Origin of the sequence: Paeniglutamicibacter sp. MACA_103 (assembly GCF_045798555.1) — a bacterium.
In the GTDB taxonomy this organism is placed as follows: Bacteria; Actinomycetota; Actinomycetes; order Actinomycetales; family Micrococcaceae; genus Paeniglutamicibacter.
On record NZ_JBIXLN010000007.1, the window covers coordinates 55,889 to 112,277 of the forward strand.

51 protein-coding genes (2 of these 51 cut by a window edge) are annotated in these 56,389 nt (G+C 65.5%); 28 read left to right on the plus strand and 23 right to left on the minus strand.

Annotated elements, in window-relative coordinates:
• Window positions 1–175: the 3' portion of a heavy metal translocating P-type ATPase gene (locus ACIPVK_RS05115; RefSeq protein ID WP_407610881.1), read on the plus strand. It extends 2,156 nt beyond the left edge of the window; the window shows 175 of its 2,331 coding nt (coding positions 2,157–2,331); its start codon lies beyond the left edge, outside the window; the stop codon is at window positions 173–175.
• Between the two features lie 96 nt (window positions 176–271).
• Here ACIPVK_RS05115 and ACIPVK_RS05120 read toward each other — a convergent pair whose 3' ends face one another.
• Together ACIPVK_RS05120 and ACIPVK_RS05125 are read right to left on the minus strand one after the other, a co-directional pair.
• Window positions 272–2,371, minus strand: a complete 2,100-nt coding sequence (locus ACIPVK_RS05120; protein WP_407610882.1) for an FAD-dependent oxidoreductase — start codon at window positions 2,369–2,371, stop codon at window positions 272–274.
• Window positions 2,372–2,380: 9 nt separating this feature from the next.
• Window positions 2,381–3,001: a TetR/AcrR family transcriptional regulator gene (locus ACIPVK_RS05125; protein ID WP_407610883.1), complete on the minus strand. Its 621-nt coding sequence runs from the start codon at window positions 2,999–3,001 to the stop codon at window positions 2,381–2,383.
• Between the two features lie 168 nt (window positions 3,002–3,169).
• Between ACIPVK_RS05125 and ACIPVK_RS05130 the strand changes: the two genes are divergently transcribed.
• From ACIPVK_RS05130 to ACIPVK_RS05155, 6 genes are all read left to right on the plus strand, one after another.
• Complete coding sequence (locus ACIPVK_RS05130; protein WP_407610884.1) at window positions 3,170–3,730, plus strand: helix-turn-helix domain-containing protein; 561 nt, start codon at window positions 3,170–3,172, stop codon at window positions 3,728–3,730.
• A gap of 65 nt (window positions 3,731–3,795) precedes the next feature.
• The gene (locus ACIPVK_RS05135; RefSeq protein ID WP_407610885.1) at window positions 3,796–4,920 is read left to right on the plus strand and encodes an ABC transporter substrate-binding protein; all 1,125 of its coding nucleotides are present in this window, start codon (window positions 3,796–3,798) and stop codon (window positions 4,918–4,920) included.
• A complete protein-coding gene (locus tag ACIPVK_RS05140; protein ID WP_407610886.1) occupies window positions 4,917–5,831 on the plus strand; it encodes an ABC transporter permease in 915 nt (304 codons plus the stop codon). Before ACIPVK_RS05135 ends, ACIPVK_RS05140 begins: the two co-directional genes overlap by 4 nt.
• Window positions 5,828–6,622, plus strand: coding sequence for an ABC transporter permease (locus ACIPVK_RS05145; protein WP_407610887.1), 795 nt, complete (start codon window positions 5,828–5,830; stop codon window positions 6,620–6,622). Before ACIPVK_RS05140 ends, ACIPVK_RS05145 begins: the two co-directional genes overlap by 4 nt.
• Entirely contained in the window at window positions 6,615–7,727 is a 1,113-nt protein-coding gene (locus ACIPVK_RS05150; RefSeq protein ID WP_407610888.1) for an ABC transporter ATP-binding protein, read from the plus strand. The genes ACIPVK_RS05145 and ACIPVK_RS05150 overlap by 8 nt, the downstream gene beginning before the upstream one ends.
• A 28-nt stretch (window positions 7,728–7,755) precedes the next feature.
• A complete protein-coding gene (locus ACIPVK_RS05155; RefSeq protein WP_407610889.1) occupies window positions 7,756–9,129 on the plus strand; it encodes an NAD(P)/FAD-dependent oxidoreductase in 1,374 nt (457 codons plus the stop codon).
• A gap of 87 nt (window positions 9,130–9,216) precedes the next feature.
• On the opposite strand, the gene ACIPVK_RS05160 is transcribed toward ACIPVK_RS05155, so the two are convergent.
• A complete protein-coding gene (locus tag ACIPVK_RS05160) occupies window positions 9,217–10,188 on the minus strand; it encodes an EamA family transporter (RefSeq protein WP_407610890.1) in 972 nt (323 codons plus the stop codon).
• Between the two features lie 146 nt (window positions 10,189–10,334).
• Here ACIPVK_RS05160 and ACIPVK_RS05165 point away from each other — a divergent pair, with 146 nt between their 5' ends.
• Both ACIPVK_RS05165 and ACIPVK_RS05170 read left to right on the plus strand, forming a co-directional pair.
• Window positions 10,335–10,889 carry a CGNR zinc finger domain-containing protein gene (locus ACIPVK_RS05165; RefSeq protein WP_407610891.1) on the plus strand — a complete coding sequence of 185 codons (555 nt, stop codon included), beginning with the start codon at window positions 10,335–10,337 and terminating at the stop codon, window positions 10,887–10,889.
• Window positions 10,890–10,945: 56 nt separating this feature from the next.
• Window positions 10,946–11,275 (plus strand): hypothetical protein, encoded by a 330-nt coding sequence (locus ACIPVK_RS05170; protein WP_407610892.1) that lies wholly within the window; start codon window positions 10,946–10,948, stop codon window positions 11,273–11,275.
• A gap of 170 nt (window positions 11,276–11,445) precedes the next feature.
• On the opposite strand, the gene ACIPVK_RS05175 is transcribed toward ACIPVK_RS05170, so the two are convergent.
• The 4 genes from ACIPVK_RS05175 to ACIPVK_RS05190 form a co-directional block, all read right to left on the minus strand.
• On the minus strand, window positions 11,446–11,751 hold the full coding sequence (locus ACIPVK_RS05175; protein ID WP_407610893.1) for a hypothetical protein: 306 nt from the start codon (window positions 11,749–11,751) through the stop codon (window positions 11,446–11,448).
• 38 nt (window positions 11,752–11,789) lie between these two features.
• Window positions 11,790–12,368, minus strand: a complete 579-nt coding sequence (locus ACIPVK_RS05180) for a hypothetical protein (RefSeq protein ID WP_407610894.1) — start codon at window positions 12,366–12,368, stop codon at window positions 11,790–11,792.
• A gap of 34 nt (window positions 12,369–12,402) precedes the next feature.
• Window positions 12,403–13,623 carry an alpha-hydroxy acid oxidase gene (locus tag ACIPVK_RS05185; RefSeq protein WP_407610895.1) on the minus strand — a complete coding sequence of 407 codons (1,221 nt, stop codon included), beginning with the start codon at window positions 13,621–13,623 and terminating at the stop codon, window positions 12,403–12,405.
• Between the two features lie 72 nt (window positions 13,624–13,695).
• The gene (locus tag ACIPVK_RS05190) at window positions 13,696–15,030 is read right to left on the minus strand and encodes an MFS transporter (RefSeq protein ID WP_407610896.1); all 1,335 of its coding nucleotides are present in this window, start codon (window positions 15,028–15,030) and stop codon (window positions 13,696–13,698) included.
• Window positions 15,031–15,176: 146 nt separating this feature from the next.
• On the opposite strand from ACIPVK_RS05190, the gene ACIPVK_RS05195 reads away from it, so the two are divergent.
• Complete coding sequence (locus tag ACIPVK_RS05195; protein ID WP_407610897.1) at window positions 15,177–15,836, plus strand: GntR family transcriptional regulator; 660 nt, start codon at window positions 15,177–15,179, stop codon at window positions 15,834–15,836.
• Between the two features lie 13 nt (window positions 15,837–15,849).
• Here the strand turns inward: ACIPVK_RS05195 and ACIPVK_RS05200 are convergent, their stop codons facing one another.
• On the minus strand, window positions 15,850–17,205 hold the full coding sequence (locus ACIPVK_RS05200) for an MATE family efflux transporter (protein WP_407610898.1): 1,356 nt from the start codon (window positions 17,203–17,205) through the stop codon (window positions 15,850–15,852).
• Window positions 17,206–17,344: 139 nt separating this feature from the next.
• Here ACIPVK_RS05200 and ACIPVK_RS05205 point away from each other — a divergent pair, with 139 nt between their 5' ends.
• Window positions 17,345–17,998, plus strand: coding sequence for a hypothetical protein (locus ACIPVK_RS05205; RefSeq protein ID WP_407610899.1), 654 nt, complete (start codon window positions 17,345–17,347; stop codon window positions 17,996–17,998).
• Window positions 17,999–18,000: 2 nt separating this feature from the next.
• Complete coding sequence (locus ACIPVK_RS05210) at window positions 18,001–18,285, plus strand: transcriptional regulator (RefSeq protein ID WP_407610900.1); 285 nt, start codon at window positions 18,001–18,003, stop codon at window positions 18,283–18,285.
• A gap of 16 nt (window positions 18,286–18,301) precedes the next feature.
• On the opposite strand, the gene ACIPVK_RS05215 is transcribed toward ACIPVK_RS05210, so the two are convergent.
• From ACIPVK_RS05215 to ACIPVK_RS05235, 5 genes are all read right to left on the minus strand, one after another.
• Window positions 18,302–19,453: an MFS transporter gene (locus ACIPVK_RS05215; RefSeq protein ID WP_407610950.1), complete on the minus strand. Its 1,152-nt coding sequence runs from the start codon at window positions 19,451–19,453 to the stop codon at window positions 18,302–18,304.
• 96 nt (window positions 19,454–19,549) lie between these two features.
• Window positions 19,550–20,314: a CPBP family intramembrane glutamic endopeptidase gene (locus ACIPVK_RS05220; RefSeq protein ID WP_407610901.1), complete on the minus strand. Its 765-nt coding sequence runs from the start codon at window positions 20,312–20,314 to the stop codon at window positions 19,550–19,552.
• A gap of 60 nt (window positions 20,315–20,374) precedes the next feature.
• Window positions 20,375–21,031: a pentapeptide repeat-containing protein gene (locus ACIPVK_RS05225; protein WP_407610902.1), complete on the minus strand. Its 657-nt coding sequence runs from the start codon at window positions 21,029–21,031 to the stop codon at window positions 20,375–20,377.
• A 110-nt stretch (window positions 21,032–21,141) separates the two neighbouring features.
• The gene (locus ACIPVK_RS05230) at window positions 21,142–23,349 is read right to left on the minus strand and encodes an acyltransferase family protein (protein WP_407610903.1); all 2,208 of its coding nucleotides are present in this window, start codon (window positions 23,347–23,349) and stop codon (window positions 21,142–21,144) included.
• 111 nt (window positions 23,350–23,460) lie between these two features.
• Complete coding sequence (locus tag ACIPVK_RS05235; RefSeq protein ID WP_407610904.1) at window positions 23,461–24,741, minus strand: CynX/NimT family MFS transporter; 1,281 nt, start codon at window positions 24,739–24,741, stop codon at window positions 23,461–23,463.
• Between the two features lie 207 nt (window positions 24,742–24,948).
• On the opposite strand from ACIPVK_RS05235, the gene ACIPVK_RS05240 reads away from it, so the two are divergent.
• The 4 genes from ACIPVK_RS05240 to ACIPVK_RS05255 all read left to right on the plus strand — a co-directional run bounded on the left by ACIPVK_RS05240 (window position 24,949) and on the right by ACIPVK_RS05255 (window position 29,590).
• Complete coding sequence (locus ACIPVK_RS05240) at window positions 24,949–25,740, plus strand: IclR family transcriptional regulator (RefSeq protein ID WP_407610905.1); 792 nt, start codon at window positions 24,949–24,951, stop codon at window positions 25,738–25,740.
• Between the two features lie 169 nt (window positions 25,741–25,909).
• The gene (locus tag ACIPVK_RS05245) at window positions 25,910–26,890 is read left to right on the plus strand and encodes a PDR/VanB family oxidoreductase (RefSeq protein ID WP_407610906.1); all 981 of its coding nucleotides are present in this window, start codon (window positions 25,910–25,912) and stop codon (window positions 26,888–26,890) included.
• 17 nt (window positions 26,891–26,907) lie between these two features.
• Entirely contained in the window at window positions 26,908–28,110 is a 1,203-nt protein-coding gene (locus tag ACIPVK_RS05250; RefSeq protein WP_407610907.1) for a cytochrome P450, read from the plus strand.
• A gap of 118 nt (window positions 28,111–28,228) precedes the next feature.
• Entirely contained in the window at window positions 28,229–29,590 is a 1,362-nt protein-coding gene (locus ACIPVK_RS05255; RefSeq protein WP_407610908.1) for an MFS transporter, read from the plus strand.
• 599 nt (window positions 29,591–30,189) lie between these two features.
• Here ACIPVK_RS05255 and ACIPVK_RS05260 read toward each other — a convergent pair.
• Both ACIPVK_RS05260 and ACIPVK_RS05265 read right to left on the minus strand, forming a co-directional pair.
• Window positions 30,190–31,053 carry an MBL fold metallo-hydrolase gene (locus tag ACIPVK_RS05260; RefSeq protein WP_407610909.1) on the minus strand — a complete coding sequence of 288 codons (864 nt, stop codon included), beginning with the start codon at window positions 31,051–31,053 and terminating at the stop codon, window positions 30,190–30,192.
• A gap of 107 nt (window positions 31,054–31,160) precedes the next feature.
• Window positions 31,161–32,540: an aldehyde dehydrogenase family protein gene (locus tag ACIPVK_RS05265; RefSeq protein ID WP_407610910.1), complete on the minus strand. Its 1,380-nt coding sequence runs from the start codon at window positions 32,538–32,540 to the stop codon at window positions 31,161–31,163.
• Window positions 32,541–32,717: 177 nt separating this feature from the next.
• Between ACIPVK_RS05265 and ACIPVK_RS05270 the strand changes: the two genes are divergently transcribed.
• Window positions 32,718–33,518 carry an SDR family oxidoreductase gene (locus tag ACIPVK_RS05270; protein ID WP_407610911.1) on the plus strand — a complete coding sequence of 267 codons (801 nt, stop codon included), beginning with the start codon at window positions 32,718–32,720 and terminating at the stop codon, window positions 33,516–33,518.
• 452 nt (window positions 33,519–33,970) lie between these two features.
• On the opposite strand, the gene ACIPVK_RS05275 is transcribed toward ACIPVK_RS05270, so the two are convergent.
• Window positions 33,971–36,046, minus strand: a complete 2,076-nt coding sequence (locus ACIPVK_RS05275) for an ABC transporter ATP-binding protein (protein ID WP_407610912.1) — start codon at window positions 36,044–36,046, stop codon at window positions 33,971–33,973.
• Window positions 36,047–37,780 carry an ABC transporter ATP-binding protein gene (locus tag ACIPVK_RS05280; protein WP_407610913.1) on the minus strand — a complete coding sequence of 578 codons (1,734 nt, stop codon included), beginning with the start codon at window positions 37,778–37,780 and terminating at the stop codon, window positions 36,047–36,049.
• A gap of 303 nt (window positions 37,781–38,083) precedes the next feature.
• Between ACIPVK_RS05280 and bcp the strand changes: the two genes are divergently transcribed.
• Window positions 38,084–38,560 carry a thioredoxin-dependent thiol peroxidase gene (bcp, locus tag ACIPVK_RS05285; protein ID WP_407610914.1) on the plus strand — a complete coding sequence of 159 codons (477 nt, stop codon included), beginning with the start codon at window positions 38,084–38,086 and terminating at the stop codon, window positions 38,558–38,560.
• A gap of 149 nt (window positions 38,561–38,709) precedes the next feature.
• On the opposite strand, the gene ACIPVK_RS05290 is transcribed toward bcp, so the two are convergent.
• Complete coding sequence (locus ACIPVK_RS05290; protein WP_407610915.1) at window positions 38,710–39,372, minus strand: GntR family transcriptional regulator; 663 nt, start codon at window positions 39,370–39,372, stop codon at window positions 38,710–38,712.
• A gap of 116 nt (window positions 39,373–39,488) precedes the next feature.
• Here ACIPVK_RS05290 and ACIPVK_RS05295 point away from each other — a divergent pair, with 116 nt between their 5' ends.
• Both ACIPVK_RS05295 and ACIPVK_RS05300 read left to right on the plus strand, forming a co-directional pair.
• The gene (locus ACIPVK_RS05295; protein ID WP_407610916.1) at window positions 39,489–40,145 is read left to right on the plus strand and encodes a flavin reductase family protein; all 657 of its coding nucleotides are present in this window, start codon (window positions 39,489–39,491) and stop codon (window positions 40,143–40,145) included.
• Window positions 40,142–41,470 carry an MFS transporter gene (locus ACIPVK_RS05300; RefSeq protein WP_407610917.1) on the plus strand — a complete coding sequence of 443 codons (1,329 nt, stop codon included), beginning with the start codon at window positions 40,142–40,144 and terminating at the stop codon, window positions 41,468–41,470. The genes ACIPVK_RS05295 and ACIPVK_RS05300 overlap by 4 nt, the downstream gene beginning before the upstream one ends.
• 396 nt (window positions 41,471–41,866) lie before the next feature.
• On the opposite strand, the gene ACIPVK_RS05305 is transcribed toward ACIPVK_RS05300, so the two are convergent.
• From ACIPVK_RS05305 to ACIPVK_RS05320, 4 genes are all read right to left on the minus strand, one after another.
• Window positions 41,867–43,396 (minus strand): amino acid permease, encoded by a 1,530-nt coding sequence (locus ACIPVK_RS05305; protein WP_407610918.1) that lies wholly within the window; start codon window positions 43,394–43,396, stop codon window positions 41,867–41,869.
• A gap of 86 nt (window positions 43,397–43,482) precedes the next feature.
• Window positions 43,483–44,916 carry an aspartate ammonia-lyase gene (locus ACIPVK_RS05310; protein WP_407610919.1) on the minus strand — a complete coding sequence of 478 codons (1,434 nt, stop codon included), beginning with the start codon at window positions 44,914–44,916 and terminating at the stop codon, window positions 43,483–43,485.
• Window positions 44,917–45,018: 102 nt separating this feature from the next.
• On the minus strand, window positions 45,019–45,984 hold the full coding sequence (locus ACIPVK_RS05315; RefSeq protein ID WP_407610920.1) for an asparaginase: 966 nt from the start codon (window positions 45,982–45,984) through the stop codon (window positions 45,019–45,021).
• Window positions 45,981–46,688 carry a FadR/GntR family transcriptional regulator gene (locus tag ACIPVK_RS05320; RefSeq protein WP_407610921.1) on the minus strand — a complete coding sequence of 236 codons (708 nt, stop codon included), beginning with the start codon at window positions 46,686–46,688 and terminating at the stop codon, window positions 45,981–45,983. Before ACIPVK_RS05320 ends, ACIPVK_RS05315 begins: the two co-directional genes overlap by 4 nt.
• Before the next feature lie 435 nt (window positions 46,689–47,123).
• Here ACIPVK_RS05320 and ACIPVK_RS05325 point away from each other — a divergent pair, with 435 nt between their 5' ends.
• Window positions 47,124–48,368, plus strand: coding sequence for an amidohydrolase (locus tag ACIPVK_RS05325; protein WP_407610922.1), 1,245 nt, complete (start codon window positions 47,124–47,126; stop codon window positions 48,366–48,368).
• A gap of 3 nt (window positions 48,369–48,371) precedes the next feature.
• Window positions 48,372–49,910 (plus strand): MFS transporter, encoded by a 1,539-nt coding sequence (locus ACIPVK_RS05330; RefSeq protein ID WP_407610923.1) that lies wholly within the window; start codon window positions 48,372–48,374, stop codon window positions 49,908–49,910.
• A gap of 267 nt (window positions 49,911–50,177) precedes the next feature.
• On the opposite strand, the gene ACIPVK_RS05335 is transcribed toward ACIPVK_RS05330, so the two are convergent.
• Entirely contained in the window at window positions 50,178–51,662 is a 1,485-nt protein-coding gene (locus ACIPVK_RS05335; RefSeq protein ID WP_407610924.1) for an ATP-binding protein, read from the minus strand.
• A gap of 194 nt (window positions 51,663–51,856) precedes the next feature.
• Here ACIPVK_RS05335 and ACIPVK_RS05340 point away from each other — a divergent pair, with 194 nt between their 5' ends.
• The 6 genes in view from ACIPVK_RS05340 to ACIPVK_RS05365 are tightly spaced (at most 43 nt apart) and all read left to right on the plus strand, a layout consistent with a single transcriptional unit that may run on beyond the window.
• Window positions 51,857–52,999 (plus strand): acyl-CoA dehydrogenase family protein, encoded by a 1,143-nt coding sequence (locus tag ACIPVK_RS05340; protein ID WP_407610925.1) that lies wholly within the window; start codon window positions 51,857–51,859, stop codon window positions 52,997–52,999.
• A gap of 43 nt (window positions 53,000–53,042) precedes the next feature.
• Entirely contained in the window at window positions 53,043–53,429 is a 387-nt protein-coding gene (locus tag ACIPVK_RS05345) for a hypothetical protein (protein WP_407610926.1), read from the plus strand.
• Between the two features lie 2 nt (window positions 53,430–53,431).
• Entirely contained in the window at window positions 53,432–53,941 is a 510-nt protein-coding gene (locus tag ACIPVK_RS05350) for a nuclear transport factor 2 family protein (protein WP_407610927.1), read from the plus strand.
• Between the two features lie 23 nt (window positions 53,942–53,964).
• A complete protein-coding gene (locus ACIPVK_RS05355) occupies window positions 53,965–55,242 on the plus strand; it encodes an aromatic ring-hydroxylating oxygenase subunit alpha (protein ID WP_407610928.1) in 1,278 nt (425 codons plus the stop codon).
• Window positions 55,235–55,768, plus strand: a complete 534-nt coding sequence (locus ACIPVK_RS05360; RefSeq protein ID WP_407610929.1) for an aromatic-ring-hydroxylating dioxygenase subunit beta — start codon at window positions 55,235–55,237, stop codon at window positions 55,766–55,768. The genes ACIPVK_RS05355 and ACIPVK_RS05360 overlap by 8 nt, the downstream gene beginning before the upstream one ends.
• A 9-nt stretch (window positions 55,769–55,777) precedes the next feature.
• Window positions 55,778–56,389, plus strand: partial view of an SDR family NAD(P)-dependent oxidoreductase gene (locus ACIPVK_RS05365; protein WP_407610930.1) — the 5' portion only. It continues 177 nt past the right edge of the window; 612 of the gene's 789 nt are visible here — the first part of the coding sequence; its start codon is at window positions 55,778–55,780; its stop codon lies beyond the right edge, outside the window.

Here is a 56,389-nt window from a genome sequence, read left to right on the forward strand (position 1 = left end):
GACCCTGGGCACCATCAAGATGAACCTGTTCTGGGCCTTTGCCTACAACACCGCCGGCATCCCGATCGCCGCGCTCGGGTTCCTGAACCCGATGATCGCCGGGGCCGCGATGGCCGCCAGCTCCGTGCTGGTGGTCGCCAACTCGCTGCGCCTGCGCAGCTTCGGACGCAAGTAGCGCCCTCGCGAAGTCGCGCCTTGGTTCGTGGTCCCACTTGCGGGAACGTGAACGAACGCGGGGCCGTGGCCCGGGTGATCGCATCGATCATTCAGGTCACGGCCAGGGCGCATTTGCTCCGGCCCTCGAGCCTTCGAGCATTGCCTCTTCCAAGCCTCGCGGGCCCAGGGCGTCGCCGATGACCTTGTTCCGACCGGCCATGTCGGCCGCACCCGCAGGGGTGAGGGGCACTCGTCCGTGTGATGCCACGATTGTCTTGATTTCCGGTGGAATTTCCCGAATGCGCCCGGAAAACACATTTCGCAGAACCAACTCGTCGGTCCCCGCCGCCAGTTCCAGGTGCGGCAGCATCGTCATTTCGTCGACGTCCAAGCGGGCCAAATAGCCGTTCCGCTGGTACTGGTGGACTTGCTCGACCGGTGAGGGACCGGCGTAGGAGTAATACACCCTGCGGCCAAGTCCCAGAAGCAGTTCCGCACAGTCCAGGCCCGTGGGGTCGCCGCCCCAGTCGGCAATGAGCACGGGCCCATTGACCAGCTGTGGGTCGTCCAGGACCTGCCATGCATCGAGCAGTTTTCTCTGCGTCGTTGCCGCCCAAATCGCCGCGTCGCGGTAGGGCCTTGCCCCGGTGGCCGCGATGACGGAGTCGAAGCCGGCGAGCACCGCGGCGGTGGGTTGTTCACCGAGTCGAACTTCGATGCCGTTTTCCTCGATGCTGCGCTCGGCCCACACGCGCCAGGCCTTCCAGACACTCTGCTGTTCGGGCGCGACCCCGGCCATGCGCAGCTGCCCACCGATCATTTCTCGGCCTTCAAAGACCGTCACGCGTCTTCCATGCTGGGCCGCTGAAACAGCCGCCGCCATTCCCGCAGGGCCTGCGCCGATGATGGCCACGGAGTTTGTAGCCGTGCTCAGCTCCAGTCGTGCCGGCTGGGATTGGCTTGCTTCTCGCCCGGTGGCGATGTTCATGACACAGGCGATGGGAAGCCCCGCATGGTAGTGGCCGATGCATCCCACATTGCAGCCAATACAGGGAATGCCCTCTTCCCCGGTCCCTGCCTTGCGGATCAAATGCGGGTCGGCAATGTGCGCTCGCGTCATGCCCACGAAGTCCAGGGCCCCTCCCGCCACCGCCGTGTCGGCTTCCTCCAAATCGGTGATTCGGGTGGTGGCCATGATGCTTACCGAGCCATCGATTCTCTCCCGGATTCCATTCATGCGCTCGAGAATGCTGTGGGGCATCGACGCCGCCCGCGGGGCTATGAAAGTCGATCCCTGGTAGGTGGCCGAATCCCCGACGACGAAGGAAAGAAAATCTATTCCGGCTTCCCTGGCCAGGATCGTCGAGACTTCTGCGCATTCGTCGTAGCACATGGCCCCTGGACTGATCTCGTCCAACGCAATTCGTATGCCCAATGCCATGTCTTCGCGTATGTTGGCGCGAACCTCCGCGACGATTTCGAGCAGGAATCGAAGCCGGTTGCGTAGGTCCCCGCCGTATTGATCGGTACGAAGGTTGCTCCGCGGGGCGATGAACTGGGCGGGGAGGTAGGCATGGGAGGCCGAGATCTCCACGCCATCCAAGCCTGCATCCGCCATGTTCCTTGCCGACAGTGCGTAGCCGGCAATCAGTTCGCGGATGTCGTCGTCGTCCATGGCCCGCGGTTCAACATGGAACCGCGTGGAAGGCACCGCGCTGGGCGCCAGGGCTGGAGCCTTCGGTGCCGACGCGATTTGTTCGCGACCACCGTGGAAGAGTTGCACGAGCATTTTGGCGCCATGCCGATGCACCGCAGCGGCCACGGCCGAAAGTGGCTCGACAATTTCCGGCAGGTATCCGCCCAGGGTCTTCGCCGTGAGCAGCCCGCTGGGGTGCACCGCGGTCGCTTCCAGAAAAACCATCCCGATGCCGCCCCGTGCGCGCTCTTCGTGATACGCGCGCAGATCGTCGGTCGGAACGTGGTTCTCGACCAGGGATGTCTGATGTGCCGAGCTGAAGATCCGGTTCCGCACGGAAACGGGCCCTAGCTTGCCCGGAGTCAGAGCCCCATCCCGCGGTCGGGTCCGGGACAAAGGAATCGGGGCAGTTGTCATGGGATAGCACCTTTCGGGCGGCGGAGTCGGGGCCCGAAAGGGGCAAACCCATTTTCCAATACGCCCATATTGGCAATGATTGCCCGGGGCGTCAATGGCCATGGAGCCATGCTAGGAATCGGCCGGAGAGGTACCCTGCAAGCCAAGAAGCACTTCAGCCGCCGCGACCAGCCTCTGGTCCGGCAACGCAACGGACCCCGGGTCGGTGAGCGCGGCAACATCGATCCCGTCCACCAACAGCACGAGCGTTTCGGCCGTCTCCCGAACACCCAGGCTCGGCCGAAAGGCCCCGGCCGCCTCGCCCTCGGCAATGATCCCCTCCATGACCGCACACCAGCGGGCATTGATCTCCGACACCAGAAGTTGCACCTGTGCGTCACGCTGACTCTGCGCGAGCAGGTCGATCCAGACCAGGACGCGCTGGCGTCGATTGCCACCGTGGGACGCATATCGACACATGTCCAGCAGGCGCTCCCAGGGTCCCGCGGAGCCTGCCGCAATCACCGCCATGTCATCGACCACGGACTGCAGGTACCATTCCTGGGCCTTGTGAACCAACTTGCTGCGGTTTTCAAAATGGTGCTGCAGGCGCCCCACGGAAACATTTGCGACAGCGGCAATGTCCCGCATCGTGACCGAGGCGGCTCCGCGCCGGGCGATCAATTCGACGGTCGCACGCAGCATCGGCTCCAGGGATTCAGCGGAAATTCTCGGCCGCCCTCGTTGTTCCATGGTGCCAACCTACGCCACCACGGGATTGCGCACCGAAAGTCCTAGGCCGGAAGCTTTGCGGTCAATTCATCATTGTGCGCCACGCCTTCTTGACCTAGGGTGAGGTAAACACTTTGCATAGTGACGCACGACACAATGATTACTTCCATCAAACAGGATGTTTTCTAAATGGATTCAGATGCAAACGACACTCTTGGGTTCCGCGTCAAAGCCGCGCGCGAACTTCGCGGCCTGACCCTGCGCAAACTCTCCACCGCCACAGGGCTAAGTCCCGGATTCATCAGCCAGCTGGAAAACAACCGCTCCAACGCTTCCGTCGCCACCCTCAAGAACCTTGCTTCCGCACTGGGAGTTAGCACCGCCGAGCTAATCGAAGGGAGTATCAGAAATTCCCAGGGGGTGTTGCTCAAGGCCGACCGACCAACGATCCGCATGGCCGATGGCCTGACCAAGTTCATCCTGACCCGTGCCCCGCTCCGAAACCTGGAGATCTGCACCGCGGACATCGAGCCGGGCGGCAGTACGGGCCATGAGCACTACCGGCACGGAAACTCCCAGGAATTCGTGATGTGTCTTCGAGGACGCGTGCATCTGGACGTTGGCGAGGAAAAGCACGTCCTCGAGGCAGGCGACAGCATCGAATACCTCTCCTCCATCGAACACGGACTGCGCAACCTCGAGCAGGAATCCGCGGAGGTCCTCTGGGTCGTGTCCCCTCCCACCAGCTAGGCAGAACCGCTCAACGACAGACTCCCCAACGAAATGACCATCCACACCACGACGTAGGAGAAGCAATGTTCAATTCCATGGTTGGCAAGAACCGAGGGCGTGTAGCCCTGTCCCTGGCGGCGGCCTCGGCCCTGCTCCTCACGGCCTGCGGGGGCAGCGCCCCCGCAGCATCGGACATCGATCTGGGGGACGGCCCAGCCAAGGCAGGCACCATCAAGGCCGATGCGCTCAAGGGCAGCACGCTCACCTTCGTGTCCTACGGCGGTCTCTACCAAGACAGCCAGATGGCGGCGGCGGTCACCGCATTCGGTGAGGAGTCCGGTGCCAAGATCCTTTCGGACGGTCCCACCGAATACTCCAAGATCAAGGCCCAGGTCGCATCGAACAACGTGTCCTGGGACGTCGTGGACACCGGTTCCTACTGGGCCGCCAGCCAATGCGGCACCGAGTTGATGCCGCTGGACTACGACATCATCGACGTCTCAAATATCCCCGAGGAATTGGTCAGTGAATGCGCGGTTCCCGCCATGCAGTATGCCAACGTCTTCATGTACAACACCGACAAGTACAAGGACGCCCCGAGCAGCTGGAAGGACTTCTTCGATACCGAGAAGTATCCTGGCAAACGCTCGATCGACGGCACCGAGAACATCGAGGGCGGCATCATCGAAGGCGCCCTGATCGCCGACGGCGTTGCACCCAAGGACCTCTACCCGCTGGACCTGCCGCGCGCCTTCAAGAAGCTGGACACCATCAAGGACAGTCTCGTCTACTGGACCACCGGCGCCCAGGCGCAGCAAATGCTGGAATCCGGCGAAGTGGACATGTCCGTGATGTGGTCCGGCCGCGCGTTCGGCGCCGTCAAGAACGGCGCACAGTATGCCCCCGTGTGGGATGCCTCGGTCGTCGTGATGGACACCCTCACCGTCCCGAAGGGTGCAAAGAACCCCAAGGCGTCCATGGCCTTGATCAACTACTACCTGGGGGCCGAGCAGCAAGCGAAGCTCACCGAGGAATCGTCGTACTCCCCCATCAACACCCAGGCCAGGCCAAAGCTGGACGCGACAGGGAAGAATTTCCTGATCACCGACCCTGCCATCGCGGCCAAGACTCTGGTCGGCGACTTTGACTGGTGGGGCAAGAACTACACCGACGTCGCCGAGCAATGGGTCGCCTGGGTCGCAAAATGAGTTTCCCTACCCTCGAGAGCGTGCGCGAGGAATCCTCGCCGGAACTCACGGCCGCGCCCCGCTCCCCCAAACGGGGGTTGCATCTGGGGCCCGCGTTCCTGATTCTCCCGGCACTTGCCCTGGCGCTGGGAATCTTCGCCTACCCCCTCGCCGAGTCCATGTGGCGCAGCGTCTCCGATCCCGTCCCGGGGCTGCAGAACTACCAGTGGTTCGCCTCCGACTCGGCGAATTGGATGATCCTTGGCCGCACCCTGTGGATCGCTTTCCTCTCGGCCGCCATCTGCCTGTTGCTGGCTTATCCATACGCCTACTTCATGACGATCTCCGGCCCGAGAACGAAGACCGCATTGATCGTCATCGTGTTGATCCCGTTCTGGACCTCGCTGATGATCCGCAGCTTCGCGTGGATCATCCTGCTGCAGGACACCGGGCTGGTCAACGAAATTCTCTCCTGGGTGGGGCTCGGGCCCTTCAGCATGATACGCAATACCACCGGCATCCTCATTGGCATGGTCCAGGTGCTGTTGCCCTTCATGGTGCTTCCCCTGTATTCGGCCATGAAGAACGTTGACCTGCGCCTGGTGCAGGCCGCGGCAAGCCTTGGCGCCCGCCCTTCAGTAGCTTTTGCCAAAATTTTCTTCCCGCTGGCCATGCCCGGGGTGATTTCCGGTTCACTGCTGGTCTTCATCCAGGCACTGGGCTTCTACATCACCCCGGCGCTGCTCGGCTCACCCTCGCAGATGCTCATTTCCCAGTACATCTACGTCCAGGTCAACGGACAGCTCGAATGGGGCCGCGGTTCCGTGTTGGGCGTCCTGTTGTTGACGGCAACCCTTCTATTGCTCGGATTGCTCGCGCTCTTGACCAAGCGGAGCAAACGCAGCACCGGTGACGATGGAGATCTCTTGTGAAACACAGCCCCCTGACCCGCGGCCTGCTGGGCTTCTACACCGCCCTCGTGGCCTTCCTGCTCATCGCCCCCACGGCCGTTGTCATCCCGCTGAGTTTCACCGACAAGGCGTCGTTGAGTTTCCCGCCCACCGGATGGTCAACGCGCTGGTACAGGAACTTCTTTGAGGACCCGGCCTGGACCTCTGCCTTCGGCAATTCGATCCTCGTGGCGCTGATTGTCGTCGTGGTGGCCACCAGCGCCGGCACCGCCGCCGCCGTGGGCATCAGCCGATGGAAGCGGCGTCGCTGGGCCAAGGCCTCCCAGGTGCTGGTGCTCGCCCCCTTGGTGGTCCCCTCGATCATCCTGGCCATCGGAATCTACGCCATGTTCCTGCGCTTCCAGCTCCTCGGCACTCTGCTGGGCTTCGTGGCTGCGCACTCGATTCTCGCGATCCCCTTCGTGCTGGTCTCCGTTACGGCGGCATTGGCGGGGTATGACGAACGTCTGAGCACAGCGGCGGCTTCCCTGGGCGCAACCCGCTGGGAGTCGTTCCGCGCCGTGATGCTGCCGCTGATCATGCCGGGGGTCGTCTCCGGCGCACTCTTCGCCTTCGTCACCTCGTTCGACGAGGTCGTACTCTCAATCTTTATCAAGAGCCCCTATCTGGAAACACTGCCCGTAAAGATGTACGCATCGGTCACCCGCGACACCGATCCGACCATCGCAGCCGCCGCAACCATGATCATGCTGCTCACCACCGTCATCATCGCCGTTGGCCTTTTGAGCATGCGCAGGAGGAAACATGTCTAATCAAGAACCGGGAACCGGGATCAGCATCGATGTCCGCAACGCCACCAAGCGCTATGAGAAGTCGGTCGCCGTCGACGACGTCTCATTGAGCATCAAGCCCGGAGAATTCATCACCCTGTTGGGCCCCTCGGGTTCCGGCAAGACCACGACACTGAACCTCATCGCGGGATTCACGGACCTGTCCAGCGGTTCCATCGAAATCGATGGGCGCAGGGTCGACAACGTCCCGGCCCACAAGCGCGGGCTGGGCGTGGTCTTCCAGCACTACGCCCTCTTCCCGCACATGAACGTCGCCGAGAACATCGCCTTCCCCCTGCGCCAACGCAAAATCCCCAAGGAGGCCCAGGCCCGGATGATCGGAGAAATCCTGGAAACCGTGGGGCTTGCCGGCTACCAGGACCGCTACCCGAAGGAGCTCTCCGGAGGCCAGCAGCAGCGCGTCGCGTTCGCCCGCGCCATGGTGTTCGACCCGATGGCCCTCCTCATGGACGAACCCCTCGGCGCCCTGGACAAGAACCTGCGCGAAAAGCTCCAACTTGAAATCAAGCGCATCCACCAGGAAGTGGGCCGCACTTTCGTTTTCGTCACCCACGACCAAGAGGAAGCGCTGATCCTCAGCGACAGGATAGCGATCTTCAACAACGGCCGCATCGAGCAGGTGGGAACCAGCAGCGATCTCTACGAACGGCCCGAGAGCCTCTTCGTTGCCAGATTCATGGGGGAATCAACGGTCTTCAAGTCCGCGGTTTCCAGCAACGGCACCGATTGGTCCATGGACTTCCACGGCACGACGATCCACGGCGCCGCGAGTGGTGGCACGCCTTCCAGCGGGGCGCTTGTCCTGCGCCCGGAACAGATGCGCGTTGCCGAATCCGAATCCGAGGTCCCGCTGGGCTCAACAATGGTCCCGGTCAAGATCATCCAGAACATTTACCTGGGTTCCGGGCACAAGTACGAGCTGCTGCTGCCCGACGGCACCACCGGCATCGTTCGAACGCCGCGGGAACGAGGCACCTCCCTGCGCCCCGGAGACAACGCCTGGGTCCACTGGAACGCCGAACACGGCGTGCTGCTCAACGACCACGACCTTGTCTCCACCACCTGATCCAACCCAGACCACCAGGAGCTATTCCATGACAGTAAACGGCAACGTTTCATTCTGGTTCGCGGCCGACGGGATCCCGGGCCAGCGCCCGCCGCTGACGGCGGACACCACCGCTGACGTGGTTATCGTCGGGGCGGGCTACACGGGCCTGTGGACGGCGTACTACCTCAAGAAAGCGGACCCCTCGCTGGACATCGTGGTGCTCGAAAGCAGATTTGCCGGCTTCGGGGCCTCTGGGCGCAACGGCGGCTGGCTCACCAATTCGATCACCGGCGGCCGGGCACAATACGTCAAGTCCCATGGACGCAAGAAGGTCGGGCGATTCCAGGAATTGCTGAACGAGACGGTCGACGAGGTCATCGCCACCGCGGGGACGGAGGGCATCGACGCGGACTTCCACAAGGGCGGTGAACTGAACGTCGCCCGCAACGAGGCCCAGCTCGCGCGCCTCCAGGCGCAGGCGGACTCCGAGTCGCTGTGGCCCGAGGCCAACATCCGCCTGCTGGACGCGGCAGAAACCCGCGAACGGGTGCAGATCGCCAATGCACTGGGTTCCATTCACCACCCGCATGCGGCCCGCATCCACCCAGCCAAGCTCGTGCGCGGACTGGCAGACGCAGTCGAACGCCTGGGCGTGCGCATCCACGAGGGGACCACCGTCGAGGAGATCCGACCCCATAAGGCGATCACCGCATACGGCACGGTTGAAGCGACTTACATTCTGCGCGCCACCGAGGGCTTCACGGCCAATCTCAAGGGTTCACATCGCGAATGGCTGCCCATGAACTCCTCGATGATTGCCACCGAACCGCTCCCTGATTCGGTGTGGGAACAGCTCGGGTGGAACGACAGGGACACCGTGGGGGACATGGCCCATGCCTACATGTACGCCCAACGCACCCACGATGGACGCATCGCCCTGGGCGGGCGGGGAGTGCCATACCGCTACGGGTCAAGGACCGACACCGACGGGGCAACCCAGCCCGGCACGATCGCGTTGCTCACCAACATCTTGCATGACATGTTCCCCGCTACGCGAGGCGCTGCCATCGACCATGCCTGGGCCGGGGTTCTTGGCGTCCCTCGTGATTGGAAGGCGACGGTCGGCCTCGATCCGGTCACCGGTCTGGGCTGGGCCGGCGGGTACGTCGGCACAGGAGTGACTGCCACCAACCTGGCCGGGCGCACGCTGCGCGACCTCATTCTGGATCCGGGAAGCGAATTGGCGCAGATGCCGTGGGTCAATCGCAAGGTGCGGCGCTGGGAAGTCGAACCTGCCAGGTGGGTTGCCGTTCAGGCGCTTTACAAGGCCTACGGCATGGCGGACCAGGCGGAGAATCGCGGAAAATCCGCAACCTCACGCATTGCCGAGATTGCCGACCTCGTCTCCGGCCGGGCGTAGGCCTTGAATCCGATGGACCGCCGGCAGCAGAACGACTGGCCTTGACCGCCCCCAGCCACATCGGGACGTTGGACGGGGCAGCCCCGGCTAGCTGCGCAATTCGTCGGCTCGCACCAGCAGCACGCCGCCGACGATCAACATGCCGCCGAGCAGCTGGACCCCGGCGGGCAGTTCGCCCAGCAGCAGCCAGGCCCAAAGCACGGCGAAGAGCACCTCGGTGAGCGAGATGAAGGAGGCGAGCTTCGAGCCCAGCGCCCGGGCGGCCATGATGCCGGTGACATAGGCAATGACGGTGGAGAAAAGGATCAGCCCGCCCAGTGCCACCCACCACTGGGTTTCCCAATCGGCCAGCTTCACCGGCACGAACCTCACCTGCATGTCCAGCACACCGACCAGTCCCAGGAGCCCCATGGCCATGGACCCGACGAGCAGCCCGCCGGTGGCCAGCACGATCGGCGGCAGCGCCCCGTCGGCGCGGGCACTGACGAAGAAGTAGACCGTCAGTCCGACGGCGGCTCCCAATCCCCAGAGCACGCCGATCGGGTCCACCCGCGTCTCCCCCGTCAAATCCAGGACGGCAACCAGCCCGGCAAGCGCCAGCAGGGCGCCGCCGATCGTCATGGCCTTGGGCGTCTTGCGGTGTCGGACCCAAAGGAAGAGCACGATCAGCACCGGGGCCAGGTATTCCAACAGCAGGGCCACGCCCACGTCGAGCCGCTCGACGGCCAGGAAATAGCAGAACTGGCAGGCACCGACGCCGAATAGCCCAAAGAGCAGGATGGACTTCCAATTGCTCGCCACCAACGGCCACTTGCCTCGCATGACCAAAAGTGTCGGAATCAGCAGCACCAGCGCGGCCCCGGCCATGCGCAACGTCACGGCAGCGGCGGGGCTCCAGCCGGCCTCCAGCAGGGACTTGGCGAAGGAACCGGAAAGGCCGAAGACCGCCGAGGAAAACAGGGCGATGCCCACGCCTCCCAGACGGGGGCGCGGGGAAGCCACGGGGACCGCGGGGAGTGCCGGCTGTGCCAACTGGGTGGGGATTTCTTCTCTTGGCACGGCGGTGCGCTCCCTAGGGCGAAGGTGGTCCGACGAGGGGCCGGGCTCGTAAGCCACACTCCCGTCAGGAGTAAAACTATGTATGATCATGACATTAGAACCACGCGGGTTCTCCCGTCAATCCATATGGCACCACAGGAGTCACAATGATCTTTGCCCCTGACACGGAGGTTGCCCTCGGGAGTGTCGTGGCGCTCATCAACTCGTCAACCCAGGTTTCCGATGGCCTGCTCACGCGCGCCGATCTCGACGAGTTTCTCAAGGCACAGGGGTTCACCGGATCCCGGACCCACAACGACGCGGAGCTGCGCTCGGTCCGGCAGCTGCGCGCCCAGTTGCGCGGACTGTGGCTCGCGTCCGAGCAGGAGTCGGTGGACCAGGTCAACAACATCCTGCGCAATGCCCGTGCCCTGCCCCAGCTGGTCAAGCACGATGGGTGGGAATACCACATCCACGCCACCACGCCGGAGGCGCCGCTGAGCGAACGCATGGCGGTGGAGGCGGCCATGGCCCTGGTGGATGTGCTCCGTTCGGGCGAATTGTCACGGCTGCGGATCTGCGCGGCCGAGGACTGCGAGGCGGTGCTGCTGGACCTGTCCCGGAACCGGTCAAAGCGCTATTGCGACACCGGCAACTGCGCCAATCGCGAGCACGTGCGCGCATACCGCCAACGAAAATCCGAGCAAAAACACGGACTGTGAACATACACTGGTGCCATGGCCGAAAGTGCATTCGGCCCGTGGATCGGAGGAGCACCGTGAACAGCGAAGAAGTACCGCAACCACACGCCGCTGACGAGTACGAAGTCGACCTGGAAAAGTCCAACGACGGCCCGGTACGAGCCGCCGCCCGCTGGGCTGCGGGGCTGGTCGATGCATTCTTCGGTGGGGACGGATCCGATGCCGTCGGTGCCGCAGTCGTGGTCCACCGGATCGACAACAATGCAGAGGTGCTGCGCATCAATGCCGGCAGCATCGAGGAAGCCGAGTCCCTGGTGACGATGGTGCGCTCGGACCTGGAGGACTTGGATCACGACGAGTTCCTGGACCGCTGGGGCGGACGAGACGGCGCCGAGCCCGCGCTCTAACCAGGGGCCGGCGCGCAGCCCACGAGGAATTGCGTGTAGCCCATCGAGATGGCCCACACCCTGGCCAGGAACCCAAGCACCTCGGCGAGGAGCCGGTTGCCCGGGACCAGCCGCCAAGCAACGATGCCGCCCGGGAAACCCGGGCGGCATCGTTCAAAAGCGTGGTTTATCTAGTTCTTCTGCTCGGGCTTTTCGTCCGGGGTTTCCGATGAGCGGTTGATCCCGGCTCCGGTTCCCATTTCCTCGGGGTTGTCCTTGCCCGCCATGGTCATCACGGAGATGACCAGCAGGCACGCGACGAAGGCGACACCGAAGGCCACCAGCCCGATGTCGATGCGCAACGGGTTGTCCGACCCGCCGGTGGACGAGATCGCGGCGACGACGCCGGCGATGATGGCCATGACCAGGGAGAAGGACAGGGGTGCCTTGATGCTCTGCTGCCAGGACTTCTTCTGCTTGGCTGGGGTGTTGCCCACGAAAGGCCCTCCTACAGGTTTTTGGTTCGACATCTATTCTAGCTCCAAAGACCGGGCTCGGGTTCCTTGGCGGCATGGCGCAGGCCGAAGGCCGAAATCAATTCGAAGACCGCCAGGATGATGGCGCCGCCGCCAGCCAGGCCGAGCAACGCGTGGGCGTCCAGCTGCAGGCCCATCAACAGCGAAGCCCCGGCACCCAGGGACACGAACCCGGTGACCAGCTGGTCCTTGAACGGGAGGAAACCGGCGCGGTGCCGAATGAAGACCACGATTTCCAGCACCCCCGCAATGATCCAGGCAGACGCCCCGGCGATGGCGACAACAAGGTTCTCGGGGCGGAACGCCATGACCAGGCCCGCGAGGATCATGGCCACCGCCGCCCCCGCGTAAAGCCCCCGTACGGACTTCGGGGCGCTCGGGGCGCTGGCGTAGTCCCAGAGGAACTTCGCGCTGATCACCATGAAGGCAGCCAGCGAATAGGCCAGCACCTGGCTGTTGGCACTGGAGGCGGGCCAGAAAATGGACAAGAGCGCAAAACCGGCGGCCGTCGCGGCGCGCCCCATGACGGGGGTGGCTACTTCGGCGGCAATGGTTGCGGGGATTTTGACTGCAGGCACGCCTACGAGTCTACCGGCGATGGGCCGCCGGACCTTATTCGCGCCCGGGCCGCCGGCGGATCAGCTCCGGGCCCAGGTCCGCGATCGTCGCGGCCCCCATGAGCTGCATGTTGACCTCGATTTCCTTGGCCAGCAGTTCGATGACCCGCGCAACGCCCTGCTCGCCGCCGGCCATCAGGCCGTAGAGGTAGGCGCGGCCGATGAGCACGAAGTCGGCACCGGCGCAGAGCGAAGCGACGATGTCGGCGCCGGACATGATGCCCGAGTCCAGGATGATCTCCACCCCCGCACCCACCTCGGCCCGCACCTCGGTGAGCGCCTCGAAGGAGATCGGGGCGCGGTCCAGCTGCCGCCCACCGTGGTTGGAGACGACCAGGCCGTCGGCCCCGGCATCGATGGACTTGCGGGCGTCCTCCGCGGTGAGCACGCCCTTGACGAAGAGCTTGCCGTCCCAGATGGAGCGGATCCACTCCAGGTCCGCGAAGGAGAGCGTCGGGTCGAACATCGAGTTGATCAGCGTGGGCAGGTCGGTGGCGCTGTTGGACAGCGAGGCGAACTTCAGCGAGTCAGTGGTCAGGAAGTTGAACCACCATTCGGGGCGGTAGGAGGCGTCCAGCACGGTCTTGAGGTTCAGCCGCGGCGGGATGACCATGCCGTTGCGGGCATCGCGCAGGCGCTGGCCGGCCACCGGGGTGTCGACGGTGACCAGCAGCGTGTCATAGCCCGCTGCCCGGGCGCGCTCGAGCAGCTGGCGCGACTTTTCGCGGTCCTTCCACAGATAGAGCTGGAACCAGCGGCGGGAATCGGGTGCCGCCTCGGCCACTTCCTCCAGCGAGCGGGTGCCCATGGTGGACAGGGAAAACGGGATGCCGGCGGCTGCGGCGGCGCGCACCGCGCCGGTCTCACCCTCGGCGTGCATGAAGCGGGTGAACCCGGTCGGCGCGATGCCGAAGGGCAGCGCGGAAGCGCCCCCGGCAATGGTGGTGGACAGATCCGCCTTCGCGGTGCCGTGCAGGATGCGCGGGATCAGCTCGATCTCATCGAAGACCTCCCGGGAGCGCGTGTAGGTCAGTTCGCGCTGCGCTGCGCCGTCGACGTAGTCGAAGGCCGGGGTGGGGGTGCGCCGCTTGGCGATGGCGCGCAGGTCCCACACGTCGGCGGCCTTGGCCAGGCGCGCGGCCCGCCGGTCCAGGGTGACGGGCTCGAACTTCATCAGCGAGCGGAGTTCGGAAATCTGCGGCAGGCGACGCTTCATGTGGGGGCTGTCCGGCTTTCTGTGGTTCGTGCGTTGGCAAACGAGGCGGGGTGGCGCCCGTGGACGGGCAGGTCAGTTGTTGGCGGGAACCCGCATGGAAAGCAGGACGGCGAACGCCGAGAGCAGGCAGCAGGCCAGCAGGTAGCCCGCGGCCAGGTGGGTGCTGCCGTCCGCGGCGTTGACCAGGGCCGCGGCGATCAGCGGGCTGAGTCCGGCGACCACGGCCCCGTTGGTCTCGCGGGCCACGCCGATGCCGCTGAGCCGGCGCTGCGGCGGGAAGAGGTTGGTGAGGAACGCGCCTTGGGCGCCGCTGGTGGCCGGGATGACCAGCCCGTAGCCCAGCGCAATGGCGGTGAAGGCCAGCGCGAAGCTTCCGGCGGTGAGCAGAGAGAAGATCGGATAGGCCAGGGCCGCGCCCATGACGGAGCCGAAGAGCAGCACCTTTGGTGCCCCGAACCTGTCCGAGAGCCAGCCGCCCACCGGGGTCAGCGCGACCGAAACCAACGAGCCCAGGGTGACGGCCAGCAGGGCGTCCGGCTTGGCCAGTCCGACCAGCGGGGAGGTCATGAGGCTCAGGGCGTAGACGGCAAGGATGTAGTTCATGGCGTTGTGCCCGGTGATGGAGAAGAACCCGATGAGCACCTGGCGCCAGTCGCGGGCCAGCACGTCGCGCAGCGGCAGTCGCGCCTTGGTCCTCTCGGCCCTGGCCTTCTCGATGGCCCGGGAGTATTCGGGGGTCTCCTCGAGCCGGTTGCGGATGTACAGGGCCAACAGGAAAAGCACCGCGGATACCAGGAACGGGACGCGCCAGGCCCAGCCCAGCAGCACGTCGGTGCCCAGCGAGGAGACGGCAAAGAAGGCGAAGGTCGCCAGCGCGATGCCGGCCGGCGGGGTGGAGAGCACCAGCGAGGTGTAGAAGCCGCGGCGCTTGGGCGGGGCGAACTCGGCCACCAGCGTCATCGCTCCGGCCAGTTCGGCTCCCGCGCCGAAGCCCTGCAGCAGCCGCAGGATGACCAGCAGCAACGGGGCGGCTGCGCCGATCGCGGCGCTGGTGGGCAGCAGGCCCACGCCGACGGTGGCCACGCCCATGAGGATGATCGTGAGCATCATGGCGGGGCGGCGGCCGTACTTGTCTCCGATGTGCCCCACGATGACCCCGCCCAGCGGGCGGGCGACGAATCCCACCGCGAAGGTGGCAAACGCCATCATGGATGCGGCGGAGGCCACGGCGTCGGAGAAGAACAGCGGGGCTATGACCAGCCCGGCCGCGGCGCCGTAGAGCGCGTAGTCGTACCATTCGATGACCGTGCCCAGCACCGCGGCAAACACCGCACGGCGTCCGGCCGGGGATAGTCGGTTCCCGGCGGTGGACTGTTCGTCGGCGTGCAAAGCGGGGTTAGTGGTCATCCTTGACACCCATCCGTTCAAAACTCCATGAAAAATCCCTGAAAGATATTTCTAACAGGCAGGTAGTATCTTTCACAAGGGCCACGGACGCAGCCGGCCCAATGTGACGCGGGCCCCTGGCCCGCCTGCCCAAGGGAGAACCGCCGATGAGTCCCTCGCTCACCGACCGCCTGGTCGTCCAGTTGCGCGCGGCCATCCTCACCGGACAGATCGCCCCGGGCAGCATCGTGGTCGAACCGCGACTGGCCGAGGAATACTCCGTCTCCAAGACCCCGGTCCGCGAGGCGCTGCGTCTGCTTACCTCCCAGGGCCTGCTCACGGTGCTGCCCAAGAAGGGCTACCTGGTGCGCACCATGGGGCTCAACGATGTCCAGGAAACCCTGGACCTGCGCATGCTCCTGGAACCGCACGCCGCCGCTGCCGCCGCAGGGTTCCTGCCGCAGCAGCTCACCGTGCAGCTGCGCCAGCTGCTCGACACCCAGGCCGTACTCTCCCCCGCGGATCCGCTGGGAGCCATGAATGCGGCGCAGGACTTCCACCAGGCGATCGCGGACGCCTCGCGCAATTCACGCCTGGCCGATTCCCTGCGGCGCTGCTTCGATGAGACCGCCCGCGCCCACCATGTGCTTCCGGGGCTGCAGAACTACATGGGCGCGCCCACCGAGCTGGCCGAGCACGAGGCCATCTACGCGGCCATTGCCGCGGCGGATGCGCGGGCTGCGGAGGAAGCCATGCGCGTGCATCTGCGTTCCATTCGCACCGCCATGGCGCAGCAGTTCACCGATCCCGGCAGCCTCTGGGCCTGAGCCTCCCCGTGGTTCAGGCTCCCAGGCGCATCCACTTGTCGTTGCGCACCCGCCAAGTGAGGGTCGCGGCGCGGGCGAGCATGAAGCCCAGTCCGAACGCCACCCAGATCCAGGCGACGGCCGAGACCCCGGGGTGCTCGAACAGCGTGACCACGAACAACATCGGCAGGTAGGCCGCCAGGTTGATCATGCCGGCAACGGCCAGATAGCGCGCGTCCCCGGCGCCGATGAGCACCCCGTCCAGCACGAAGACGAGTCCGCACACCGGCTGGGATGCGGCCAGGATCCAGACCCCGACCATGGTCGCCTGCCGCACCGAGTCATCCGAGGTGAACAGTGCGCCGACAAAGGGAGCAACGACGGCCAACAGCGCGCCGGTCGCCACCCCGAAGTACACGCCCCAGCGGCACATGGTCTTGGTGAGCAGGTTCGTCCGCCCCGCATTCCCGGCACCCAGTTCCTTGCCGATCAGCGCCTGCGCGGCAATGGCCAGGGCGTCCAGGGCGAAAGCCATGAACGTGAAGATGGTGAAGACCAGCTGGTGTGCCGCGAGCGTGAGCGCACCCTGGCCGGTGGCCACCCAGACCGTGGCGAGCAGGGCCAGGCGCAGCGACAGCGTGCGCAGCATCAACCAGGATCCGACTTGCCCGGTGCTCAGTACCCCGCGGCCGTGCGGCGCCAGCGACTGTCCGGCCTTGCGGATCCGCGGGACGAGCATCCACAGGTAAACCGCCGCCATTCCCCACTGGGCGATCGAGGTGCCCAGCGCGGCACCTGCAACCGACATGCCGACCGGGTAGACCAGGATGAAGTTCAGTGCGATGTTGGCGGCGAAGCCGAACCCGGCCACATACAGCGGGGTCTTGGTGTCCTGCATGCCGCGCAGCACCCCGGTCGCGGCCAGCACCAGCAACATCGCGGGTATGCCGAAGGTGGAATATTGGATGTAGTCCACCGCGAACCCGCGCACCTCGCCCTCGGCGCCCATGGCGGTTGCCAGCATGGGGGCGCCGAAGAACCCGGCCAGGCCGAGGACCACGCCCAGGCCGACGGCAAGCCAGATCCCGTCGCGCCCGGCGGCCATGGCCTTGCCGATATTGCCGGCACCGATGGCCCGTGCCACGGCGGGGGTCGTGGAATATGCCAGGAACACCATCAGTCCCACGGCGGTCTGCAGGACCGTGGTTCCCAGCCCTGCTCCGGCGAGTTCGTTGATGCCCAGGTGGCCGATGATGGCCATGTCGGCGAGCAGGAAGAGCGGCTCTGCAATGAGCGCGCCAAGCGCGGGCACCGCGAGCGCCAGAATGGTTCGCCCCAGCCCACGCGAGGATTCTGGGGTGACGACCTGGTTCCTGGCTGCTTCCTTCACCCATTCAGACTACCGGTCGGGGCGGTGCCAATAATTTGCCAAAGCCCCTCTTGACACAAACAGGTTTGCGTTACAAACTTGTTTGCAGATCGACCTTCACTTCAGGCCATTCACGGCACCCCGAAAGAAAGGCATCAACATGAACACGAACCCGGCTTCCGCCTCCGAGCAAGAGCTTGATCCGCGCGCGGCACTGGCAGCGATCAACCAGACCGCCACCGCAACCCGCGCTTCCATCGAACCCAACGTCGCGGCCATCTACTTCGTGTGGGCCGCCGCCTACCTTGCCGGCTACGGACTACTGCATGGTGCGGCCTTCGACTGGCTCCCGCTTGCCTACACGACCGCACTGGTCATCGGCGGGGTCATCCTGCTCGCGGCAGTCGCGTACACCGCGGTCCTCGGTATCCGCTCCGGATCCCAAATCCGCGGAGACTCCAAGTTTTCGGGCATGGCCTACGGCATGAGTTGGATGGGCGGTCTTGCCACCGTGGCGGTGTTCAGCATCGCCTTCGCCAAACTCATGCCCGACTCCGCGCAGCTGGCGACCGGCTGGCTGATCAACGCCGTGGCCATCCTGGTCGTGTCCCTGATGTACATGGCCGGGTCCGCAATCTTCCAGGACCGCGCCATGTTCACCCTCGGGGCATGCTTCACCGTGCTGAACGTCGCCGGCCTGGTCGCCGGACCCGACGCCTTCATCGCCATCTTCGCCATCGGCGGCCCGGTCCTCTTCATCGCCGCCGGCATCCTCGCCCTGGCCCGCCGCCGCACTTTCCCGGCGGCGAAGTAGCCATGGCCGAGCTGGATCCACTCATCCACGCAGATGCCAGGCTGCGGGTCATGTCGGCGCTGAACACCCTGGGGCCGAAGGAGTCCATGGCGTTCCCCAAGCTGCGCGGGATCCTGTCCATGACCGCGGGAAACCTCTCGACGCACCTGCGCAAGCTGGAGGATGCCGGGTACATCTCCCAGAACAAGGTCATCGAAGGCCGAAGCCCCGCCACTTATGTGGGCATCACGGCCAAGGGCGTCGCGGCCTTCGAGGCCTACAAGGCCCAGCTGATCCAGTTGCTGTAGGTCGGGAGCCCCTGGCCTATTGGCTCCGGCGCAACCCGCCCAGCGCCAACAATGCCGCCAGCACCAACAGGGAAACCACCGAAAGCACCAGCCCCGGCCAATCGGCCGCGTTGAACGCCAGGCCGATGACCCAGCCGAAGAGCGAAGACCCGGAATAGTAGGCAAGGTTGTAGAGGCTGGCGGCCTGCGCCCGTCCGCCGACTCCCAGCATCGGGATCCAGCCGCTGGCCACCGAGTGGGCGGCAAAGAACCCGGCGGTGAACACCAGCAGCCCGATGACGACAGTTGGCAGGAAATCGGCCAGCGTCACCACCAGGCCCGCGGCCATCAGGCCGATTGAGGCCAGCAGCACCGGCAGGCGATTGAAGCGCGCCACCAACGCCCCTGACTGGCGCGATGACCAGGTTCCCGACAGGTACGCCACGAACACCAGAGAGGCCAGCGAGGCGGGGATCAGGAAGGGCGGGGCCTCCAGCCGGAAGCCCAGGTAGTTGTAGACCGCCACGAAGCCGCCCATGAGCAGGAAGCCCTGCGCATAGAGGACCAGGAGCGACCCCTTGCGCAGGTTCATCCACAGCTTTTTCCACAGGGGTATGCGGTTGGGGCTGTGCCAGGGCACCGGGGTGAATCCCCGCGGCTTGGGTGCCACCGCGATGAACACACCGGCCGCGATGGCGGCCATCACCGAGACCACCAGGGTGCCCAGGCGCCAGGAGACGAATTCACTCAAGGGTCCTGCGACCAGTCGCCCGGCAAGCCCGCCCAGGGTGGTCCCGGAAATGTAGGTCCCGGCCGCAACCGCCGAATGCAGCGGCGAGACCTCCTCGGAAAGGTACGCCAGCGCCACGGCGGGGATGCCGCCCAGGGCCAGGCCCTCGATGAAGCGCAGGGCCAGCAGCCACTCGAAGCCGGGGGAAAACGGGACCGCCAGCCCCAGCGCCACGGCGGCCAACACCGCAAAGGTCATGGCGCGCAACCTTCCCATGCGGTCCGCCAGCAGCGACCAGAAGAGCACCGAACAGGCCAGTCCCAGGGTCGCGGCGGAGACGGCAAGTGCCGCATCGGCCTCGGTCACCGACAGGTCGCGGGCCAGTTCCGGCAGCACGCCCTGGACCGAGTACAGCTGGGAGAAGGTGGCGACCCCGGCGGCGAACAGCGCCAGGATCATCTTGCGGTAGCCGGCGCTGCCATGGATATGGCCGTGCCAAGACGCGGATTCTTCGGGAACGCTACTCACGTGTGAGGGGGTTCTTTCGTTCGATTTCTACTGCTGGATGAGCGGCAGCAGCGTGTAGGACAGGATCAGCGCCACCGCGTTGTTGAAGACATGCAGGACGTAGGAGTACGCGAGCGACTTGCCCGTGAGCACATAGGCCAGGGACATCATGATCCCCAGCGTCGTATAGGGAATCGCGGACGTCAGGTCGAAGGACCCGGAGCCGACGAAGTGCAGGGAGGTGAAGAGCACCACCGAGATCGCCACGCAGACCCAGACGTTGAGCCTGCGGCTGAGCTTGCCGATGAGCAGGTGGCGGAAGACGTATTCCTCCACGAACGGGCCCAGGAGCGCGGTGACCACGAACATCGTGGCGAACGGCACCGACCGGGTCATGCCCTCGATGGCCAGCTGGTTCTCGCTCTTGACCGGGTTCCCCATGGAAACCAGCACGATGGAGCTGATGATCAGCGAGCCCAGCCAGCCGCCGGGGACCATCAGGGCCTTGGCCCACGGGTGGTACTTGAACGTGGCGAAGGAGGTCCGCAACGCCTCGAAGCCCATGATCATCGCCCCGGTGAACACCACGACGTAGATGATGAGGTTCACGCCGAATTGCGCCGAATCCTGGTTCTTGAAGGCCTCGACGAACCCGGGGACCATGGCCAGCAGGCCGCCGGCGCCAAGAATGAAGAGCACCAGGTAGGTCCCCAGCACCACCACGTCCCCGCGCCGCATGGGCCCGGAATCGAAGACCGGTTGCCGCCTGCGCGGCGGCGGGGCGTATGGGTACGGGACGGGCGTTTGGTGCATGGTTTCCACCCTACCGAGCGTGGACCTCTCCCGGATCCACTTCCGGGCGGCCCGCGCGGCTCATTGGACGCGCAGGCCCAGTTCGTTTGCAAGGATGGGCGCCAGGTCCAGGAGCTGCTCGAAGCTCACCGTGGCGCCCTTGAGCGAGGTGATGCCCGAGAGCGTGCGCAGGCGCGCCCCGCGCAGGTCCACGTCCTTGAGCTTGGCGCCGTTCAGGGCCAGCGTGTCGATGGTGCAGTCGATGAAAGTGACCCGTTCCAGGTTCGCTCCCCCGGCGTCGAGCTCCTCGATGTGCACGTCGCGGAATTCCACGTCCTTGATCTTCGCCCGGCGCAGGTTCAGGTAGCCGAGCTTGGCGCGCTCGAACTTCACCGAGCGGAAGGTGGAGCCGTAGAGCTCGGCCGAGCCGATGCGCCCGCCCACCACGGCTGTGTTCCACCAGCCGGAGTCCGGGGCCTCGAGCACCGGGGCGTTGACCTCCTCGATGAGGCAGTCCCCGAAGGTCACCCGCGCCATGGGCGCGCCCTGCAGGGAGACGGAGCGGAAGATGCATTCGGTGAAGACCGCGTCTTCCAGGTCCACCCCGTCGGCATCGTCGGAGTCGAAGAGCAGGCCCTCGGCCCGCCCGTCCGTTTCCAGCCCGGTCAGGTCCCCGGAACCGGTGGTGGCCGGTTCCTTGAAGGCGGGCAGACGCGGGGCTTTCACGGAGGCAGGCATGGGCAATAGCTTATGCGGCGAATCCGCTCGATTCCGGCCGGTGCGCACGTTGGCTTTCTCACCTGCCTGCGGCTTGACGAAATGCCGCCCGAGGTGTCCGGCAGATGCCGCTACTTGCCGGTGGCGAAGGCCTGGTCCCGCTCCAGTTCCTTCGCGAGCCCGGGCGCCAGGGAGGCGGAGAAATCGTGGGAGAGGTGCGACTGGTCGTAGTAGGTGATCAGCGAGCCGATGACGGCGAAGCAGGTCTGGGACGAGCAGATGGAATCGGTCATATCCGCGCGCACGATGCCGGCCGGCGCGGTGCCGCTGTCCAGTGCCTTTTGCAGGTTCTGCCTGATCGACATGCCCTGCTTGCGGCTCACCGCGCAGGCCAGCGGGTCATCGGGGTTCGAGGCCACGCAGGTGGGCACGTTCTTGTTGCCCAGGCGCGGCAACTCGTGAATCACCGCGACGGTCTTGCCGGCATCGATCCAGGACTGCCACAGGCTGGTGAAGCCCTCGGTGGCCGGATCCTTGAACTCGTAGCCCGGGGAGGAGATCCAGCTGCGCTTGTTGCCCTGCGCGGCGACGATCACCGCGTCGAGGTCCGGATCCGCGGCGAGCTTCGGTCCCAGCGCGCGCACCGATTCGGTGCAGAGGCGCTCGGCCGTGCCGCCGAGCTTCTCCGCTCCCTTGAGCGCAGCCACCGAGGGCGAGCAGCCGGAGCGGATGTGCGTCACGATTTCCCAGTCGCGCTCGTTGGCGATCTTCACCAGGGCCGGCAGCCAGGCCGAGGCGTGCGAGTCCCCCACCACGGCAACGCGCAGCTTCGGGTCGGCGCTGTTGCCCAGCCGGCAGCTGGATTCGCCCACCTGCAGGGTGTCGGTCTCGCAGCCCGGGAACAAGGGGGCGCGGACCTGCTGGGAGACCGCAACCGCCGAGGGGTAGGGAGCGAAGCCGGAGGCGACGGGCAGGCAGTCGGCGGGGTGCGCCAGGGTCCCGGCACCGTAGCACGTCGAGTTCACATCCATCCTTGGCAGGTTCGCGCTTTGCGCGGAGGCCGCGGTTCCCGCCCAGGCGAGGGAGGCCAGCACCAGCATCCCGGCCAGCGCGAAGAGGAACGCGTTGCGCAGCGGCTTCAGCCACGTCCCGAAGCGCAGCGGGTCCTCGATGAGCAGCTGGGACAGCCAGGCCAGGGCCAGGGTCAGGCCCAGGATTCCGGCCTCGTGGTACCACTTGGGCTCGGCGTGCAGCACGAAGGGGGCCACGATGATCAGCGGCCAGTGCCACAGGTACGCGCCGTAGCTTTTGTCACCGACCCAGCGCATGGGCCGGACCGAGAGCCAGGTGGAGTGGAAGAAGAAGTGCAGCCCGGGCCTCTGCGTGCCGCCGGCCGCCAGCACCGCGGCGGTGCCGAGCACCGGCACCAGCGCCATGGTGCCGGGGAAGCGGGTCTCGGTGGGAATCAGCACCGCGCCGGCCAGCAGCGTGGCGATGCCGCCCCACCCCAGCAGTGCGCCGAGCGCCCCGCCGATTCCGCGGTTCACGCAGAGCAGGGCCACGATGCCGCCGGCGGCGAATTCCCAGGCGCGTCCCGCGGTGTCGAAGTAGGCCGCCTGCGGGCTGGCCGCGGTGACCCACAGCCCATAGGCGAAGGACACGACGGTGATCGCGCCGATGACGCCCAGGAAGAGCCGCCGGGTGCCGGGCCCGGCGAACGTGCGCCGGCCGACGCTGGTCCGTCGGCCGAATCGGGGCCCCAGCTTCCCGGCGGCGAACGCGCCGCCCAGGATCAGCAGCGGCCAGGCGAGGTAGAACTGTTCCTCCACCGACAGCGACCAGTAGTGCTGCACCACGGTGGCCATCTGCCCGGCGGCGGAGTAGTCGGTGGCGTCGGCGACCAGCGCCCAGTTCTCCACGTAGAGGCCGGCCGCGGCTAGGTGCTTGAACATGGTGCCGTGCTCGGTGGCGGGGATGAAGAAGTACACCAGTCCGGCGCCGGCCAGCAGCACCGTGAAGGCCAGCGGCAGCAGCCGACGGATGCGCCTGGCCCAGAACCTTGCAAGCTTGATGGTTCCGGTGGCGCGCATTTCCCGGAACAGGTGCGCGGTGATCAGGTACCCGGAAATCACGAAGAACATGTCGACGCCGATGAATCCGCCGCTCAGCGCGCCGGGACGCAGGTGGTGGAGGATCACCATCAGCACGGCGATCGCGCGCAGGCCCTGGATGTCTGCCCGGAACCCCATCGACGATCCGCGCCCTTCGGCCTGCGGGACCTTGACGGACGGGCTCTTGTGCGGGGTTTGCTGCGGGGCGGAGCCGGTTCGAACAGTCACTCGCGCAAGCCTATCCCACCTCCCGAACCCTGAATCCGCGAGCTGCCGTTGTGAAATGGTCCGTTTTCGGAGGGGCAACGTCCCGCGCCAGTCGCGCGGCGGCCGCGCCCGTCAATCGAGTTCCTCGGAGGCGTGGCTCGTCGATGCGGTCCTGATCGGTTCGCGCGGCGCCCGGTGGTTCGTCAGGATCCATGTGAAGACGATGCCCAGCACTGAAAAAGCGCACATCATCAACCACGAGGCGTGCCAGCCGCCGGCCTGCATGGCGATCCACGCGATCAGGAATGGACCGAAGAAGTTGCCGACGTTGAAAATCTGCTGCATCAGCCCGATCACCGCGGCCACCGATCCACCGGGCGGGGCCAGGTCAACGGCCACCCGCGAAAGCACCGTCGGGCCCATGCCGCCGACCGAGGAAAACACCAATGCGAACCCCAACCGAGCCGCAGTCCCGCTGTCCGAAGTCCACCGGATGCCGAACAGCCCGATGGAGGCGAACGCCATGACAGTGAAACAAACGACCAGCAAGGTCCGCGGCCGGCGGCCACGCTCGATAAGCACACCCGCATACAGGGCGCCGATCACGTTCACCCCGCCGACCAAGGCCGAAAGCAGGCCCGCCCGCAGGGGATCCATTCCTGCTCCCTGGTAGATAGTGGGCAGGAATCCCATGACGGCCATCCACTGGATGGAATAGCAGGCGAAGGCCAGTCCGGCGATCCACGGGGCCACGGATCGGACAGTGATCCAAATCCGACGGCCCGAGGCCGTGGCCGATCCGTCGCCGGCGGCTGCCTGATCGGCCGGGACCAACCGCTTCAATGGAAGCAACATGCCAAGGGACAGGATAGCCACACCCAGCCACAGCACACGCCAGTCGATGACCTGGAGCAACAATGCGGACCCGGCAAAGCCAATCAGGGCAGCAGTGCCCTGGAAAGCACCCCAGCCGGCCATGGCGATGTTCATTCTTTCGGGACTGCAACACCGACGGATCAACGGCGGGGCCAGCACAGTGCACAGCAGGAAACCGATGCCTTCAAGGGCCCGGGAGACCATCAGCACCACCACGCCCGGCGCCAGTGCACCAAAAAGGGAGCCAATGGCCAGCAGCGTCAAGCCGGTCATGAGAAGCCGGCGCAGCCCGAGCATTTCGCCGAACCATGCGACCAACAGTCCCCCAGCCATGCTGGCCACCTGGATAATGCCAAGCAGGACGCCGGATCGGACCAAGCCCAGCTGCAGCTCGGCGTCGATTATCGTCAGGGCACTGGGCAGTTTCCAGATATGGGTCGCGGCCACTACTGCCACCAGGACAATCGTGATCCAGGCGCGGTCCCGATTCTGGTCGAAGGCCGGCGGTTCGGCGGCGGTCGCCGGCGGAAGCAGCAACGGGAAACCTCCTTGGCAACGGACTGACAGCTTGGGCAAATTCCCACTCTGCCCTCTATGGGCCGCTGATCAGCCTCGACTTCCATCCAATGGAAGTCGTATACGAGTCATCCAACACCGCATCCGTGCCGGTTCGATTTAGGCTTGGGGCCATGCGGCCCTCCGCCGCATCCCGAATGCCCTACCGTGCCCCCAGGAGTTCCCGTCTTGGCCAACGCCCACCCGAACCAAAAGCGCACCGCCGCATCGACACCTCCGACGCCCGGGACCGCCGTGACCGCCCGCGCACTCGCCCTGCTGGGTTCCTTCGACTCCGCGCATCCAAAACTCACGCTCAGCGAGATGGCGCGCCGCGCACACCTGCCGGTGGCCACCGCCCACCGACTCATCGCAGAGTTGTTGGCATGGGGTGCCCTGGAACGCGCCGGGCAAGACTACGTCATCGGCCACCGGCTGTGGCAGCTGGGCTTGCTTGCCCCGGTGAACCAGAACATCGCCGAGCTGGCCGCTCCATATATGCAGGACGTCCTGTTCGTGACCCAGAACGTGGTGAACCTCTTTATCCTGGACGGGAACAAGGTCTTACTTCTCGAACGAATCTCGGGCACCCGCTCGGGAGCCCCATTCCTCCGGGTCGGCGAGCACCTACCGCTACACGCCTCCGCGGCAGGCAAGGTCATGCTGGCCTTTGGGGACCAATCGCTTTGGGACACTGCCAGCGTGGCCATAGAGAAATTGACCGAGCACACGATTTCTTCTCCACAGCAATTGCGCAGCGAGGTGGACAAGGTCCGGGAGCGCGGCTATGCGACGACCAGCCAGGAAGCGGGGATCGGCAACTACGGCATCGCCGTACCCATCATCGCCCCCGACGGGAGTTGCCGGGCTGCACTCGGCGTGGTCACCCAGGAGCGGGCAGCACCGGTCGGATCCGTCGTTCCGGTCCTGCGCATTGCAGCGCGAAGCATCGCCCGCCGCGTCAGCCTCGGCCGCTCCTAGTACCCCGAACGTCCCGTCGCCGTGAATTTCACCGTCAACGGCCCAGTCTTTCCATTGGCCGGAAACCAACACGAATGTGTTCCAAGCAACATCTAATCTGGTGTCACGCTCCACCACCAGTGGCCGGGGCCATCCCCACCCCACATTCAGACGGAAGGAACGGCAGAGCATGACCATCACTGCCCCAATCCAGGCTCCCGCAATCATCGAGACGGTGATCGACGCAGTGGAGCACGTCGCCGACGGCGTCGCCTCACTGGTGCTGCGCAACCCCGCCGGCGAGGAGTTCCCCTCGTGGGAACCGGGTTCGCACATCGACGTGCACCTGGGCAATGGACTAATCCGCCAGTACTCCCTGTGCTCGCCCACCGATGACCTGTCCACCCTGCGCATCGGCGTGCTGCGCACCCCGGATTCGCGCGGCGGATCGGCCCATGTGCACGACGAGCTGAAAGTCGGCGGCCGCCTCGAGATTTCCGCGCCCCGCAACAACTTCCCGCTCATCGACTCACGCAAGTACATGTTCCTGGCCGGTGGCATCGGCATTACCCCGATCATCCCGATGCTCGAGGCCGCCACGGCGGCCGGACGCCAGTGGGTCCTCTACTACGGAGGCCGTTCACGCGAGACCATGGCCTTCGCGACGGCCCTGGAGCAAAAGTACGGCAGCGAGAAAGTGCGCATTGTCGCCGAGGACACCGAGGGTCGCCTGGACCTCCAGGAGATCCTCGGCATGCCCCGCGCGCACATGTTGGTCTACGCCTGCGGCCCAGGCGGAATGCTCGGTGCGATCGAGGACTTCTGCATGGGGTGGCCGCCCGGTGCCCTGCACACCGAACGCTTCGTGGCGAACGAGCTGGGGGCCGGCGCCAGCGCCGAGCCTTTCGAGGTGGAACTCACCCTGACCGGCACCACCGTGACCGTCGAAACCAACCAGAGCATCCTCGAAGCCGTCGAACAGGTGGGTGCACGCGTGCTTTCCAGCTGCCGCGCCGGCCTGTGCGGAACCTGCGAAACCCGCATCATCTCGGGCGAACCCGAGCACCGCGACGCGGCCCTGACCGAAGCCGACAAGGACGCCGGCGACGTGATGATGGTCTGCGTCTCCCGCGCCGCCGCAGGCTGCAGCCGCCTGGTCCTCGAACTCTGATCCCCCAAGGAGCAACCATGTCCACCACCTTGCACGAACCGGCGGTCTTCACCGAGGATCCCTTCGACCCGGCAGTCATCGCCGACCCGTATCCCTTCCTGGCCCGCTTGCGCGAGGCCGGAACCGTCAGCTACCTGGAAGCGACCGGAAGCTACGCGGTGGCCGGCTACGAGGAAGTCTACGAGGTCCTGACCGACTTCGAGACCTACTCCTCGGCCGGCGGCCTGGGCCCGCGCGACATCCGCAAGGACGAAGCCTGGCGCCCGCCGAGCATCCTGGAATCCGACCCGCCGATCCACACCGTGATGCGCCGCGCGCTGACCGGAGTGATCAACCCGGGCACGGTCCGTGCGCTGCGCGGTCCCTTCACTCCCCCGGCCGTCGAGCTGACCACGCACCTGGCCACCCTCCCGGGCTTCGACGCGATCACCGACTTGGCCGAGAAGTACCCGCTCCGTGTCTTCCCGGACGCCGTCGGCATCCCCGACGAGGGCCGTGAGCACTTGCTGCCCTACGGCAACATGGTCTTCAATGCCTTCGGCCCGGAAAACTACATCTTCAAGCAGGCCTTCGCCGAGGGCGACGCACATGCCGCGGCCGTGATGAAGAGCTGCCAACGCGAGTCCATGGACGAGACGGGCTTCGGAGCCCAGATTTGGGCCAAGGTCGCCGACGGGCTGATCACCGAGCAGCAGGCCACCTTGCTGGTGCGCGCGCTGCTCTCCGCCGGGGTGGACACCACCATCTTCGGCATCGGCAACACCCTCTCGGTGCTCGCCCGGAACCCCGAGGCCTGGGCCCAGCTGCGCAAGAACCCGTCCATGGCGAAGTTCGCCGTCGACGAGGCGCTGCGCCTGGAGTCGCCCTTCCAGAAGTTCCACCGCACCGTCTCGGTGGACACCGTGCTGGGCGGGGTCAAGCTGGAAGCCGGCACCAAGGTGCTGGTCTTCCTGGGAGCCGCGAACCGCGACCCGCGCAAGTGGGGCGCGAACGCCGATTCCTTCAGCCTGGACCGCTCGTCCTCGGGCCACGTGGCCTTCGGCATGGGCCTGCACCAGTGCGTGGGCCAGCCGATCGCCCGCCTGGAAATGGAAATCGTCCTCCAGCAACTGCTGGAGCGCGTGGAAACCATCGAACCGGCCGGAGCGCCGGTGCCGATCATCCACAACGTGCTGCGCGGCTTCGAGTCGCTGCCCGTCACCATCACCGCGGCCCGCTAACCCCGGAACCGCAAACCGCTCCCCGCTCGGGCCCGTCCCGGGCGGGGACTATTTCCCAAACCCAAAAACGGTCCACACCGAGCGGACCGCCCGCTTGTCACTACGAGGGGAAACTCCCATGGCTCAATCCACCGCAGCACCTCCCGCACCGCAGCCAGCAGCCAAGAACGACCCGGCCACATGGCCGGCCCGAAAGCGCACGGCCTACGGCTGGACGGTCACCGTCATGCTGCTGGTCCTGATGATGATCAGTTGGGCAGACAAGGCGATCCTGGGCATCGTCGCGGTCCCGCTGATGCGCGACCTGGGCATCACCCCGGCACAGTTCGGCCTGCTCGGCAGCGCCGTGTTCATGCTCTTCGGCGTCGCCCAGTTCGTCGCGGCCCCGATCGCCAACAAGGTCAAGGCCAAGTGGATCCTGCTGGCGCTGTGCCTGATCTGGTCGATTGCCCAAGTCCCGGTGTTCCTCTTCGCCTCGCTTCCTGCATTGTGGTTCAGCCGCCTGCTGCTCGGCGCAGGCGAGGGTCCGCTGGCCCCGATCACCATGCACGCGGTGTACAAGTGGTTCCCCGCGCGCCGCTCTGCAACCCCCGCAGCCCTGGCCTCTGCCGGCGTCACGCTGGGCATCGTGGCCTTCGCCCCGGTGATCGCCTGGGTGACCGCCGAGTTCGGCTGGAAGTCGACCTTCGTATTCCTGGGAATCATCGGCATCGTGTGGTCCGTTATGTGGCTGTTCGTGGGCAAAGAGGGCCCCTACACCTCCGTGCAGGCCGAGCACGCCATCGAAGGCACCACGGCAAAGGGCGACCCGGCCGCCGCGGCCGCCGCCGACCGCAAGATCAATTACCGGAAGTCGTTTGCCACTCCCACGTGGATCCTCTCGGTGCTTTGCTCCTTCCTCGGCTACTGGACCTTCACGGTTGCCATGACCTGGCTCCCGGCATACTTCGAAACCGTAGTCGGCACGACGACCCAGCAGGCAGGTTCACTGATCGCCCTTCCGGCCATCTGGGGCGCGATCGCCACCGTCGGACTCAGCTGGCTGACCCAGGTCTTGGGCAATCGCGGGCTTCCAACCCGCATCTCCCGCGGGCTGGTACTGGGCGGCGCGACCCTGTTTTCCGGGGCCATGGTGCTGCTCGGCACCCTGGCTGCCACCCAGGCCCTGGCGCTGGTGTGCTTCACGTTCGGGTTCGGCACCGCGCCTGCGCTGTTCGCCCTGACCTACCTGGTGGCCTCCGAAACCACCAGCATCGGCCAGCGCGGGGCCCTGCTGCAGATTTCCAACGCCGTGCTGACCGCCGGCGGACTCTTTGCCCCGATGGTGGTCGGCCTGCTCGTTGACACGGCCGCCACCCCGGCCATCGGTTATGAGAATTCTTTCCTGCTCACCGGCGGCATGCTGACGGTCATGGGTTTGCTCGCCTGCTTCGGCATCAACCAGCAGCGAGACCGCAAGCGCCTCGGCCTGGAGGTCTGACAACGCGGCAAAATAACCATTTACCGCCAAGAACGGGTGGTCCGCCATTGGGCGGGCCACCCGTTCTTGGTTGCGCCGAGGAATTGCGCGTTCAGGAAACATCTACACCCCGGGATGAATCGCAAAGAATTGGGTGTCCCCGCATCCGGCCGCGACGATGTCGGGGCGGAAACCCCGTGAACCCGTGACATTCGGTTTGCAGCGCTCGGCGTGAACCATGCCATGTCCCGTTGCCGGGCTTGGAAGGGCTACGCACGCCAGCCGTTGCATGGCGGCGGGTGCGGGTGGCGACGTTGGTTCAAACCCGCCGAGTCCAGACGCCAGCGAGTCGCTCCGCCCCAAGGCCTTCCTCTTCACCTCGAATCTTTCATACGGTCACCGGCGACGTCATTTCGGGCCCGCGGAGCGGCGGTTGCCTTGGCAGGCAACGGGGTCCGGTTCAACAACGGAACAATGCTCGGGGAACTGCCAAATCACATGGGCAGGAGCGAACCGACTTCTTCCACCTGGCTTCTGGATCTCTTGAAGGGGGGCCATACACAAAGACGGCCGGCAATGACCATCAAGTCATTGCCGGCCGTCAGGTCCGTGGTGGTTACCTAGAGTGTTGCCCGGGCCGGCTCCCGCACCACGTCAAAGCGCTGGCCACTGGTGGCCACCTCTACGGGGCCGGAGAACGTCGACTCGGCACGGGTGCGCCACTCGTCGGCCGACGCGACGCCGGCGAGGTGAGACAGGATCAGCCGTCCGGCACCACTGGCCGCGGCGATCCGGCCGGCACCTTCCGGCGAGGTGTGGGACTTGCGCTGGTGGTTCAGGAAGGCCTCGTCGAAGCCGCGGGCCGCGAAGAACTCGATATTGACGGCCTCATGGACCAGGATGTCGGTCCCGGATGCCAGGCGCACCAACGCCTGGCTTTCGGCGGTGTCGCCGGAGAAGGTGATCGATCCGGCCTCGGTGTCGAAGCGGAAGGCGAACGCCGGGTAGACAGGCGGGTGCTCCACCAACACCGCACTGACGGTGACCCGCTCATCCTTGTAGACCACGAACGGCTCATGGCCCGCTCCGGCGGCGATCCCCGGGATGGCGATTTCCTCGACATCCAGCATTCCCCGCATGTCGGGGCGCCCTTCGTCAGTGACTCGGATGTCCAGGTCATAGGAAAAAGCGCGCAGCGTGTGCTCGATCATGTCCCTCGTGCCGGACAGCTGAGCGCCGTTCGGGTGGAAGGTGTCTCGGCCCGGGCCGAGAAAACGGACGGAGGAGGTGAAGCCGTCCACCGGCTTGCCCCAGTTCCACATCAGGTAGGCCGGCAGCTCCCCGACGTGGTCGGAATGCAGGTGCGTGATGAAGGCGGCGGCCAGGTCCTTGCCGCGCAACCCCGCCTCGTGGGCGGCTCGGACGCAGCCCAGCCCGAAGTCCACCAAGTAGTGGCGACCGTCCACGACGACCGCGCTGGCCATCCCATTTTCCTTGCCGCGGATCGCGGGACCCGCGGCAGTGCCCAGTGTAATCAATTCCGTTGTCGCGATGTGGTGCATGCTCTTCCTTAGGTCTTCGGTCCGGCCGGCTAGGAGTGGTCGCGCAGGTTTATGGTGCGGGTCTCGAGGTATTCCTCCAGGCCCCAGCGGCCGCGCTCACGGCCCGTACCCGAGGTTTTCCAGCCGCCAAAGGGGGCATCGAGTTCGACCACGGTGTGCTGGTTGATCCACACGGTTCCGGACTCCAGCCCGAAAGCGATCTGGCGGGCACGGTCCAAATCCGGGGACCATACCGAGGCGCCGAGTCCGAAAGGCCCGGCGTTGACATGCTCGATGACGGTGTCCACATCGTCGTAAGCGATGACCGGCAGCGCGCTGCCGAACTGTTCCTCGTCCACTAGGCCCATGCCGGGCAACGCGTCGGCAATGACGGTGGGTTCCATGAAGTAGCCGGGCAACTCGCTGCCGAGGCCTCCGCCGGTGGCCACTCGGGCACCGGCGTCCACCGCCGCACCCACGAGCTCGCGCACGGTTTCGCGCTGGTTGGCGTTGTGCATCGGGCCCATGGTGGTTCTTGGATCGATCCCTCGGCCTACCACCAGCGAACGGGCCTCGGCGACAACGGCCTCGGTGAAGGACGAGGCGATTCCTCGCGGCACGTACACGCGTTTGACGGCCATGCAGACCTGGCCTGCATTGCGGAACGCGCTGCGCACAATGCCGCGGGCCGTCACCTCAAGGTCGGCGTCATCGAGCACCAGTGCGGCGTCGTTGCCGCCAAGTTCGAGGGTCACCCGCTTGACCGATGCCGAGGCGTTTGCGGCTACCGAGGTGCCCACCGCGGTGGAGCCGGTGAAGGAGATCTTGCGGATTTCGGGCAGCGTCGCCAGTGCCACGTTGACCGTGCGCCTGCTGCTGGTACGCACCTGCAGGACTCCGGCGGGCAACACTTGGTTCAGGACTTCGACCAGGGCGATGGTCGACAGCGGGGTGCTGGCCGACGGCTTGGAGATCACGGTGCATCCGGCGACCAGGGCCGGCGCCAGCTTGACGCAGAGCAGGGAGATCGGGAAGTTCCACGGCGTGATGGTTCCGACCAAGCCAACCGGGCGGTACTGAACCTCCAGCCGGCGACCCTCGCGTTCGGGCAGGGTCTCGGCCTCATCCCACGCCAGATCGCCGTAGTATTCGAAGAGGGAAGCGGCCACCAAGAATTCCGCCACGGCTTCGCCCAGGACCTTGCCCTGTTCCAGCGAGAGGATTCGCCCCAGACGATCCGCATCGGATCTGACCAGCCGGGCCGCCTCGCGCAGCGCTTGCCGGCGAGCCTCGCGGTCCGCGCCCCACGCGCGGGCTGCGCCCTTGGCTGCGTCGATGGCCCGCTGAACGTCGACCTCGGTGTGTTCCGGGGCTTGCCCTACGACTTCGAGGGTCGCGGGATCAAAGACATCATATGCCGGCGCAGCCATGGGGATCCTTCCAGATAATTATTTCGGTAGAGTCCAGCTTGCTCTCGATTGGTCACATGCCCGCCTTGTTTTCCATTGGATGAAAAAAGTGGCGGGTACCACCCTACGCTGGAGCACCATGGTGAGTAAGACATCGGGGCCTTTGGCTCCCCTCGCGATTCTAGGAGTAAACCCGTCATGACTTCATCGGCACTTCCACTCGCCATTACCGGCGTCGCTTCGGGCATCGGCGCGGCCACCGCGGCGCTGCTCTCGGCTCAGGGTTACCGGCTGATCGGCATCGACCGCACCGTCCCGACCGACTTTCCCGGTGAGTTCGTCCAGGCCGACCTGTCGACCCCGGCCGGAGTACAGCAGGCCGCCGACCGTGTCATCGAGCTGGCACCCAAAGGGCTACGCGGACTCGCCAACATCGCCGGCGTTCCCGGAACCGCTCCGGCCAAGACAGTGCTGGCCGTCAACGTCTTCGCGGTACGCGGGCTGACTCGCGCACTCGCACCGCACTTCGCCGAACAATCAGCGGTAGTCAACCTGGCCTCCTCCGTCGCCTTCCTGTGGCGTGCCGAGGCCTCCAAGTGCGCGCAATTGACCCTGGCCACAGACCAGGAAGCCGCGCTGTCCGCAGCGCTGGAGGACGCCGGAATCCTGGAAAACTCCTACCTATTCTCAAAGCAATGCGTACGCCTGCTGACTGAACAACTTTCCGCCGAGCTCCTACCGAAGCGCATCCGGGTCAACTCCGTGAGCCCCGGCCCGGTCGAAACCCCGATCCTTGAGGACTTCAAGAAGGACCACGGGCGCGACAAGGTTGATTCAGCAGCCGAACTGCTCGGACGCTTTGCCCGCCCCGAGGAAGTAGCCGGCGTGATTTCCTACCTGCTCTCGGAACAATCCGGCTGGGTCAATGGCACCGACATCCGCGTAGATGGCGGGCTCATGGCCTACCGGGGCAGCGCCGTCCTGACCGCAACCCAGTAACCTCGGCGAAAATATCGGCGGCGCGCGCCGAGTGCGAAAAATGCCGACCGGTGCCCAGCGCGCCGGTCGGCATTTTTGGTTTTTCATCCGCAGTTGCGGCTTTCGCGAGCCCGCCCATTCGGTCGGGCCGCCAAGGCGAGGGCAAGATTGCACTCTGCGATCATCTTGCCTGTTGCAACAGCACGGTGAAGTCGGAATATCAGCACGGCGCGGTTGGCGTCGGAAGACCGGGATCGGGTCCCGATGTCAACCATCTTTTACGCATCAAAAAACGCCACAAGCAGCCACACCGAGTGGATCGCCCCGGAAGCTCTCCAGCTCGCCCTCGCCGAGATCAATGAGGACACTAGTCAAAACGCTCCGAATGCCACCGGCGACCAGAGCGCCCCGAAGACAGCAGACCGTGGCGGTCTGTGTCTCCGGGGCCACCTACGCAGAGTCCGATGCCGCGGTCAGACCCGCGGGTCCAGCTCGGGAGCCCTCTCGTCGCCGGGCTCGATGCCCTCCAGCACCGGGGCGCCGCCGGTGGCGGGAACCGCCTCGAGGTCCTCGGCCGGTCCGGCGAACTGCGACTGGTAAAGCCGGTAGTACGCGCCGCGGGCCGCGAGCAGCACCTCGTGGTTGCCCTGCTCGACGATCTTGCCCTCTTCCATCACCAGGATGGTGTCGGCGTCGCGGATCGTGGAGAGGCGGTGCGCGATCACGAAGCTGGTGCGGTCGGTCCGCAACGCGGCCATGGCCTTTTGGACCAGCAACTCCGTGCGGGTGTCCACCGAGGAGGTCGCCTCGTCAAGGATCAGCAGCGACGGGTTGGCCACGAACGCGCGGGCGATGGTGATCAGCTGCTTCTCGCCGGCCGACACGTTGGTGCCCTCCTCGTCGATGACCGTCTCGTAGCCATCTGGCAGCGCACGGACGAACCTGTCGACGAAGGTGGCCTTGGCTGCCTCCATGACTTCCTCGTCCGTCGCTTCCAGGCGGCCGTAGCGGATGTTCTCCAGAATGGAGCCGCCGAAGAGCCAGGCGTCCTGGAGCACCATGCCGACCTTTGAACGCAGGTCCGCACGGCTGATCTGGGTCACGTCGACCCCGTCCAGGGTGATGCGCCCGGAGTTCAGCTCGTAGAAACGCATGACCAGGTTCACCAGCGTGGTCTTGCCCGCGCCGGTGGGTCCCACGATGGCCACGGTGTGCCCGGGGTGGGCCTCGAAGGACAGGTCTTCGATCAGCGGCTTGTCCTCGGAGTAGGAGAAGGTGACGTGCTCGAACTCGACGTGCCCGTCGGTGCGGGCCGGCAGGGACGCGGTGACCGTGTCCTCGTCCTGCTCGTCGGCATCCAACAGCTCGAAGGTGCGCTCCGCGGAGGCCACGCCGGACTGGAGCATGTTGGCCATGCCGGCCATCTGTCCCAGCGGCTGGGTGAACTCGCGGGAGTACTGGATGAAGGCGGTGGCGTCGCCCAGGGACATCTGCCCGGAGGCCACGCGCAGCCCGCCGACCACGGCGATGCCGACGTAGGCCAGGTAGGAGATGAAGTTCATGACCGGGAAGATCATGCCGGAGACGAACTGGGCGCCGAACGAGGCCTTGTAGAGCTCGTCGTTCTTCTCGTGGAAGCGGTCCAGCATGTCCTGCTCGCGCCCGAAGACCTTCATCAGGTCGTGGCCGGAGAAGGATTCCTCGATCTGCCCGTTCAGCGCGCCGGTGTTCTTCCACTGCGCGGTGAACAACCCCTGGGCGCGGGAGCCGATGACGCCGGCGGCGACCGCGGAGAGCGGCAGCGCGATCAGGGCAATGAGCGCCATCTGCCAGGAGATGATGAACATCATGATGATGATGCCGATGACCGTCAGCAGCGACTGCACCAGCTGGCTGATCGCCTGCTGCAGGGCGTTCTGGATGTTGTCCACGTCGTTGGTGACCCGTGAGAGCAGGTCCCCGCGCTGGCGGGTGTCGAAGTAGTTCAGCGGCAGTCGGTTGAGCTTGTGCTCCACGTCGCGGCGCAGGCCGTAGACGACCTTCATGACCAGCCGGTTCAGCAACCAGCCCGAGGCCCACATGAACAGGGACGCCACGAAGTACATGGAGAGCACGATCAGGATGTAGCGGCTCAGCAGCGGGAAGTCGATGCCCACGCCGGGGACAAGGTTCATCTTGGACATCATCTCGGCCAGGTCGTTCTGCCCGGAGGCCCGCAGGCCCTCGATGACCTGCTCGACCGGGACGTTGTCCGGCATCTGCCCGCCGATGGCGCCGGCGAAGATCACGTCCATGGCCCGGCCCAGGATCTTCGGCGCGATCACCGAAAGCACCACCCCGGCGGCGGCCAGGAGCAGGACCACTGCCATGCCGGCCTTCTGCGGGGCCAGCAGCCCCACCAGGCGCTTGGCCGAGGGCCAGAAGTGCTTGGCCTTGCGCACGGGCAGGGAGTCCCCGAACATATCCGAGGCCCCGGCCGTGTCGAACTCGTCGATCTCGTCGGTCGGTTCCACGAACGCTGTCGTTTCCTTCTTGGTACGTTTCGCCATTTAGGCCACCTCCTCCACTGCCAGCTGGCTTGTCACGATTTCCTGGTAGGTTTCCGAGGATTCCAGGAGTTCCTCGTGCGTTCCGCGGGCCACGATCTCGCCGTGGTCCAGGACCAGGATCTGGTCCGCCGCGGTGATCGTGGAGACGCGTTGGGCGACGATGATGACCGCCGCATCCTTGGTGGGTTCCTTCAGCGCGGCCCGCAGCTTGGCGTCGGTGGCCACGTCGAGGGCGGAGAAGGAGTCGTCGAAGAGGTAGATCTCGGGTTTCGCGGCCAAGGCCCGGGCGATGCACAGGCGCTGGCGCTGTCCGCCGGAGACGTTGGTGCCGCCCTGGGAGATCTTCCCCTCGAGGCCGTCCTCGCGGGCGGCAACGAAGGATTCGGCCTGGGCGGTGCGCAGTGCGTCCCACAGTTCCCCGTCGCTGGCGTGCTCCGCGCCGAAGCGGAGGTTTGAGGCCACCGTTCCGGAGAAGAGGTAGGGCCGCTGCGGGACCGTCGCCACCGCGGAGGAGATCTGCGCGCGGGTCAGCTCGGTGACCGGCGCCCCGCCCACCAGCACCTGGCCTTCCTTCGCGTCGTAGAGCCGCGGGATCAGGTTCAGCAGCGTGGACTTCCCCGAGCCGGTGGACCCCACGATGGCGGTGGTCTCGCCGCGGCGGGCGGTGAAGGAGATGTCGTTGAGCACCGGCACCTCGGCACCCGGGTAGCCGAAGGTGACGTTGCGGAACTCGATGGTTCCGGGGGCGTCCATCTCGGCGACGTGCTCGCGCTGGTCGGTCAGCGACGGGGTCAGGGTGGTGACCTCGTCGATGCGCTCGGCGCAGACGATGGCGCGGGGAATCATCATGGCCATGAAGGTTCCCATCATCACCGCGATGAGGATCTGCAGCAGGTACTGCAGGAAGGCGGTCAGAGCGCCGACCTGCATCGCGCCGGTCTCCACGCGGTGCCCGCCGAACCACAGTACCGAGGCGGTGGCGATGTGCAGGATCATGCCGATCAGCGGGAACATCAGGACAAAGAGGTTGCCGACCTTCACGCCCACTCGGGTGAGCTTGGCGTTGGCTTCCTCGAAGCGCTCGGTCTCATGCGGTTCGCGCACGAAGGCGCGCACCACCCGGATGCCGGTGATCTGCTCGCGCAGCACGCCATTGATCCCGTCGATGCGGTCCTGCATCTGGCGGAAGAGAGGCATCAGGAAGATGACCAGGACGCCCACGACGACCAGCAGCACGGGCACGGAGACCCAGACCAGCCAGGAGAGGCCCACGTCCTCGCGCAGCGCCATGATGATGCCGCCGATGCACATGATGGGTGCGGAGACCATGAAGTTCAGGCCCATCAGCACCAGCATCTGCACCTGCTGCACGTCGTTGGTGCCGCGGGTGATCAGGGTTGCGGCACCAAACTTGTTCACGTCCTGGGCGGAGAACCCGGTGACGGCGTCGAAGACGGAATGGCGCAGGTCGCGGCCGATGGCCATGGCCGTCTTGGCCCCGAAGTACACGGCGGCGATGGCCGTGAGCACCTGGACGAAGGCAACTGCCAGCATCACGCCGCCGGTGCGCCAGATGTAGTCGGTGTCCCCCTTGACCACGCCGGTGTCGATGATCCTGGCGTTGAGGCTGGGCAGGAACAACGTGGCGATTGTGGTGGCGAGCTGGAAGAACAGCACAGCGGCGATCCACCACTTGTAGGGTTTCGAATGTCTAAGTATGAGCTTTAAGAGCATCTGGGGGCGTCCTCATGATTTTCTAGCCCCACAAAGCCACCGGGATTCAGTGGCACTGGAAGGGCGGCAACGCAGCTATTTTCAGCCGGGCAGTGGCCACTCTACCCTCGATGCCCGACGGTTTGACCCTCCCTGAGACTGATTTTTCACGGGGGCATACATCGCAGGATGTAGGGCCAGGATGCGTGTGCGGACCATCATGCCTTGCAGCGCACGGTTTTTCCCGTTTCCCTGTCGCCGGCCACGCGAAGGCAATAGGCTGGAAAGATCATCACCAATTTGTGGGATCGAATGGAGTATTTCGTGACTTTGCTTTCAACACCTTTGGCCGTCGGCGAGCGCGCACCCAAGTTCACGCTGTCCGATGCGCACGGCAAGCCGATTGCCCTGGACGACTATGCAGGCAGGAACGTCGTCGTGTACTTCTATCCCGCGGCGGCAACCCCGGGCTGCACCACCGAGGCCTGCGATTTCCGGGACAACCTGAACTCGCTGCGCTCCGCCGGGTACGAGGTGCTTGGCATCTCCCCGGACCAGGGCGAAGCCCTTGCCTCGTTCATCCAGGCGGAGTCACTGAATTTCCCGCTGCTCTCGGACCCCGACTTCGCGGTGGCCACCGCCTACGGCTCGTATGGGGAAAAGGAAGCCAACGGCAAGAAGTTCAACGGGGTCCTGCGCAGCACCGTGGTGGTTGATCCGGACGGGAAGGTCGCTCTGGCGGAGTACAACGTTTCCGCCGCCGGGCACGTGGCCCGCCTGCGCGAGGAACTCGGCGCCTAGGCACCAACCGCCCGCATCAGAAGCCGGAAATCCGGCAGGCTCATGCTGCCAACATCGTCATGCGTTCGTGTCGGGCCGAGAGGCATTCGAGTTCCCGCCCCGTCAGGGCTTCGCCGCACCCATGGCAGGGAAGCGCCGCGAGAGCACGCTCAATAGCCGGAGGCCGACCGGCTACCGACCCGAGCTTTGCGCGTCGCAACGCCAAGCGCGAAATCAACCAGATAATCGTTCAGGCGAATCGACGCCGCCGCCGCCGCGTCGGCATCTCGAGCCACCATGTGCCGAAGCAGCGGCAGGTGCAGCTCCTTCCCGGCCCTGACTTCCTCCCCCGGGTTCAAGACATGGGCCAGCCAGAATCTCCTCGACAATCCCTGCAGGGGCGTCATGGTGTCGGCAAGATACTCGTTGTGCGAAGCTGCACATAAAAGCCTATGGGTCTCCCTGACGGCCGCGACGTACGGTTCGAGCTCTTCCATTTCGACCATTTCGTCGGCCAGCGCCCTGACGCCAGCCAATTCGGCAGCCGTGGCCCGCTCGCAGGCCAGGGACACCGCCAACGGCTCCACAGCCCTCCGCACTTCCAGCCGGCGCAGCTGGTCCTCGACGGAATTCGTCGGTATCTCGATCCCCCGCCCCGGACGGATCCGCACCAGACGATCCCGGTCCAAGCGCTGAACCGCCTCACGCAGTGGCGTCCTGCCGATCCCCAACTCCTCCACGAGACCGCTTTCCGTATGGAAATCCCCCGGGGACAGCCGTCCCGTCTCGATCATCTCCGCCAGCAGCACGTACGCGTCATCGGCTTTTGTCATAACACTTCCCTTCCCCTCTCAGGCTACACAATCAACGGAAATATACTCTTGATATATGGGGCGTATATGTCGTAATCTTACCAAACCATCGTGAAGCACCTCACACTGGAGGACCCTTGAAGTACCGCCCCGCAAGTGAATCAAGCCCGTTGCCATACTCACCGTTCAAAAGCTGCACCGTTCCCCGTCCCATCGGCTGGCTCTCAAGCGTGAGCTTCGACGGGGTGGAGAACATCGCTCCGTACAGCCAGTGGCAGAACCTTACATTCGACCCGCCCATGGTCATGTTCTCCGCCAACCAATACCCAGACGGGCGGCGGAAGGACACTGTCATCAACGCCGAAACCACCGGATGGTTCGTGTGGAACATGGCGACGTATCCGCTGCGCGAAGCGGTGAACAAGAGCGCGATGGCCCTCGGACCCAATGAGAGCGAATTCGACCACCTCGGACTGGCCCGCACATACGCCGACAATTACCCCGTGCCGATGGTTCAAGACAGCCCTGTGAAGTTCGAATGCAAATATCATTCGACCCACCGGGTTCCAGGCAACTCGGCGGTCGGGACGGTCGACATCGTCTTTGCCACCGTCGAGATGGTCCACATCGACGACCAAGTCATTACCGTCGACGGACGCCTCGATATCCGGAAAATCGAGCCGATCGCTCGTCTGGGATACTTCGACTACACCGTGGTACGCGAGACCTTCGAGATGCGCGTTCCCGGTGCCGATCAGGATGCGCAATTTGGGCTGGAAGGACGAGCGGCATGAACGAGACACGTGCGGTCCAACAGCAGCAGACTGCATCAGCCCCATCCGCCCGGCGGATCACGGATCTGATTGCGGTCAACTTCGGCAACTCGCTCGAGTGGTACGACTGGACCATCTATTCCATTTTTGCCCCCTACTTCGCCGTGCAGTTTTTCAAGCCGGAGAATGCGGCCTCGGCACTCTTGGCCACACTGGCCGTTTTTGCCGTCGGGTTCATCACGCGCCCACTTGGCGGTTTCCTATTCGGCGCCTATGCCGACCGCGTAGGTAGGCGTAAGAGCCTGACGCTTGCAATGTTGATCACTGCCGCAGGAAGCCTCGTCATTGCATTCGCTCCCACCTATGGCACCATCGGAATCGCCGCCTCGGTGGTGTTGCTTCTCGTTCGCCTCGTTCAGGGACTGGCACACGGCGGGGAGATGGGGACCTCCGTCACCTACCTTGTGGAGCGCGCACCGCACGGCAGAAGGGCCTTCTTCGGCAGCACGTCCTGGTTCAGCGTCGTGCTCGGCACCATCCTTGCCACGCTGACCGGACTGATCCTGACGGCCAATCTGTCCGAGACCGACGTCCGCGAGTGGGGTTGGCGCATCGCCTTCGGCATCGGTGGCGTGTTGGGCCTGTATGCCCTGTACCTTCGCCGCCGGCTGACTGAAACCGACGCCTTTGAGGAAACCTCGAAGACTGCCGAACCAGATGCCGGAGAAACCGTCGCAGCATCGCGCAAGCAAGGACTACTGCACCACTGGAAAGCAATCCTCGTGGTTTTCGGCCTTTCGGCCGGTGGTTCGATCATGTTTTACACCTGGCTCATTTTCATGCCCACCTACGCGCAACTCCACCATGGCCAGGACGCATCCAGCACGCTCACGGCGAGCCTGATCGCCCAGGTCTATTTCCTCGGCGCCGTCCTCCTTGCGGGATGGCTCGGTGACCGCATTGGGCGCAAACCCATGGTCATTGCCTTCGGCATCGGGTCCGTTCTCCTGACCATTCCGATTCACAGTCTTGTGGACGGAAGCTTTGCCGGATTGTTGACGGCTTTGCTGGCAGCCCTGACGGTGATGGCACTGCTCTTCGGTGTCAACGGCGCGGTATGGGCTGAAGTCTTCCCCACCAGGGTTCGTGCAGCAGGCGTCGCCGGACCACTGTCCCTGGCCACGGCCATCTTCGGCGGAACCGCCCCCTACATCAACGCCGCCCTCACTCAGAGCGGCCACGCTGATTGGTTCCTTTTCCACCTGATCGCCGTTGCAGCCATAACTCTCGCGACCGGAATACTCATGAGGGAAACGAAGGACAGCAACCTGATACGGGAAACCTAGCGAGCGACAGTTCGGCTGCCCTCCCCTTCGTTTCGTAGTACTTCGTCCACCCACGACTGTCCTGCTGTACATCAGCAGGCCCCATACCGCGGCCCGGTCCCTGAATACCCCCAAATCCAGGAGCTGGGCCGCTTCGGTGCCCGACGGTCGCGCAACCTTTTTTCAGGCGAGTCTCGCCCGTGCTGCGCTCCATCGCCGAATCGCCGGTCACCCCGGCGTTTTCGTTTCCTGAGGTGTCCCAGTGGGTCATTTCCGAACCAGGAATCACCTTTCCAACGCTCAATGAAACGCTCAATGACTTGCACGGTGGTGAACTCCGGCATTACCCGGGAACGACTGCACCCCGCAAGCTGTGCTTGCGGGGTGCAGTCCATGTGCAGCGGATAGACGTCAGGGTCAGTCCAGCGGGCCTGTTCCGGTGCTCGAGAATTCGTGGCGGCCTGCCTCATCGGAAAGCGCGTCGGCGTTCGCCCGCGCCGCGGCGATGTCCCGGATGCGGCCGCGCGAGGCGTACCAGCCGATCATCAGGGCCGGGATGATGACGATGATCGAGGCCACGGTCCAGGTGCCCACCGGGGAGTCGAAGGCCATCAGCACGATGACCGCGAGCAGGAAGGCCAGGGTCAGGTACCCGGTGTAGGGCGCCCCGATCATCCGGAACGCCGGACGCACCGCGTCCCCGCGCTTGGCCAGGCGGTAGAGCGCCAGCTGGCAGAGCACGATCATCGCCCAGGAGGCGATGATGCCCAACGCCGCCATGTTCAGCACGATCTCGAAGGCCTCGGCCGGGACCACCGCATTGAGCACCACGCCCAGGCCGGCAACCACCGCTGTCAGCGCGATGCCGCCGTAGGGCACGCCGCGGCTGTTCAGCTTCGCGGCGAAGCGCGGCGCGGATCCGGCCAGCGCCATCGAGCGCAGGATGCGCCCGGTGGAGTACAGGCCGGCGTTCAGCGAGGACATTGCCGCGGTGAGGACCACCAGGTTCATGATCGAGTCCATGCCGGAGACCCCGATGGTCCCGAAGAACGTCACGAACGGGGACTCGCCGGCCTTGTACGCGGAGTAGGGCAGCAGCAGCGAAAGCAGCACCAGCGAGCCGACGTAGAAGACGGCGATGCGGATGATCACGGTGTTGATGGCCTTGGGCATGACCTTCTCGGGGTTCTGCGTCTCCCCCGCCGCGGTGCCGATCAGCTCGATCGAGGCGTAGGCGAACACCACGCCCTGCATCACCACGACCACCGGCAGCAGGCCGTTGGGGAAGAACCCGCCGTTGCCGGCGATCAGGGAGAATCCGACCTCGTGCCCGTCGACCGGCGTGCCGAAGATGACGAAGTAGGTGCCCACGGCCAGGAATCCGACCAACGCGACGACCTTGATCAGCGCGAACCAGAACTCGAGTTCGCCGAAGACCTTCACCGAGACCAGGTTCAGCCCGAGCACCACCAGCAGCGCGGCAAGCGCCCACACCCACTGCGGGACCGAACCGATCCACGGCACGTACTTGGCGAAGAAGTTCATGTACAGCGCGATCGCGGTGATGTCCACGATGGCGGTCATGGCCCAGTTGAGCCAGTACAGCCAGCCGGTGACGAACGCGGCCTTCTCGCCGAAGAACTCACGGGCATAGGAGACGAAGGAACCCGAGGACGGACGGTGGACCACCAGCTCCCCGAGTGCGCGCAGGATCAGGAACGCGAAGAACCCGCAGATGGCGTAACTGAACATCAGGGCCGGGCCGGCGCCTGCCAGCCGTCCGCCGGCGCCCATGAACAGCCCGGTGCCGATGGCACCGCCAATGGCAATCATCTGGATCTGGCGGGATTTCAGGCCCTTGTGCATCCCCTTGTCCTCGGCGGTCAGTGCCGAGTTGGGGGTGTCGGGTCGGTGCGTGGTGCGGGTTTCTGGGATTTCACTGGTCATGCGCAGGTGCCTCTCGGGGAGTGTCTGGGGCTTGCTCAAGGGTGGAACGGGGTGAAACGGGCTGGAACGGGGTGAATCGGTCGGTTCTATTCGCTGAGGTTGGCCAGGAGTTCGGGACGCAGCAGCTCGTTGAGCTGCTCGGCGGTGAGCAGCCCGTGCTCCAGGACCAGCTCGGCCACGCCGCGCCCGGTGGACAGCGCCTCCAGGGCGATCTGGGTCGAGGCGGCGTAGCCCAAATGAGTGGTCAGCGCGGTGACCAGGCCGATGGAATTTTCGACCTGAGCGCGCAGCTTGTCCTCGTGGGCGGTGATGCCCACGATGCACTTGTCGGCCAGCGTGATGCAGGCGGCCTCGAGGTGGCGCATCGACTTGGTCAGGCTGTGCACGATGATCGGCTCGAACGCGTTGAGCTGCAGCTGCCCGGACTCGGCGGCCATCGTGATGGTCACGTCGTTGCCGATGACCTCGTAGGCGACCTGGTTCACGACCTCGGGGATGACCGGGTTGACCTTGCCGGGCATGATCGAGGACCCGGACTGCACGGCCGGCAGGTCGATCTCGCCCAGTCCGGCGCGCGGGCCCGAGGAGAGCAGGCGCAGGTCGTTGCAGACCTTGGAAAGCTTGACGGCGACGCGCTTGAGCACCCCGGAGAGGTGCACGAAGGCGCCGACGTCGGCGGTGGCCTCGATCAGGTCGAAGGCCGTCTCCAGCTTTAGCCCGGAGATCGCTGCCAGGTGCGTGCAGGCCAGCGCGGAGTAGCCGGCCGGCGCGTTGAGCTCGGTGCCGATCGCGGTGGCGCCGAGGTTGATTTCGTGGATGAGCAGGGTGGACTCGGCCAACCGGGCGCGGTCCTCGCCCAGGGTCACGGCGTAGGCGTTGAATTCCTGGCCCAGGGTCATCGGGACGGCGTCCTGCAGCTGGGTGCGGCCCATCTTGACCACGGTGCGGAATTCCACGGCCTTGGCCGCGAACGCCGCGCCGAGGTGCTCCATCGCTCCGACCAGCGAGGTTGCGGCGAAGATCGTGGCCGCGCGCACCGCGGTGGGGTACACGTCGTTGGTGGACTGGCTGAGGTTCACGTGGTCGTTGGGGTGCAGGTACCGGTACTCGCCCTTGGCGTGGCCCATGATCTCCAGCGCCCGGTTGGCGATGACCTCGTTGGCGTTCATGTTCGAGGAGGTCCCGGCGCCGCCCTGGATGACGTCGACCACGAACTGGTCGTGGAACTTGCCGGATATGATTTCCCGGCAGGCCTCGATGATGGCGCTGGCGCGGGTTGCATCGAGCAGGCCCAGTTCCCGGTTGGCCTGCGCGGCTGCCTGCTTGACCATGGCCAGGGCCGTGACCAGGTGCGTGTTGGTGGACAGCGGCTGGCCGGTGATGGGGAAGTTCTCCACGGCGCGCAGCGTGTGCACGCCCCAATATGCCTCGGCGGGAATGTCGCGATCGCCAATCAGGTCGTGTTCGCTGCGGACCGCGCGGGGTGCGGCAACCTGCAAGGTGGCGGTGGATTCGGACATGGCTCTCCTAGGGGTGGCGGTGAGGTGTGGGTGCATGGGGGTGGAAGTTTTTGGGCGCGATCAAGCGCCGGCGGGGATGCGGTGAAGCGGGTGAAGCGGTTGCTACGGGAAGGGCAGTCCGGCCAGGGTGCCGACGAGGTTTCCGCCGCCAAGCACGGGCAGGTTGTTGAACGGTGCCAGGCTCGCCGGGTCCACGCCCAGGGCCAGCAGGGCCGGGACTGCGGCGGGCATCCGCGCCCGGTCGCCTCCGTCGGAGACCTTCAGCGCCACGGCGGAGCCGTCGGGCAGGGCAATGAGCTGGATTCCCTCGAAACCGTCCTTCGCCAGCAAGCCGGGCACCGCTGACATCAGCGCGGTGACGTCTCGCCCGACACCGGCAACCATCGCGGGGTACGCGCGCATCGCGGCCGCGACCTCGTGCTCGGCGGTGCCCGCGGGGGCGGTGACGAGTTTCCCGAAGGCCCTGGCCATGCCGGCCAGGGAGAGGGCGAAGACCTCGGTGCCGCAGCCGTCGGTGCTCGCCACGGTGGTGGGTTCGCCGGTGAGATCCGCGACGACCTCGCGGATGAGGGTGGGCAGCGGATGGTCGTGGCGCAGGTAGGTCTCGGTGTCCCAGCCGTTGAGCAGGCAGGTGGCGAGCATGGCGGCGTGCTTGCCCGAACAGTTTTGGGCCAGTTGGGTGGGCCCGTTGCCTGCCGCGATCCATTCCAGGCGCTCGGCGACGCCGTAGGGCAGGTCGGTGGAGTTGCGCAGTGCCGCGGGTTCCAGCCCGGCCTCGGCGAGGATCTTCGCGGCCAGGTCCCGGTGGTCGGCGGAGCCCGAATGGCTGGCGGAGGCCAGGGCCAGCTGCTCGGCGGAGAGTTGCAGTCCGGCGCGCACCATGGCCACCGCCATCAGTGGCTTCAGTGCCGAGCGCGGGTACACCGGTGCCGTCGGCTCCCCGCGGGTCAGCACGGTCGTGCCCTCTGCATCCAGGGCGACGAGGGAACCGTAGTGGACGCTTTCAACCAGGTCGCCGCGGGTTTGCACGGCCAACGGGGCGTGGGCAGGGAAGGTGGGAATGCTCATGCGGTTTCTGCTCCGAGGATCTTGGTCAGTGCTTCGTCGACCGCGGCCAGGTGCCCGGCCATCGCCTTGCCCGCCGCGGTGCTGTCGCCGGCCACGATGGCCGCGAGGATTTCGCGGTGCTCGGCGTGCGAGGGGTGCTGGCGGCCGGTGATGAGGTTGATGGTTTCGGACTGGTTGACCATGGCATCGCGGATGTCGTTGACGACCCGCTCGAAGACCCCGTTGCCGCTGGCGCGGGCAATCGTGGCATGGAAGCTGGCGTCGAGGGCCACCCACATCTCAGGATCGTCCTCGTCTTCCATGGCCTCGATGATGCCGCGCAGCTCCTCGAGCTGCTCGGCGGTGGCGCGGGCGGCCGCGAGTTCGGCCGCGGGAATCTCGATGTGCGGGCGCGCTTCCATGAGGCTGCGCGCGGAGAACGTGCCCAGCACCAGGTCGCCGCCGGTCTTGCCCGCGATCACGAAGGTTCCCTTGCCGGTGTGCGTCTCGGTGAGTCCGAGGGCGGCGCAGGAGCGCAGGGCTTCCCGGACGACCGAGCGGCTGACCGCGAATTTTGCGGCAAGCACCGATTCGGAGCTCAGCTTGTGCCCCACGGGCAGCTCCCCGGACTCGATGGCGTCCCGGATTGCCTTGAAAACGGCCTCGGCCGCGCTCACCCGTACGATGGGCTGCGGTCCGGCCGTCCGGCTGTCTGACAGGTTCATATGTTGAACTATGTCACGCCTCACAAAACGCTGTCAAGGCGCCGATCGGGCGCCCCTCAGCAGGCCCGCTCGAGCAGGTTCGCACCCCGGTCGCTAAGGCTCGCGTCAGCCGTGGGTATTGATTCGCGGTCGGTCGCGACAAGCGCATCCGCGCCCGGGATGCCGCGAAAACCGCGGGCGCTGCGGCGGCGAGACCGGCGAGCCGCCCGCCGCACCTGCCACAATCCGGGGCCGGGGACCCCCCGGCAATGACAGGTGTGGACCCAGGGTTCCCTGCGCGTCAGTTCGTCGCGCGAACGGCGGACCCTGCACAAGGAAACCTGTGGTGACATGGACAATGCCGCACCCACGGGTCTACCTTGAACGTGTGGATCCGCAGCGATGGGAACGGCATCCGGCAGTGCCCGTGCGCGGCCAGTACCGAAAGGCGTGCCCGTGACAGAGAAGGCAGTTTTCAGCTCCCTTGCCGACCAGTTGGAATGGCAGCGCGAGCTCTATAGGCATTTCCACCGCAACCCGGAACTCGGCCTGCAGGAGCACCAGACCTCCGCACGCATCGAGAGCGAACTCGCCGCCCTGGGGTACGAGGTCCAGCGCATCGGCGGCACCGGGGTGGTGGGCGTGCTGGCCAACGGCGAGGGGCCCGTGGTCCTGGCCCGCGCCGACATCGACGCCCTCCCGGTCACCGAGGACACCGGACTGGAGTATGCCTCCACCGTGGACGGTGTCATGCACGCCTGTGGCCACGATATGCACATGGCCACCCTGCTGGGTGCCGCGAAGGTGCTGGCCGACCATCGGGACGCCTGGTCCGGCACGCACATCGCGCTCTTCCAGCCGGCCGAGGAAACCGCAGCGGGCGCCAGGGCGATGGTGGCCGACGGCCTGGTGGACAAGCTGCCGCGCCCGGACGTCGCGTTTGCCCAGCACGTCATGCCGACGGAAGCCGGCCTCGTCGGCACCACCGCCGGACCGATCCTCTCCGCGGGGGACTGCTTGTTGATCACCGTCCACGGCCGCGGCGCCCACGGGTCGATGCCGCACAATTCGGTGGACCCGGTGGTGCTCGCGGCCTCGATCGTGCTGAAGCTGCAGACCATCGTGTCGCGCGAAACCACGCCCGGACAGTTTGCGGTGGTCACCGTCGGATCCTCCAACGCAGGGACGGCGGCCAACATCATCCCGGCCAAGGCCGAGCTTCGCTTGAACATCCGCACCTACGACCTCGCGCTGCGCAAGCACATCATGGCATCCATCGAACGGATCGTGCGAGGGGAATGCGCCGCAGCCGGATCGCCGAAGGACCCCGAGTTCGAGTACTACGACCAGTTCCCGCTCACCAGCAACGATGCGGAGGTCAACGAGCGGGTGACGGCGGCCTTCACCGACCACTTCCCCGAAGGGCAGGTCTACCAGGCCACCCCGGCGACCGCCTCGGAAGACTTCAGCGCCATCCCCGACGCCTTCGGCATCCCGTACACGTATTGGACCGTTGGCTGCGTCCCGGCCGACACCTACCGCAAGGCCGTGGCCAACGGCACCGTGTCGGCCGACATCCCGGCCAACCACTCCCCGTTCTTCGCGCCGGCCATCGACCCGACACTGGAGACCGCCACCCGCACCCAGGTCGTTGCCGCCTTGGCATACCTGGGCACCCCGCAACAAAATCAGGAAGGCTAGGCCATGGGAACCGCAGCAAGCGCACCAACCGCCACCACCTGGAAGCCGAATGACAAATGGCTGCTGGGCATCGTGCTGGCCGTCATCAACTTCTGGCTCTTCGCCCAGACCCTGCTCAACGTCATCCCCGGCATCCGCGGCCAGCTCGGCGTGGAGGAAACGCTGGCGAACCTCGCGGTGTCGGTCACCTCGCTGTTCTCCGGAATCTTCATCGTCGTCGCGGGCGGCCTGGCCGACCGCCTCGGCCGCGTCAAGATCCTTTACGCAGGCATCTGGCTGTCCATCGCCGGTTCCCTGCTGATCGCCCTGACCCCGGAAAACCTCGGGGCGCTGACCAGTGCCATGCTGCTGGGCGGTCGCGTGATCCAGGGCCTGTCCGCAGCCTGCATCATGCCCTCCTCGATGGCATTGGTGAAGACCTTCTACGAGGGCAAGGACCGCCAGCGCGCCCTGTCCTTCTGGTCGATCGGCTCCTGGGGCGGCTCGGGTTTCTGCTCGCTCTTCGGCGGGCTGATGGCCACCAGCGCGCTGGGCTGGCGCTCGATCTTCTGGATCTCCGTGGTCCTGTCCATCGTGGCGCTGTGGCTGCTGCGCGGCACTCCCGAGTCGAAGGCCGAAGCCGATCCGGCCGCCAAGCAGCAGGGCTTTGACTGGGGCGGGCTAATCGCCTTCATCGTGCTGCTGGTGTCGATCAACGTCTACATCTCGCAGGGCCCGGCGCTGGGCTGGCTGAGCCTGGGCGGGCTGGCGCTGATCGCCCTGGCCGCGGTCTCGGGATTGGTCTTCCTCTACATCGAGACTCACCGGGCCGGCGCGTTCGTGAACCTGAAGCTGTTCTCCAACGGCACGTTCACCGGCGCCACGCTCTCCAACTTCCTGCTCAACGGCGCGGCCGGCACGCTGATCGTGTCCCTGGGACTGGTGCAGATCGCCGCGGGAATGAGCTCCCTGCAGTCGGGCCTGCTGACCCTGGGCTACCTGATCGCGATCCTGGCCACCATCCGGGTTGGCGAGAAGCTGCTGCAGCGCTTCGGGCCGAAGAAGCCGATGCTCTGGGGCTCGATGATCACCGGCGTCGGCATCCTCATGTGCTCGATGACGTTCCTGTACATCGACCAGTACATCGTGCTGTCCGTCATCGGCTTCACGCTCTTCGGCGTGGGGCTGGGCTTCTACGCCACCCCGTCCACCGACGCCGCGCTCTCCAACGTCCCGGACGCCCAGGTGGGTGCCGCCTCTGGCATCTACAAGATGGCCTCCTCGCTGGGCAACGCGATCGGCGTGGCCATCTCTGCCGCGCTCTACGTCGCGGGCCAGGCGGTCAACCCGGAGCTCATCTCCTCCTGGGGACTGTTCATCGGGCGGCAGGACAACGTGGCACTGCGCTTCGGCGGGGCCATCGGCCTGCTGTTCAACGTGCTCATGGTGGTCATCGCGATTGCGGCGATCATCGTCACCGTCCCGTCCGAGCCCAAGGAACGGGTACCGGCGGCCGAACCGAAGGAACCGCACGACGTCGCTCCCCCGGCGTTCGGCAACTAGGAGTCTCCCCTCCTTTAGGAGACTTTTCGAGGGCTGGTTCCGGTGCTTTCGCACCGGAACTGGCGCTCCTTGGCTTTGGAAACCAATGCGGCTGGTTGCTTATTGGCTCCCGATTTTCGTCTGGTCACTGTTTTCGATCGTCTGGTGGAGCCATTGGGGCGTGGTGCCGGTTCCAGGACTCAACCACACCCGTCGGGGGCTCAGACCACGTTTCATGTCCCCTGGTGGCGGGTGAGGTCCAGTTTTTGCAGTCTCCGAAGGTTCGGGTCAGGACAAAGGCAGCCCGAACGCGAAGGTCGACCCGCCACCGGGGTTTTCCACTGCCTTGATGGTTCCGTGGTGCCGGGTGACAATCCGGTGGCTGAGCGCCAGCCCGAGGCCGCTCCCATCTGCCTTCGTGGTGAATGCGCCATCGAAGATCCTCCCGTCGGGAAATCCGGAGAGCCCCGAACCGCGGTCGACGACCCGGAAGACCGCCAAGTCGCCCTCACGGGCCGTTTCAAGCGTCACTACGCGCTGTGCCTCGGGGAAGCGCGACATCTCCTCTATCGCGTTGCGGCACAGGTTCAGCACAACTTGGCCGATCAGCACCTTCTCGCAGAGCACCGGAAGATCACCGGGATCCAGTACCACCTCCAGCGTCGTGGAGTGCCGCGATGCAACGAGCTCAACGAAGTACCTGCAGTCCCGCACCACGGCGTTCAGGTCAACGTGCTGTTCGGACGTTTCCAGCGTGCCCACGAATCCACGTAGGCTGCGCAGGATCTGGTTGGCCCGCTCAATCTGGCGCTGCGCATTCTCCAGTCCGAACTCCAAGTCGACCGCGCTCATCTTGCCTGCCTGGTACCGGCGCTGGACCCCGTCCAGGAAGTTGGTCGCAGCACCGAGGGGCTGACCCAACTCGTGTGAGAGGGCCATTGCCATGTCGCCCATGACGTTGTAGCGGGCCAGGTAATTCAAGTGTTCCTGGTCCCGCTCGCGTTCCTTGTCCGTCGTCACCCGATCCGTAATGTCGTGGAGGAACAGCAACGTCCCGGACAGGTCGTGCTTCAAATCGATGCTCTGGCAGGCGGCCCCGAACCAGCGTGATTCACCCTGCGGCCCTCGCAGCTCCAGACGGCAGGTGATCATGGCAGCATCCGCGGAGCATTCGTCCGACACCCGGGCAAAGGTTTCAGCCGCATCGCCCTGGCAAAAGTCGCTGAATTCCCGCCCAACCACCTCGTGCGGATGGACCCCCAGCTGTGGGAACACCGAGTTGCTCGCATAGGAGATCCGCCCGTCGGTGCCCACGACCAGGATTGCCTCACCCATGTTCCCGATGAAGGCGTTCAGCCGCCCCTTGGTCCGCTCCAGCCCGCTCTTGAGCTGCTCTTCGCGTTCCATGTCCCTGAATTCGACGAGCACCACTTCGCGCTCGGGCAACACCACGTGCCGGGCCAGCGCCTCCGTCAGAAAGTCCTGCCTGTCCTTGTTCCGGTACATCCATTGGGTGCGGCTGGCTCCGCGCTCGACGGCATCCTGCAGCCAACGGCGTCCGATCGTCCGACTGTAGGGTTCTGCCAGGCTACTCATGTCATCGGCCTTCAGCGGGCGCAGTTCCTCCAGCGTGAAGCCAAGCATCCGGCAGGCCGCCGGGTTGGCCCAGAGGATGTCCTTCGACTCCGCGTCATGCATCAGCAGGCAGTGGTCCAGTCCGGTGAGCAGAATCCGGGCATCAGCATCGGAAGGTTCGTAATTTTGGGTAGTCACGGCTTCCAGTTGTACCCCAGTCCGGCTCAGCTGCAATAGGTAGTTACTTCAGTCAGCATCGGTCTTCCTTTGTCCTGCGGCACGTAAACACCCATTGAAGGGCAGCAATTGGGTAAATACCGTGATTCAGACAACATCAGCATGACCCTCGACTTCCGTTCTTGCCTCGGAATACCAACAAGCTAGGAGCCCCCATGACGTCCGTTGCCGAAGCGCCCGCGCAGGACACGCTGACCGCTGTCCTGGAACTCGTCGACCAGCGACGCGAGGAGTTCAACACGAACCGCTTCGTACCCAAGGACGTCATTGCCGCATTCAAGGCAGCCGGAATCTACCGCGCCGCCACCCCGCGCTGCTTCGGCGGCGACGCGCTCCCTCCTGCGGAATTCCTGCGCAAGATTGAACTGATCTCCACCGTTGACGCCTCAAGTGGTTGGGTGGCGAGCTTCGGCTCGGCACTCGTGTACCTGGCTGCCCTTCCCGTCGATACGCAGGCCGAACTATACAAGGACGGCCCCGATCTGGCCTTCGCCGGCGGGCTCTTCCCGGTCCAGAAAGCCTCGTTGACTAATGGGAAGTTCCACATCAAGGGCACCTGGAAGTTCGCCAGCGGTTGCAAGGGCGCCGACGTGCTCGGCGTCGGCATCGCCGGCGGCGAGACCACCGCGGGCAAGCCTCGCACCGCGCTCCTGCGCCCAGACCAGGTCACTATCCGGGACAACTGGGATGTCATCGGCCTGCACGGCACCGGTAGCCACGACCTGGTCGTCGACGGCGTCGACGTGGACCAGGACTGGACCTTCATCCGGGGCGGCGAACCCAAGATCGACGAGCCGCTCTACCACTACCCCACCATCGCCTACGCCGCCCAGGTTCTGGCCGTCGTGAACCTCGGCGTGGGCCGTGCCGCGCTTGACTATGCGACGCAAATCGGCGCCGGGCGGACGGGCATCACTGGCGCCCCGAAGCTCGCCGACCGCGCCTATTACCGTATCGACCTGGCCAAGGCCGAGGCCGAGCTTCGTTCGGCACGGGCCTTCTTCTACGAGATCACCGAGGAAACCTACGCCACGGTGGTGGCCACCGGCCAGGCCACCGACCAGCAGAAGGCGCTGCTGCGCCTTGCATCCACGCACGTTGCCAAGGCCGGTGCCCAGGCCGTCAACACCGCATACTCGCTCTCCGGCACAGCAGCCATCTACGACGGGAACCCGTTGCAGCGCCACCTGCGAGATTCCGCCGTCGTCACCCAGCACGCCTTCCTGGGCGATGGCATGTATGACGGCACCGGCTCGGTCCTGATGGGCCAGCCCCCGGTCATCCCGGCCTTCATCTAACGCGCCCACCTCTCCAACTTCCGATCCCATCGAAGGAATATCCATGACAGCGAGCGATGCCCGCCCCGAGCCGTTGCGCGCCCTGTTCTGCATCGGCATCAACCAAAACTTCTTCAACCTGCCCAAGACGGAAATCGGCCCGGTGTGGGTCGCCTTTTCCGGCATGCTTTCGGCCATGGCAGCGATGCCCGGTGTCGATGTCATCGGCAACATGGACGACGACTCGCATGTGGTCGGCCCCTCGGCCGGATGGCCCTGGACCTGTTACGTGATGGCCGATGTCGACACACAGGAAACGGTCAAGGCAGTGTGCAACCTTTTCCGCACCACGATGGTCGACGATGATCACGCACTGTGGACCTACGCCCACATCGAGGCCCGCATGGGCCGTGCGCTGACCATCCGCGACGATGTCGAAATAGCCAAATAGCCATGGTTACTGTCCGGGCCACCACGAGCGTCACCGGGTTGGAGACGCGCCTGCTGCTGCTGGAGGCAAGCGAATCGATCCGCTGGATCATCTCCCGCTACATGGAACTGTGCGACGTCCCGCAGCCGGAATTCGACCTCGCCGAACTCGGCGCACTGTTCACAGAGGACGCGACTTGGCAGGGTATCGGGCCCGAATACGACGAAAAGTTCGGCCGCTACAACGGCCGGGCAGCCATCGCTCAGATGCTGGGCAGCCACCTGCTGCCCGGCGGCCCGTTCACCGCCAATGCCCATGTGCTGGGCGAGGGACGCATCAACATCTCGTTGCCCACGGCATCGGGCAGCTGGATCATGCAGCAGGTCTCCCAGTACACGGACGGCCGCCAGGAAGTGGTTGCCGCCCGCATCACGGTGGACTTCGAACTCGACGGGGCCCTGGCCCTGATCAAGACCTTCCGCACGCAGCGCCTCGTGGCGCTCTCCCCGGCGAACCTCGCCACCCCACACTAGCCACTATCCCCAAGGAGTTACGGATGAGCACCCCCATCATGGAGAACCAAGACGGCTTCTCAGCACTTGCCTCGACCGACCGGGTCGCCGGGCAGCTTTACACCGATCCAGAGATCTTCGAAGCCGAGCTGGAGAAGATTTTCTACAAGACGTGGGTCTGGGTGGCCCACGAAAGCGAGATCCCGGAAAAGGGCAACTTTAAGAAGGCCATGATCGGCCGCCAGCCCGTGATCGTGACCCGCGACCGCAAGGGCGCGTTCAACGTCCTGCTCAACCGCTGCCGCCACCGTGGCGCCTCGATCTGCGAGCCGGACAAGGGCAAGGCCAACGGCTTCACCTGCCCTTACCACTCCTGGTCCTACTCGCTCGACGGCCAGCTGCGCGGCATCCCTTACCCCGAGGGCTACGAAGGCGTCATCGAGAAGAAAGACATGCCGCTGCAGAAGCTGCGCGTCGAGAGCTACGCCGGGATGATCTTCGCTTCCTTCAATCAGGACATCGAACCGCTCGAGGACTTCCTGGGCGACGCGAAGCTCTGGATGGACCGCTTCATGATGCAGGGTGCGGGCTACGGGATCAAGGTCCAGGGCGAGCACAAGTTCCGCTTCGACGGCAACTGGAAGATCCAGTTGGAAAACACCACCGACGGCTACCACTTTCCGATCGTGCACCGTTCGTGGATGGCCTCCGTTGACGCCGAAACGGCAGACATGCTCTCCTTCATGACCGACGAGAATGCCGTGACCCACGCCCTGGGCAACGGCCACAGCGTCGCCATCATGGTCCCGGAACACGTCGAGCTGGATGCCGATGACGGAACCGAGGAACTGCAGGAACGCTTCCGCCCCATCATCGACGAGCTCTCCGCAACGATGCCGGCCGATCAGGTCCGCCGCATCGTGCGTTCGATGCACGGTGCCGGGTTCAACCTGAACCTGTTCCCGAATGTTGCCATGTCGATGTCCTTCTTCCGCGTCCTACGCCCGATCTCGGTGAACGAGACAGAGATCCAGCACTTGGCTCTGGGCCTGGACGGCGGACCGGAAAGCGTCAACCGCGAACGCCTGCGCATCCACGAACATTTCCAAGGCCCATTCGGATTCGGCACCCCGGATGACTCCGAGGCCTGGGACCGCGTGCAGCGCGGCGCCTACGCCAACCCCGAGATGCCCATCATGGTCAACCGCGGCCTCGGCCGCGAAACGACGGTGGACGAAGGCTGGAAAACCTCGCACGTGACCGACGAATCGGGCATGCGCGAATCCTACTCACAGTGGAAGAAGATGATGAGCGATGACTAGCGAAAGCACGCTGACCGCCCCCCTTGAAAACGGCTTCGCATCCGACGCGCTGCTCGACCCGCTGGTGTCCAAGGCCATCGCGCTGATCTGGCACGAGGCGACGCTGCTCGACGCCAAGGACTATGTGTCTTGGGAGGGCCTGTGGACTCCAGCCGGCAAGTACGTGATCCCGATTGATCCGGACACCGATGACTTCGAATCCGGCCTGAACATGGTCTACGACGACGCCAGGATGCGCCGGATGCGCGTGACCCGGCTGACCGAGGGCTACTCGATGTCCGCAGTCGCCTCGGCACGCACCGCACGCACCATCTCCCGCTTCACCGTTACGGCGAACGACGGTGAGTCTGTGACACTGCGTTCGGCGCAGATCATCGTCGGCTTCAAGCGTGAAAAGCACCTGTTGCTCGCAGCAGATCTGGAGCACCGGATCAGCTTCGTCGACGGCGAACCACGTCTGGACCTGAAGGTCGTGCGCTTGGTCAACTCCGACGGGGCTGTTACGGCCTCCGGATTCCTGCTCTAGGGGCCCGGGATGACTACGACAACAGACCTTCAGGCCACCGCCGGGGATCGAGTCGACAACGGCCAGGTTGCCATCGTCACCGGCGCCACTCGCGGCCTGGGTGCCGTCATTGCGCGCACCCTGCACGCTGACGGCTACTCGGTGCTCGCCACCGGCAGCCGGATCGAAGCAGTCCAGGAACTGGCCGACGAGCTGGATCCCAGCGGCAAGACGGCAGCGGCGGCGGTCCTCGATGTCCGCCGCAAGGAGGACTTCGAGACGGCCCTTCAGTCCGCTGTGGAGCATTGGGGAAATGCACACGTGCTGATCAACAACGCAGGTCGTTCCCAGGTCCAGGCGTTGATGGACATCAGCCCGGAGGACTTCTCGGCGATCGTTTCCACGAACCTCGACGGCGTCTTCCTGGGCTGCCAGGTCTTCGGCAGGCACTTCGCGAAAAACGGCTACGGCCGCATCGTGAATATCGGCTCGCTTGCGGGCCAGAACGGCGGCACGGCCACCGGCGCCCACTACGCCGCGGCCAAGGGCGGGGTGGGCACGCTGACCAAGGTGTTTGCCCGCGACCTGGCCTCCAACGGAGTCACGGTGAACTCGGTTTCCCCGGGTCCGCTTGATCTTCCG

What these genes read in the sequence shown, in the direction of transcription:
- ACIPVK_RS05120 (WP_407610882.1), bottom strand. Translation starts at nt 2,371, where the DNA reads ATGGCCATTGACGCCCCGGGCAATCATTGCCAATATGGGCGTATTGGA.
- ACIPVK_RS05125 (WP_407610883.1), bottom strand. Translation starts at nt 3,001, where the DNA reads ATGGAACAACGAGGGCGGCCGAGAATTTCCGCTGAATCCCTGGAGCCG.
- ACIPVK_RS05130 (WP_407610884.1), top strand. Translation starts at nt 3,170, where the DNA reads ATGGATTCAGATGCAAACGACACTCTTGGGTTCCGCGTCAAAGCCGCG.
- ACIPVK_RS05135 (WP_407610885.1), top strand. Translation starts at nt 3,796, where the DNA reads ATGTTCAATTCCATGGTTGGCAAGAACCGAGGGCGTGTAGCCCTGTCC.
- ACIPVK_RS05140 (WP_407610886.1), top strand. Translation starts at nt 4,917, where the DNA reads ATGAGTTTCCCTACCCTCGAGAGCGTGCGCGAGGAATCCTCGCCGGAA.
- ACIPVK_RS05150 (WP_407610888.1), top strand. Translation starts at nt 6,615, where the DNA reads ATGTCTAATCAAGAACCGGGAACCGGGATCAGCATCGATGTCCGCAAC.
- ACIPVK_RS05155 (WP_407610889.1), top strand. Translation starts at nt 7,756, where the DNA reads ATGACAGTAAACGGCAACGTTTCATTCTGGTTCGCGGCCGACGGGATC.
- ACIPVK_RS05165 (WP_407610891.1), top strand. Translation starts at nt 10,335, where the DNA reads ATGATCTTTGCCCCTGACACGGAGGTTGCCCTCGGGAGTGTCGTGGCG.
- ACIPVK_RS05185 (WP_407610895.1), bottom strand. Translation starts at nt 13,623, where the DNA reads ATGAAGCGTCGCCTGCCGCAGATTTCCGAACTCCGCTCGCTGATGAAG.
- ACIPVK_RS05190 (WP_407610896.1), bottom strand. Translation starts at nt 15,030, where the DNA reads ATGACCACTAACCCCGCTTTGCACGCCGACGAACAGTCCACCGCCGGG.
- ACIPVK_RS05195 (WP_407610897.1), top strand. Translation starts at nt 15,177, where the DNA reads ATGAGTCCCTCGCTCACCGACCGCCTGGTCGTCCAGTTGCGCGCGGCC.
- ACIPVK_RS05205 (WP_407610899.1), top strand. Translation starts at nt 17,345, where the DNA reads ATGAACACGAACCCGGCTTCCGCCTCCGAGCAAGAGCTTGATCCGCGC.
- ACIPVK_RS05210 (WP_407610900.1), top strand. Translation starts at nt 18,001, where the DNA reads ATGGCCGAGCTGGATCCACTCATCCACGCAGATGCCAGGCTGCGGGTC.
- ACIPVK_RS05215 (WP_407610950.1), bottom strand. Translation starts at nt 19,453, where the DNA reads ATGATCCTGGCGCTGTTCGCCGCCGGGGTCGCCACCTTCTCCCAGCTG.
- ACIPVK_RS05220 (WP_407610901.1), bottom strand. Translation starts at nt 20,314, where the DNA reads ATGCACCAAACGCCCGTCCCGTACCCATACGCCCCGCCGCCGCGCAGG.
- ACIPVK_RS05225 (WP_407610902.1), bottom strand. Translation starts at nt 21,031, where the DNA reads ATGCCTGCCTCCGTGAAAGCCCCGCGTCTGCCCGCCTTCAAGGAACCG.
- ACIPVK_RS05245 (WP_407610906.1), top strand. Translation starts at nt 25,910, where the DNA reads ATGACCATCACTGCCCCAATCCAGGCTCCCGCAATCATCGAGACGGTG.
- ACIPVK_RS05250 (WP_407610907.1), top strand. Translation starts at nt 26,908, where the DNA reads ATGTCCACCACCTTGCACGAACCGGCGGTCTTCACCGAGGATCCCTTC.
- ACIPVK_RS05255 (WP_407610908.1), top strand. Translation starts at nt 28,229, where the DNA reads ATGGCTCAATCCACCGCAGCACCTCCCGCACCGCAGCCAGCAGCCAAG.
- ACIPVK_RS05260 (WP_407610909.1), bottom strand. Translation starts at nt 31,053, where the DNA reads ATGGCCAGCGCGGTCGTCGTGGACGGTCGCCACTACTTGGTGGACTTC.
- ACIPVK_RS05265 (WP_407610910.1), bottom strand. Translation starts at nt 32,540, where the DNA reads ATGGCTGCGCCGGCATATGATGTCTTTGATCCCGCGACCCTCGAAGTC.
- ACIPVK_RS05270 (WP_407610911.1), top strand. Translation starts at nt 32,718, where the DNA reads ATGACTTCATCGGCACTTCCACTCGCCATTACCGGCGTCGCTTCGGGC.
- ACIPVK_RS05275 (WP_407610912.1), bottom strand. Translation starts at nt 36,046, where the DNA reads ATGGCGAAACGTACCAAGAAGGAAACGACAGCGTTCGTGGAACCGACC.
- ACIPVK_RS05280 (WP_407610913.1), bottom strand. Translation starts at nt 37,780, where the DNA reads ATGCTCTTAAAGCTCATACTTAGACATTCGAAACCCTACAAGTGGTGG.
- ACIPVK_RS05290 (WP_407610915.1), bottom strand. Translation starts at nt 39,372, where the DNA reads ATGACAAAAGCCGATGACGCGTACGTGCTGCTGGCGGAGATGATCGAG.
- ACIPVK_RS05300 (WP_407610917.1), top strand. Translation starts at nt 40,142, where the DNA reads ATGAACGAGACACGTGCGGTCCAACAGCAGCAGACTGCATCAGCCCCA.
- ACIPVK_RS05305 (WP_407610918.1), bottom strand. Translation starts at nt 43,396, where the DNA reads ATGACCAGTGAAATCCCAGAAACCCGCACCACGCACCGACCCGACACC.
- ACIPVK_RS05310 (WP_407610919.1), bottom strand. Translation starts at nt 44,916, where the DNA reads ATGTCCGAATCCACCGCCACCTTGCAGGTTGCCGCACCCCGCGCGGTC.
- ACIPVK_RS05315 (WP_407610920.1), bottom strand. Translation starts at nt 45,984, where the DNA reads ATGAGCATTCCCACCTTCCCTGCCCACGCCCCGTTGGCCGTGCAAACC.
- ACIPVK_RS05320 (WP_407610921.1), bottom strand. Translation starts at nt 46,688, where the DNA reads ATGAACCTGTCAGACAGCCGGACGGCCGGACCGCAGCCCATCGTACGG.
- ACIPVK_RS05330 (WP_407610923.1), top strand. Translation starts at nt 48,372, where the DNA reads ATGGGAACCGCAGCAAGCGCACCAACCGCCACCACCTGGAAGCCGAAT.
- ACIPVK_RS05340 (WP_407610925.1), top strand. Translation starts at nt 51,857, where the DNA reads ATGACGTCCGTTGCCGAAGCGCCCGCGCAGGACACGCTGACCGCTGTC.
- ACIPVK_RS05345 (WP_407610926.1), top strand. Translation starts at nt 53,043, where the DNA reads ATGACAGCGAGCGATGCCCGCCCCGAGCCGTTGCGCGCCCTGTTCTGC.
- ACIPVK_RS05350 (WP_407610927.1), top strand. Translation starts at nt 53,432, where the DNA reads ATGGTTACTGTCCGGGCCACCACGAGCGTCACCGGGTTGGAGACGCGC.
- ACIPVK_RS05355 (WP_407610928.1), top strand. Translation starts at nt 53,965, where the DNA reads ATGAGCACCCCCATCATGGAGAACCAAGACGGCTTCTCAGCACTTGCC.
- ACIPVK_RS05360 (WP_407610929.1), top strand. Translation starts at nt 55,235, where the DNA reads ATGACTAGCGAAAGCACGCTGACCGCCCCCCTTGAAAACGGCTTCGCA.